The sequence below is a fragment of the Amycolatopsis lexingtonensis genome (assembly GCF_014873755.1).
Classification (GTDB): Bacteria; Actinomycetota; Actinomycetes; order Mycobacteriales; family Pseudonocardiaceae; genus Amycolatopsis; species Amycolatopsis lexingtonensis.
The window spans coordinates 7,114,082-7,170,036 of sequence record NZ_JADBEG010000001.1; the positions used below are offsets into that span (position 1 = coordinate 7,114,082).

Genomic DNA, 55,955 nt, shown 5'->3' on the forward strand with positions numbered 1-55,955 from the left:
TGGCACCAGTACACCGTGCTGGTCGGCCCGCACGCGTTCCTCTCGCGCGACGAGCTGGCCGCGGCGCTCACCGAGCGCGGCATCGGCAACGGCATCTACTACCCCAAGATCGTCTTCGACTACGACTGCTACGCGGGTCACGACCTGATCCCGGGCGCGCGCGTCGAAGACTTCCCGGTCGCGAAGGCCGTTTCGGAGCAGGCGCTTTCGCTGCCGGTGCACCCGCACCTGACCGAGTCCGACCTGGACACCATCATCGAAACCGTTCGCGAGGTACTGGGCGCATGACGCATCGGATCGCTCTTGTCGGTACCGGGAACATGGGTTCCCTCCACGCTCGCGTGCTCGCCGGGAACGAGCGCGTCGACCTGGTCCGCGTGATCGATCCGCGCGAGGAAGCGGGCAAGGCCGTCGCCGACCGCTACGAAACCCGGTGGACACCGGAGATCGGCTCGCTGTCCGATGTGGACGCCGTCGTGCTGGCGTCGGCCACCGAAGCGCACTACGACCTGGCGCAGGAGATCCTCGGCCAGGGCAAGCCGATGCTGGTGGAAAAGCCGGTCTGCAACAGCTACGAGAAGTCCCAGGAGATCGTCGGGCTGTCGGCGAAGAAGGACGTCCCGCTGATGTGCGGGCTCCTCGAGCGCTACAACCCGGCGGTCATGACCGCGCGGGCGCTGGTGCAGGAGCCGGTGCACCTGATGGCCCGCCGCCACGGCCCGTACGCGCCGCGCATCAAGACCGGCGTCGCGTGGGACCTGCTGGTGCACGACGTCGACCTGGCGATCCAGTTCTTCGGCGGCGCGACCCCGGCCCGCGTGACGTCTGGCGCGGGGTACTTCCACCCGTCGTCGGTCGAGGGCGCGGAGGACACCATCGAAACGGTGCTGTCGTTCCCGACCGGCCTCGCCACGGTTTCGGCGTCGCGGCTGGGCCAGAAGAAGGTCCGCTCGCTGGTGGTGTCGGAGCTGGACCGGCTGATCGAGATCGACCTCCTGCGCCGCGACGTCACGATCTACCGGCACGTCTCGCACGACTCCGTCACCCCGGACGGCCTCGGCTACCGCCAGCAGACGGTGATCGAGATCCCGGAGCTGGTCACCGCCCGCGAGCCGCTGGCCACCCAGCTGGACCGCTTCTGCGACCTGCTGGAGGGCAAGGTCGACGCCGACACCGAGCGCGACCTGATCCTGCCTTCGCACCACGTCGTGGAGCAGGTGCTCACGCAGGCCGCCGCCTAGCTCACCGGCACCGGGAAGGCGGCCGGGCTCCGGCTGCCGTCGGGGCCCACCGCGCGGACGCCGAAGAAGACGTTGTCCTTGGACAGGTCGATCTTCGCCGTCCGCGCCGGGCCGACGTCGAGCGCGTGCGTCCAGTCCGGCGCCGTCGTCTCGCGCCAGAGGACCTCGTAGCCGGTGGCGCCCGGGGTGGCGTCCCAGAGCAGTTCGGAGTCGTTCGTCAGCGCGGCCGTCCGGATCTTCACGCCCTTCGGGGTGCCCGGCGCCGTCGCGAGGGACCACAGCGCGGCGCCGTTGACCCGCGCGACCCTGGCGATGAACGGGAAGTCGCAGAACTCCGGCAGATCGCCGTACTGGACGCCGTTTTCGACGCGGACGTCCTGGTGCTGGTGCGCGAAGTCCTCGTTCGGCTCGGTGAACCGCGCCGCCGGGTAGCCCTGCTCGAGGAAGCCGATGTGGTCGCCGCCGCGCAGGTAGCGGTCCCGGCGGTAGATCACGCGGACCGTCATGCCGGTCGCGTCGTTCTCCGCCACGGACTTCACGAACCGGGCCAGCTGCCGCGGCGGGGAGTCGTTCTCGCCGCCGATGCTGCGGCGCAGGTTCGCCTCGGCCGGCGTCTCCGCGGTCGGGACGCCCTCGGCGAAGAGCCGGATCGTGAACGGGTCGCGCGTGCCGTCGTCGGCCCGGCTGGCGCCGACGATGTCGTCGGTGAACATCGCCTGGACGTCGGTGCCGGCGGCCTTGAACTGCCGCGCCATGTACCGCGAGCCGTACAGGCCCTGCTCTTCGCCCGCGACAGCGGCGAAGACGATCGTGGCCGCCGGCTGCCGCGTCGAGAGCACCCGCGCCAGCTCCAGCGAAACCGCGACGCCCGAAGCGTCGTCGTCCGCGCCCGGCGCGTCCCCGGTGAAGTCCATGACGTCGGTGCGGCGCGAGTCGTAGTGCCCTGAAACGACGTACACGCGGCCCGGGTCGGTGGCGCCGTGCAGCGTCGCGACGACGTTGGTGATGGTGGTCGGCACCGGGATCCGGTCAGCGGGCGGCTGGACGTAGGACTGCAGCTCGACGGTCATCCGGCCACCGGACGCGGCCGCGATCTGCTGGTATTGCGCGAAGAGCCAGTCGCGCGCGGCGCCGATGCCGCGGACCGGGTCGTCCTGCGCGGACAGCGTGTGCCGCGTGCCGAACGCGGCCAGCCGCCGGACGGTCGCTTCGATCCGCCGTTCGTCGACCTGGCGGAGCAGGGCCCGCAGCTGGGGGCCGGGACGCTGCGGGCGGACCGGGACACCGGGCCCGCGATCGCCGGGTTCGGCGGCACCGGCCGGGGCCGCCGACGCCGCCAGTCCGAGTGCGGCCGTCGCGGTGAGGAACGCTCGTCGAGAGGTCACGGTGGGTTTCTTACGCCCGTGCCACCCTCGCGGGTACCGCCTACTTGGTGAGCCGCTTCCCGGCGGCGTCGTAGGCGATCAGCGGCGTCAGGACGGCGGAGTTCGGGACGGCGGCGGGGTCGAACCAGAAGATGACGACGTTCGGGTCCGCGGTCCACTTCGCGAGGTTCGCGTCGACGGTCTTGCCGTGCACGGTCGTCGTGATCCGCGCGACCTGGCCGGCGAAGTAGCCGAAGACGGGGATGACCTCGTCGCCGGAGAGCTCGCCGCCGTCGGTCGCGTGGAAGCCGAACGACCGGTCGGAGCCGCGGAACTCGTTGGTCATCAGCACGGACTCCAGGGTCTCCCCGGAGCGGAACCCGGCCACCAGCCCGAAGTGGGTGTCCGGCAGCTCGGGCAGGTCGACCGCCCGCGCGAAGAAGACGATCTCGCCGCGGGCGGTCTTGATCCCGGTCCCGATGACGTCTCCCACCGGCTGCTCCGCGGCGGTCGAGGGCGCCGGCGTCGGCGTCGTCACGACGGGAGCGGGCGGCTGCGCGACCGGTGCGGGCGCGGGCTGCCGCACCTGGATGGCGAAGCCGACGACGAGCACGACGACGGCCGCGGCGGCGATCCCGGCGGCGCTCGTGAGGACCCGACGGCGTCGCCGCAAGCGCGTCCCGCCGGCCATGATCGCGGCCAGATCCGGCTCGGCGAAGGGCTCGTCGGGCGGCTGCCGGAGCGCGGCGCGGAAGTCGTCGAGGTCGTTCACCGCCCACCTCCTCCGATCAGCGTGTCTTCGGTGCCCGCTTCGATCCGCAGCTTGGCCAGCGCCCGCGAATTCGTGCTCTTCACGGTACCCAGCGAAACCCCCAGCTCACGGGCCACGTCGGCTTCCGGTAGGTCGAAGAAGTGCCGGAGCACGACGACGGCGCGTTCCCGGTCGGTGAGCGTCTTGAGCACGGCGGTGAGCCAGGCCCGCTGGGTGACGGCCTTGTCGACGTCGAGGCGGTCCTGCCGTTCGGGCATCGCCTCGGTGGCGTACTCGCGGATCGGGCGCCGCCAGCCGTCGATGACGTGGTTCATCAGGACGGTGCGCGCGTAGCCGTAGGCGTCCTTGTGCCGCACCCGCGACCAGGCGGCGTAGGTGCGGGTGAACGCGGTCTGGGCGGCGTCCTCGGCCTGGTGGCGGTCGCCGGTGAGCAGGAACGCGGCGTGGGTGAGCCGGGCCGAAGACGCGCGGACGAACTCCGCGAACTCCTCGTCGCCGCGCGCCATGCTCACCCCCTGTTCCTCACCCTGCGACGGGCGGGCCGCGGAAAGGTTGCTCGTCGATCATTCGAGCGTACGCCCGGGTTAGATTGACCCCATGCGCTCACTGAGGGGGATCCTCGCCGCCGCGTGCCTGCTGACCTGCGTCGCAGCGTGTTCGGGCGGCTCCACGACCGCGGCCGCGCCCCCGCCGCCACCGCCGTCCACCTCGACGAGCAAGCCGAAGCCGACCACGCCGCCGACGCCGACCTTCACGCCGGCGGTGTCGCCGGCCAAGCTGACCGGCGCCTGTCCGCTTCTGGGCAACGTCGAGTTCGCGCAGATCCTCGGCGTCGCCTGGAACTCGCGGGAGCCGAGCGAGATGCCGCCCGAGCAGATCGGCCCCGGCAAGGCGTTCCGGTGCTCGTACCCGGTCGGCGAGCTGTACGTCCTCGCGATCCCGGGCGGCAAGTCGCCGGCCGCGATGGTCAAGCAGCTGGAGTCGGAGTGCTCGGACCCCGCGAAGCCGGTGACGGGCGCGGGTGAGCTGGCGAGCTATTGCTACGGGAAGGGCTACAGCTCGCTGGTCGTGGTGGCCAAGCACGCGCACGGCCAGCTGCGGGTCGCCGAGGTCGAAATGGGGCGCAGCCGGGCCGACGTCTGCGAATCCCTCGCGAAACTGCTCGGCGAGCGCCTTTAAACGTTGTGTAACCGATATCTCGCGCTCGGTCACAGGCGACTAGATTGTCGGACGTGCGCTTCCGTGCGCGAGCTTCGCCGCCGAGCGGACGCTGACCTGCTTCGGGGTCCGCGCGGGCGGTTTCACGACGGCGGCGCCGGCGGTCGGCGCCGGCGCTGCCGTCATCCAGCTACGGCCGCTGGGCCCGCCTGGTCGTGAGGGCATAGTCCCTTCGACCGACCGGAAGGTGAGCAGGCTGACCGGGGCGTCGAGGTCGACGATCCAGTACTACTCGATCCCGGCCTCGGGTACGCGCACCGTCAGCGGCGCCTCCGAGGGGACCAGCTCGACTCCGCTCAGCATGGAGCAGCCATCCGTCAGCCACTCGTCCACGAGGTAAGTCAGCCGGGCGGCAGCGCTCTGGTGGTGCAGCCCCGGACGCGGCCACTCCACGACACGTCAGCCTGCCGGGTCGCTACGCCGAGAAGTCCCCGGACGGCGCGCCCCAGCCGGTAGCGTCACCGCCGCGTTCTTCCGCGATCTCCCGGCGCCGCGCGTTTTCCGCCCGCACCCGGTCCACTTCGGACTGGATGTACTCCTCGTCGTACCGCTGGAACACCCGCGCCGGGTTGCCCGCCACCAGGGTGCGCGGCGGGACGTCCTTCGCCACCACCGAATTCGGCTGCACGGTCGCGAAGTCGCCGATCGTCACACCCGCCATGATGACCACCAGGCCGCCGATGAAGCAGCCCTTGCCGATCTTCACCGGTTTGCGCTCGATCAGGTCGCTGCCCGAATGGTTCTGCAGCGTCATGTTCGCCAGCCAGCTCGAGTGCGTGAAGATCAGCGTGTTCAGGCCGATGCTGGTGTGCTCGCCGATCTCCAGGCCGCCGCTCGCGTCGAGCGCCGCGCCTTCGCCGACCCAGCAGTGGTCGCCCATCTTGAGGTTCTCGGGGCTGATGATCTTCACGCGCTCGCGCACGCGGCACGTCGAGGGCAGCCCGTAGAACTGAGCGCGCTCGGCGTCGTTCATGTACTGCGAAACGAGCTCGGTCAGGATCTGCGGGCGCAGCCGGTGGCTGCGCTCGTCATCGAAGAACATCGGCTTCCGACACCAGCTTCTCAAAGGTACGAAGGTGTTCCTCCGCGACGACGTCGAGGCCGAAGTTCGACCGCACCATCTCGCTCTCGCGCTGGGCGATCTGGGCCCGGCGGTCCGGGTCGTCGAGCAGCTCGATCACCGTGCGCGCCACGGCTTCCGAATCGTCGGGACGCACCAGCAGCACGTTCTCGCCGTTGCGCAGCTCGATGCCCGGGTAGTTGTCCTCGGTGACCGACGCGATCGTCGCCGTGCCCGAGAGCATCGCCTCCAGGGACGCCGTGCCGCAGCCGCCGTTGAGGTCGTGGGTCACGATGTCCGCCGCCGCGAAGTACGCCGGGACATCCTCCTTCGGGACCGCGCCCGTGACGACCAGCGCGTCCGAGACGCCCAGTTCGGCCGCCCGCTTGAGGAACGCGTCGTGGTAGACGCGGCCGACGACGATCACCCGGACGCCGGGGTGCTTGTCCAAAATGGACGGCAGGGCTTCGATCAGCGGGAGCCGGTTGCGCAGCGGGATGACGTGGCCCAGCGAGACGATCAGCGGTGCGTCGCCGATTTCGTGCTCCGCGCGGACGTCCTTCGTCACCGGCTTCGCGAAGTGCCCGGTGTCGACCGCGATCGGGAAGTACTCCGAGTTCTCGTCGCTCGTGCCGTAGCGGTCGACGCAGTAGTCGACGCCCAGCTTGTCGAGGATGACGTACCGCGGCTTGATGTAGGCCAGCATCGGCCGCACGAGCACCGCGTCCAGCAGCCGGAACACGCCGCCGTACAGCTTGTTGTCGCTGATCAGGAGCGTGTGGATGGTCAGCAGCGTCGGGATGCCGTGCCGCCGCGCGTAGATGCCCGCGAGCCACGACAGGTCGAAGAACTGGCCGTGCAGGTGGATCGCGTCCGGCTTGAACTCGTCGAGCAGCTTCCACAGCCGTCGCCAGTTGCCAGGGCGCAGCGAGGCGAAGCTCATGTCGAAGTCGATCGACAGCCCGATCTGCGGCATCTTCACGGCCGGGAGGCGCACTACGCGATAGCCGTCGCGCTTCTCCTCGGCCGGGGCGTCGGCGTAGGCGGCCGTGATCGCCAGGACCTCGTGGCCGGCCTCGACGAACTGCGCCGCCAGCGACGCCGCCATGTGCGCGCTCCCGCCCACGCGGGGCGGGAAGAAGTTGTTCACCACCGCGATGCGCATCGCACGTCCTCGGGCCGGCCCCGCGGTGGCACTCACTCGGTTTCCTTGACCAAATCCCGCATCCCGTCTTCGACGGTGATCCGCGGCTCCCAGCCCAGCACCTCGCGGGCGCGGGTGATGTCGGCGGCGCGCCGCGAAACCAGCACGTCACGCTCGTTGAACAGCGGCTCGACGTCGACGCCGACGGCCTCGATGAGGATCTTGGCCAGCGCCGCGATCGACGTGTCGATGCCGGTGCCGATGTTGATCGGCAGGTTCGCCTGCTCCGACTCCAGCGCCGCGACGACGGCCCGCGCGAGGTCGTCGACGTGCACGAAGTCCATCGACTGGTCGCCGCGGCCGTCGATGATCGGCGGCTGGCCGGCGCGCAGGCGCTGGATGAAGTGGTTGATCACCGAGGTGTAGTAGGCCTCGATCTTCTGGCCGGGGCCGTACACGTTGAAGAACCGCAGCGCGTTCCAGGACAGGCCCTTGGTGCGCTCGTAGAAGCCGAGCATGTCCTCGCCCGCGCGCTTCGAGATGCAGTACGGCGTGAGCGGCTTGAGCTCGTCGTCCTCGTGCATCGGCAGCCGCTTCGGGTCGCCGTAGACCGACGCGGTCGAAGCGAACACCAGCCGCTCGACGCCTTCGTCCGCGGCCGCGGCGAAGACGTTGTGGTTGCCGATCATGTTGATGTCGATCGACTCGTGCGGGTCGGCGATCGACTTGTTGATCGACACCGTCGCGAAGTGGATGACGTGCGTGCAGCCGCGCATGGCCTCGCGCACCGCACCGCCGTAGCGGACGTCCTTTTCGACCAGTTCGACCTGGCCGGTGGCGACGAACTCGTTGACGCGGGCGCGGTCGCCGCGGGTCATGTTGTCGAAGATCCGGACCGTGTAGCCACCCTCGATCAGCAGCGGGATGACGTGCGCGGCGATGAACCCACCGCCCCCGGTGAAGAGCACCTTCTTGTCGGACACCAATTTCTCCTCGGTAGGGGCTTCAGGACAGGGACTGCACGGCTTCGCGCACGACCTCGCCGACGCGGGTGACCTCGGCGTCGGTGAGGTTGGCGTGCATCGGGATCGCGAGCTGACGCGCGAACGCGTCCGCCGAGACGGGCAGCGGCGCCTGGGGGCCGTAGATCGGCTGGAGGTGGGAGGCGTAGGTGCCGAAGTTGCACTGGACGCCCTGCTCGCGGATCCGCAGGGCCAGCGCGTCGCGGCTGAGTTCCGGCGCGACCGTGAGCAGGTAGGCCTGCCACGGGTGCTCCCGATCGGACAGTTCCACCGGGACGGTCAGCGCGTCGACGTCGTCGAAGGCCTCGTGGTAGCGCTTCGCGACCGAGCGGCGGGCGGCGAGGAGGTCGGGCAGCCGGTCGAGCTGGACGTTCATGATCGCGGCCTGGACGTCCGACAGCCGGAAGTTGTAGCCGAGCTCGTGGAACTCCGGGATCGGCAGCGTGGCCGAGCCCTCGCGGCTGATCGCCGGCTCGATGCCGTAGGTGTGCAGCTTGCGGGCGTGCGCGATGAGGTCCTCGCGGTCCGAGACGAGCGCGCCGCCCTCGCCGGCGGTGATGCCCTTGCGGCCGTGGAAGGAGAACGCGGCGAGGTCGGCGAGGCTGCCGGCGGGCCGCGTCTTGTACGTCGCGCCGGCGGCGCACGCGGCGTCCTCGAACAGCCAGAGGCCGTGCTTGTCGGCGATCGCGCGGTACTCGTCGAAGTCACCGGGCTGGCCGGCGACGTCGACGGCGAGGATGCCGACGGTCTTCGCGGTGATCAGCGACTCGACGTGGGCCGGGTCGGCGCTGAAGACGTCCGGGCGGATGTCGGCGAAGACCGGCTTCGCGCCCGCTTGGACGACGGCGTGGCCGGTCGCCGGGAACGTGTAGTCGCCGACGATCACCTCGTCGCCCGGCCGGACGCCGAGGACCTTGAGCCCCAGGAAGAGCGCCGAACCGCAGTTCGCGGTCGTCAAGGCGTGCGCGGTGCCGGTGACCTGGGCGAACCGCTCTTCGAAACGGCGGCACGCCGGACCGGCGCCGGCCAGCCAGCCGGATCGGAAGACCTCGGCGACGGCGGCGAGTTCTTCCTCGCCGACGGTCGGCTGACCTAGGGCAATGCTGTCGGACGGCATACCTCTCCCATTGCGTGGGGACCCGGCGAAGTGTATATACGCACGCTCAGCTGATTCACAGGCCCACGCCGTACTCCACTTTCGAGTGACACCCGCCGAGGCCCGATCGACGCCCTACGCTGGGCGCATGCGATTCGGGGTGCTGGGGGCCGTCGCCGCGTGGGCGCCGGACGGCACGCAGGTGGCGGTGGGCGGGCCGCGCTCGCGGACGCTGCTGGCGTTGCTGGCGCTGGACGCCGGGCGGTTCGTCCCGGCCGAGCGGCTGATCGACGGCATGTACGGCGAATACCCGCCGGACGGCGCCGCGAACGCGCTCCAGTCCCAAGTGTCGCGGCTGCGGACGGCGCTGAAGGAACTTGCCTCGGTCGAGTTCACCGCGGCCGGGTACCGGCTGGCCGTCGCACCGGACGAAGTGGACGTTCACGCTTTCGAACGCCTGGCGCGCGAAGGCCGTGCGCTGCTGAAGAACGGCGAAGCCACGCGGGCCGCGGAGCTGCTGGGCGACGCGCTGGCACTGTGGCGCGGCCCGGCGTTCAGCGACCTGGCGGACGCGCCGTTCGCCGCCGCCCAGGCCGCGCGGCTCGACGAGCTGCGGGCCGACGCGGCGGACGACCACGTCGAGGCCCGGCTGGCGCTGGGGCAGGCCGAAGACGTCCTGACCGGACTGCGGGAGACCGTCGCCGCGCGGCCGCTGCGGGAACGGCCGCGGGCCCAGCTCGTGCGGGCGCTGGCCGCGGCGGGCCGGCCCGCGGACGCGCTGGCCGCGTTCGAGGACGCCCGCCGCACGCTGGCCGACGAGCTGGGCGCCGATCCCGGCGCGGAACTCGCCGAAGCCCACCTCGCCGTGCTCCGCGGCGAGACCGAGAAGCCGGTGATCCCGGCGCTGCCCGCCCAGCTGACCAGCTTCGTCGGCCGTGACACCGAACTGCGGCAGGTCGCGGAGCTGCTGGCGCGCAGCCGGCTCGTGACGCTGACCGGGCCGGGCGGCACCGGCAAGACCCGGCTGGCCATCGAAGTCACGGCGGCCGAACCCGGGCCGGTCGCGTTCGTCGAGCTCGCCCCGCACGAAGGCGACGGCGTCGTCCACGCGGTGCTGACCGCGCTCGGCCTGCGGGACGGCTCGCGCGGCGGCCCGCAGGATCCGGTCGAGCGGCTGATCGGCGCGTTGCGCGACCGGACGACGCTGCTGGTGCTCGACAACTGCGAGCACGTCGTCGACGTCGCGGCCCGGCTGACCGCGCGGCTGCTCGGCGCGTGCCCGGGGCTGCGGGTGCTGGCGACCAGCCGGGAACCGCTCGGCATCACCGGCGAGCAGCTGGCCCCGGTGCCGCGGCTGGCCGTCCCGCCGCCCGGGACGCCCGCCGGGCAGGCGGGCGGGTTCGCCGCGATCCGGCTCTTCGCCGACCGCGCCGCCGCGAGCGATCCCGCGTTCGCGCTCGACGAGAGCACGATCGGCGACGTCCAGCACATCTGCGCGGCCCTCGACGGCCTGCCGCTGGCGCTGGAGCTGGCCGCGGCCCGGGTCCGGGCCCTGCCCGCCGGCGAGATCGCGGCCCGGCTCGACGACCGGTTCCGGCTGCTGGCCCGCGGCAGCCGGACGGCCGAGGCGCGGCACCGCTCGCTGCGCGGCGTCGTCGAGTGGAGCTGGGACCTGCTCGACGACGAGGAGCGCGAGCTGGCGCGGCGGCTCACGGTGTTCTCCGGCGGCGCGACCGCCGCGGCCGCCGCCGAGGTGTGCGGCGCCGACGTCGACCTGCTGCCGGAGCTGGCGGGCAAGTCCTTCGCCGAGGCGGTCGGCGGCCGGTTCCGGATGCTGGAGACGATCCGCGCGTTCGGCGCGGAGAAGCTCGCCGAAGCGGGCGAGACCGACCGGATCCACCGCGCGCACGCCGAGTACTTCCTGCGGTTCGCCGAGGAAGCCGACCCGATGCTGCGGACCGCGGCGCAGCTGGAGTGGCTCGACCGGATCGACGCCGAGTACGACAACGTCCTGGCCGCCCTGCGCTGGGCCACCGCGCACGACGTCGTGCTCGCGCTGCGGCTGGTGCCGCCGCTCGCGATGTACTGGTGGATGCGCGGCCGGCGGTTCGAGGGCGCCGGGTTGTCGCTGGAGGTCGTTTCGCGCTGTTCCCCGGAGGTCCAGGAGCAGTACCCCGAGGAGTTCCTGGTGTGCGTGCTCGGCGCGCTGGCCGGGCACCCCCACGAGACACTGGAGCAGTACCTCCCGCTGGTCCGCCGGTACGCGGTCGGCGGCGACTGGACGCCCCGGAACCCGATGCTGGTGATGCTGATGGGCGTCGTCGCCGGGCCGCCCGCCGACGACGAGCAGATGCTCGGCCGCGGCAAGGGACTGCTCACCCGCGGCGACGCGTGGGGCTGGGCGTTGCTGCCGATGGGCGTCGGCCTGCGCGCGATGATGACCGGCGAGCTGGCCGAGGCCGAGGACGGGCTGCGCGAGGGCGCGGCGCAGTTCCGCGCGCTCGGCGAGCGGTGGGGCCTGTCGATGGCGCTGGACCACCTGTCGCAGCTGCTGACGTGGCGGGGCGAGCACGAAGCCGCGCTGCCGCTGATGGACGAGGCACTGGGCCTGATGCACGAGATCGGCGCGACCGACGACGTCGCCGACCTGATCTGCCGCCGCGCGTGGACCCGGCTGCTCTCGGGCGACCGCGCGGGCGCCCAGGCCGACTACGACCTCGCGGCGGCGACCGCCCGGCGCGCGGGCATGCCGGAGTCCCGCGCGTCGGCGTACGTCGGCCTGGCGAACCTGGCGCGGTACGAAGGCGACCTGGCCGCGGCCCGGTCGCTGAACGAGCGCGCGCTGGCGGAGTGCCCCGGCGGGTCGTTCGCGGCGGAGACGGCCCGGGCGAGCGCGATGATCTCGCTGGGCTGGCTGGCGGTGGCGGAAGGACGTCCGGCGGAGGCGGCCCGGCTGCACCGGGAGGCGCTGCTGGCGGGGCACCGGTGGCACGCGGGGGACGTCGTCGCGTTCGCGCTGGAGGGCCTGGCCGGCGCCGCCCAGCCGGAACCGGCCGCGCTCCTGCTCGGCGCGGCCGCGGGGGTCCGGGGAACGGCGATCGCGGCCGACCCGGACGCCGGCGCGGTGCGGGCCCGGGTGCGGGAATCGCTGGGCGCGGAGGGCTTCGAACGGGCGTACGCGACCGGGGCGGGGATGAGCGCGCAGAAGGCGCTGACCGCGGCCGGTCTGGCGGGCTGACCGAAGACCCGCGCTCTCGCGTAGCCTGGTCGATCGTGCGCAACGTGGTGGTCGTCGGGGGCGGGATCGTCGGTCTGGCCGTGGCCTGGGAACTCACCAGGCGAGGGCTGGACGTCACCGTGCTGGAGAAGGAGTCCCGGTGGGCGGCCCACCAGACCGGGCACAACTCGAACGTCGTGCACGCGGGGCTCTACTACAAGCCCGGTTCGTTCAAGGCGCGGATGTCCGTCGCCGGCAACCGGTCCATCGTGGACTTCGCGCGCCAGTACGGCGTGCCGGTCGAGGTGTGCGGGAAGCTCGTCGTCGCCACCGACGAACGCGAGATCCCCGCGCTGAACACCCTCGCCGAGCGGGCCGAAGCCAACGGCGTCCCGGCCAAGAAGATCTCGCCAGCGGAAGCCCGCGAGTACGAGCCCGAGGTCTCGTGCGTCGCCGCGCTGCGGGTCGAGTCCACCGGGATCATCGACTTCCCCGCCGTCTGCCACGCGCTCGTCCGGCTGCTCGACGAAGCCGGCGTCGACCTGCGCCTCGACAGTCCCGCGCTGGCCATCCGGGCCGGCGCGAACGGCGGGGTCGAGGTCGCCACCGGCGGCGACGTCGTCGTCGCGGACGCCCTCGTCAACTGCGCCGGCCTGCACTCCGACCGCGTCGCGCGGATGGCCGGCATCACGCCGTCGGCGAAGATCGTGCCGTTCCGCGGCGAGTACTACGAGCTCAAGCCGGAGCGCCGCGGCCTGGTCAAGGGCCTGATCTACCCGGTGCCGGACCCGACGCTGCCGTTCCTCGGCGTGCACCTCACGCGGATGCTCGACGGCAGCGTGCACGCCGGCCCGAACGCCGTGCTCGCGCTGCGCCGCGAGGGCTACCGCTGGGGCGACTTCTCCGCGAAGGACGTCGCCGAGGTCGCGGCCTTCCCCGGCGTCTGGCGGCTCGCGAAGAAGTACGCGTTCCCGACCGGGCTCGACGAGGTCCGCCGCTCGTTCTCGAAGAAGCGCTTCGCCGCCAGCCTCGCCCGGCTCGTCCCGGCCGTCACCGAGGACGACATCGTCCGCCACGGCTCCGGCGTCCGCGCCCAGGCCATGCGCCGCGACGGCTCGCTCGTCGACGACTTCCTCATCGAGACCGCGCGCGACCAGGTGCACGTCCTGAACGCGCCGTCACCGGCCGCGACGAGCGCGCTGGAGATCGCGCGCCACATCGCCGACCAGGTGTCCGACGGCTAGCCCGGCAGGTTCGGCGTCACCAGCGGCAGGGCCTGCTTGACGATGTCGCAGGTCTTGGTGTCGTCCCCGATGAACCCGCTGACCACCTGGATCGACGACGTCTCGGTGACCGGCAGCGTCGCACCGCAGGTCGCCCGCAGGCCGCCCATGTTCGGGTACAGGCCCCACTTCTTGCCGCCGACGTCGATGGTCTCGGTCGGGTTGACGCCCTTCGCGCCGGGCCAGTCCGCCACCGGCGTGCTGGGGCCGAACCAGACTTCGAAGGCCTTCTGGCCCTCGTCGCCGTCGGTGTCGTCCCAGAGGCAGTAGGTCGAGTTCGGGATCACGGTCGAGTTGGTCTTCTCGCCGTCGGGCGAGATGTTCTTCAGCTGCGCCACCTGGTCCGGCTTGAGCGTCGCGCACGGGTCGGCCGACAGCAGCGGTCCGCCCGGCTCCGGCTTCGCCGAGGTCTGCGGCGTGATCGGCGGCGCGTCCTGCCCGCCGGGCAGGTGCGCCGCGGCCTGCGGGATCGCCAGCTTCACCAGTTCGCACGACTTCTCGAGCTTGCCCGTCGAGACGCCGACGAAGGCGAACGACTTGTCGCCGAGCGAGGCGTAGAACGTGCAGTCGTCGGGGAGGATCGAGCCGTACTGCGTCCAGGTGAGCCCGCCGATCTCCTGCGGCGAGGACTTCGGGACGGCGCCGGCGATGTACTCGTTGAAGTCCATGTCCGTCGCGAGACCGATGCTGAGCACGGCCGTCAGGTCGTCGTTGTCCTTCAAGCTCCAGAAGCACGTCGGCGGCTGGAGGCGGTCCTTGTCCTCCGGCACCGATTTGCCGGGCTGCTGGTAGCCGAGGGCGTCGACCTGGGCTTCGTCGAGCAGCTTGCAGGCGTCTACGGCCTTGACGACCGGGCCCTGGCCGGGCACCGGCGACGCCGAACCGCCGACCGCCACCGTGCACCCGGTCACCACGGTCGCCGCGGCCAGCGCCACCGCCACCTGCCACTTCATGCGCATGAATCCTCCCGTTCGGCCCGGACTGTACTGGGACGAACGGACGAGCACCGCGGATCCGCCCGATTCAGCGAGGGGTGAGGACTTCCTTGCCGCCGACGAACGGGCGCAGCGCCTCCGGCACGCGGACCGAGCCGTCCTCCTGCTGGTGGTTCTCGACGATCGCGACGATCCACCGGGTGGTGGCCAGCGTGCCGTTGAGTGTCGCGGCGATCTGCGGCTTGCCGTTCTCGTCGCGGTAGCGGACCGAGAGGCGGCGGGCCTGGAACGTCGTGCAGTTCGACGTCGAGGTCAGCTCGCGGTAGGTGTCCTGGGTCGGGATCCACGCCTCGCAGTCGAACTTGCGGTGCGCGGACGTGCCGAGGTCGCCGGTCGCGGTGTCGATCACCCGGTAGGGCACCTCGATCTTGGCGAGCATCTGCTCTTCCCAGCCGAGCAGCTTCGCGTGCTCCGCCTCGGCGTCGGCCGGCTTGGCGTAGACGAACATCTCGACCTTGTCGAACTGGTGCACGCGGATGATGCCGCGGGTGTCCTTGCCGTACGAGCCGGCCTCGCGGCGGTAGCAGGACGACCAGCCCGCGTACCGCTTCGAGCCCTCGTCGAGCTCGAGGATCTCGCCGGAGTGGAAGCCGGCGAGCGGCACCTCCGACGTCCCGACCAGGTACAGGTCGTCTTCCTCGAGGTGGTAGATCTCGCTCGAGTGCGAGCCGAGGAAGCCGGTGCCCGCCATGACCTCGGGGCGGACCAGCGACGGGGTGATCATCGGCGTGAAGCCGTTTTCGAGCGCCTGCGCGATGGCCATGTTGAGCAGGCCGAGCTGCAGCTGCGCGCCGACGCCGGTGAGGAAGTAGAACCGCGAGCCCGACACCTTCGCGCCGCGCTCCATGTCGACGCCGCCGAGGCCTTCGAGCAGCTCGAGGTGGTCCTTCGGGGCGAAGTCGAACTTCGTCGGCTCGCCGACGTGCTTGACCACGGCGAAGTCGTCCTCGCCGCCGACGGGCGCGTCCGGGTGCACCAGGTTCGGCACGGTCCGGAAGAGCTGGTCGAACTCCTCCGACGCGGTGTTCTGCTCCGCCTCGGCCGCCTTGACCTGCGCGGCGAGCTCCTTGGCCGTGGCCAGCAGCTGCTGCTTCTCCTCCGGCGGGGCCTTCGGGATCTGCTTGCCCAGGAGCTTCTGCTCGTTGCGCAGCTTGTCCGCGGCCGCGATCGAAGACCGGCGCCGGGTGTCGAGGGAGAGCAGCTTGTCGACCACTCCCTCGTCTTCACCACGAGCGCGCTGCGACGCGCGCACGGCTTCCGGGTCATCGCGCAGAGTCCTGGGGTCAATCACGAAGACAGAGGGTAGTCCGTACAGACTGTGCGGCCCTACTGGGTTATCCCGACAGTCTGATCGTTGAAGGGCTGTTCACGGGCTCCTCATACTCCAGGGAAACCCCGGAGGAGGCGCCCCGATGACCGACGAGCTGCTCGCCCGGCACCGCGCAGTCATGCCGTCCTGGATGTCCCTGCTCTACGAAGAGCCGATCGAGATCGTGCACGCGCACGACCGGCGCATGACGGATTCCCAGGGCCGCACCTACCTCGACTTCTTCGCCGGGGTGCTGACCAACTCGATGGGCTACGACGTCGCCGAGATCGGCGACGCGGTCCGCAAGCAGCTCGACACCGGCATCCTGCACACGTCGACGCTGTACCTGATCCGCTCGCAGGTGGAGCTGGCCGAGCGGATCGCGAAACTGTCGAACATCCCGGACGCGAAGGTGTTCTTCACCAACTCCGGCAGCGAGGCCAACGACACCGCGCTGATGCTCGCGACGCAGTTCCGGCGCAGCAACCAGGTGCTGGCCATGCGGAACTCCTACCACGGCCGGTCCTTCGGGACGGTCGCGATCACGGGCAACCGCGGCTGGTCGGCGTCGGCGCTGAGCCCGGTCAAGGTGAACTACGTCCACGGCGGGTACCGCTACCGCAGCCCGTTCCGGGATCTGTCCGACGCGGACTACATCAAGGCCTGCGTCGCGGACCTCGTAGACGTCCTCGACACCGCGACCGCGGGCGACGTGGCCTGCCTGATCGCCGAGCCCATCCAGGGCGTCGGCGGGTTCAGCCTCCCGCCGGACGGGCTGTTCCGGGCGATGAAGGAGGTCCTCGACGCCTACGGCGTGCTGTTCGTCTCCGACGAGGTCCAGACCGGCTGGGGCCGCACCGGCGAGCACTTCTGGGGCATCGACGCACACGGCGTGACCCCGGACATGATGACGTTCGCGAAGGGGCTGGGGAACGGCCTCGCGGTCGGCGGGGTCGTGGCCCGCGGGGACGTCTTGGACTGCTTCCAGGCCCAGTCGTTCTCGACGTTCGGCGGCAACCCCGTGTCGATGGCCGGGGCGACGGCGGTGCTGGACTACATCAAGGACCACGACCTCCAGGCGAACTGCGCGGCTCGCGGGGCGCAGCTGATTTCCGGACTGCGTGCTTCGGACAGCCCGATCGTGGCCGAAGTGCGGGGCAAGGGCCTGATGATCGGCGTCGAGCTGATCAAGCCGGGCACGACCGAACCGAACGTGCCGGCGGCGGCGCGGATGCTGGAGGAGACGAAGAAGCGCGGGCTGCTGATCGGCAAGGGCGGCCTGCACGGCAACGTGCTGCGCCTCGGCCCTCCGATGACGCTCACCGCCGACGAAGCCCAGGAGGGGCTGGACATCCTGCTCGACTCACTGGCGGCCACCCACGCGGCGCTCGCCTAGCAGCTCGGCGGTCGCTTCCCACAGCCGGCGCTCACGATCACGGTCGTGGGCGACCGGCTGGACCGCCGTCAGCTTGTCCTTGAGCACGAACGCGCCGTCGCGCAGGTGCGCCCACTTCTCGTCGACGGCCATCGCGGCGAGCAGCGGTCCCGAGCGCTCCGGCGTCGAGACACCCGGGATCCGGGCCAGGGCGCGGCTCATCGCCTGGAACGCCGCGGGAGCGCCGCGGCCCAGCGCGGTGCCGGGCATCCAGCCCGGTTCGAACACGGACACGTGGACGTCCGTGTGCCGCTGGAGTTCGTGGGCGTAGTACAGGATCGCCAGCTTGGCGTTGGAGTAGGCGACGCCGGAGGCTTCCATGCTCGGCTCGCCGGTGCCCGGGCGGGCCAGCTCGACGGGGTCCGCCCAGTCCGCCTCGGCGACGTGGAGGAGCTTGCGCCAGAAGTTGGCGTGGTAGGTGTTCGAGCCGAGCAGCACGACCCGCGCCGGGGTGGTGAACGAGCCGAGCAGGTCGCCGATCAGCTGGGCGTGGGCCAGGTAGTTGACGGCGAAGGTCAGCTCGTAGCCGTCGGCCGACGCCCGCCGGGTGTCGGCCGACATCACCCCGGCGTTGGCGATCAGCGCGCGCAGCGGACGGACGGCGCCGGTGTCGAGCAGTTCGCGCGCGGTGGCCGCGGCGGCCCGGACGTCGGCGAGGCTCGCCAGGTCGCAGCCGATCTCGCGGACCTTCGCGCCGAGCGCGCGGGCTTCGTCGGCGACGGCGGTCAGGTCGCGGCCCGCGCGGCCGACGAGCAGCAGGTCGGGACGCTGCTTCTCGGGACGGCGGGCGAGAGCCAGCACGGTGTGGCGGCCCAGGTTGCGGGTCGGGCCGGTGATGAGGACGGTTCCGGGTTCGGTCATGGCCCCAACCTGCGACGACGGGCGGGCCGCACCCAGTCGTCCGGTTTTCGTAGGACTGCCAGGGCCAGGACAACGGGCGCGGGCTCGTCGAGAATGGACGGTGTGGAGGCGTGGGAGTTCGGCCGGACGGTCCGCCGCTGGCGTGATCGCGTGGCCCCCGAGGCCGTCGGCGTCCCGGCAGGCCGGCGACGCCGGGCCAGTGGGTTGCGCCGCGAGGAGCTGGCCGCGCTCGCGGGCATCTCGGCCGACTACCTGACCCGCCTCGAACAGGGCCGCGCGACCGCGCCCTCGGCTCAGGTGGTGGAGTCGCTGGCCCGGGCGCTGCGCGTGTCCGACGTCGAACGCGACCTGCTCTACCGGCTGGCCGGGCACGCCGCACCCGGGCCGGACGTCGTGCCGTCGCGGGTCGCCCCGAGCGTCCAGCGGCTGCTCGACCGCCTGGCGCACACGCCGGTGGTCGTCTACGACGCGAGCTGGACCCTCGTGCTGGCCAACGCGCCCTACAACGCGCTGATGGGCGACACGACCGCGTGGCGCGGGCTGGAGCGCAACGCCGTCTGGCGCAACGTCACGCGCCTGCCGTCACGGGTCGTCCACAGCTCGAAGGAGCAGGCGGAACACGAGGCAAGGCTCGTGGCCGACCTGCGTTTGACGGCCTCGCGTTACCCCGCGGACCACGCCTTAAGGCGCTTGATCGCCGACCTGACCGCGGGCAGCCCGCGCTTCGCCGAGCTTTGGGACGCCGAGGCCCCGCCACCGCCGCCCGACCCGTCCCGGCGCAAGACGATCGACCACCCGGCGGTCGGCCCGCTCACCCTCGACTGCGACACGCTGCTCGTCGCCCAGGACGACTTGCGGATCAGCGTCTACACCGCCGAACCCGGTACCGAGGACGCCGACCGCCTGGAGCTCGCCACCGTCCTCGGTACCCAGTCGCTGGACGTCTGAGTCAGCCCCGCACGAACGTCACCACGTGCTGGGCCAGCTCCTCGCCCTTGTCCTCCTGCAGGAAGTGCCCCGCGTCCGCGATCACCGGGTGCTCCAGTCCCGCGGCGCCCTTCATCGAGCGCTGCAGGATCGGCGCCATCCCGCCGGTGATCGGGTCGCCGTCGGAAAACGCCACCAGGAACGGGATTTCCAGCTCGGTCAACGTCTTCCACGCCGCGCGGTTCGCTTCCGAGGCGGGGTCGTCCGGCCGGTAGGGCACCAGCCCCGGCATCGCCCGCGGCGCCGCCTTGTACATCTCGTTCGGGAAGGGCGCGTCGTAAGCCGCGCGCACCTCTTCCGGCAAGGAAGACTTGCAGCCCGACTGGACGAACCGGGCGACGTCCAGCACCGGGGCCTTCTGGACGGCCTCCCGGAACGAATGCCACACCGCCGGCATGTCGATGTCGCCCGTGGGCAGGCCGGTGTTGGCCGCGACCACCCGCGCGAACCGCGACGGGTTCTCCGCGACCAGGCGCAGCCCGATCAGGCCGCCCCAGTCCTGGCCGACCAGCGTCACGTCGTGCAGGTCGAGCGCGTCGAACGCGAACCCGCGCATCCACTCCACGTGGCGCGCGTACGTGTGGTCCGCCAGGTCGCCCGGCTTGTCGGAACGGCCGAAGCCGACCAGGTCCGGGGCGATCGCGCGCAGGCCCGCCGCCGCCAGGACCGGCAGCATCTTCCGGTACAGGTACGACCAGCTCGGTTCACCGTGCAGCAGGAGGACGACCGGGCCGTCGGCCGGGCCCGCCTCCACGTAGCCGACTCTGATCACGCCGCCGTGCGGGTCGTCGAGTTCGACGTAGCGAGGCTCGAAGGGGAAGTCGGGCAGGTCCGTGAACCGGTCGTCCGGTGTCCTCAGCAGGCGCACGAACCCCACGCTAGTGCGAACGGCCGATCGCGGCCACGATCAGGCCCGATCGGCCCACGCCGACCGGGCACGCGCCGTCAGGAGATACCGACCGCCACCACGAGGCCCAGGCCGATGTGCGCCGCCGCGACGACGATGCTCACCGGGGCGAACTTCTCGCTCTCGATGGTCGACGCCACGTCGATGCGGGTCGCCCACTCGAGCAGCCGGACCGCGATGACCTGGACGGCGATCCCGAGCAGGCCGTAGACCAGCGACGTGACCAGGCCCTCGGTCAGGTCGCTCGCCGAGTTGAAGATCGCCACGACGACGATGAACGACATCGCGAGCAGGCCGGACGCGGTCACGATCACCGCGTTCGGCAGGCCGGCGTGCACCAGCTTCGACAGCTTGCCGGGCGTGGTCCAGTCGATCGCGTAGAAGCCGGCGAACATCAGCAGCAGGCCGACGACGCCGTACAGCAGGATCGCGCCGATCCCCCGCACGAGGTCGGAGCCGAACGTGTCGGACAGCGCAAGGGTCGTGTTCACGAATTGTCTCCCAGGGGAAAAGAGCTGATCAGCGACGGTGTTCTATCACGACTCGACGATGCGATGTGGGACAAATGCCGCACCGTCGTCGGTGACCAGGCCGCCGGTCTCCCGGATGCCGAGGCCCGCGGAGCTGTCCCCGACGATCCACGCGCCGAGGGCCGGCCGGTAGCCGTCGAACTCGGGCAGCGGGTCGAACGCCTGGTAGACGAAGCCTTCGGCGCCGTAGACGCCGTCGGTCTGGGTCTCGTAGCCGGTCGCGACGATCTGGACGTTCGCGCCCTCGCGGCCCAGCTTCGGCTTGCGGACGTACTCGGTGAGCAGGCCGGGGTCGTCGGCGAACGCGGGCAGCAGGTTCGGGTGGCCCGGGTAGTTCTCCCACAGGATCGCCAGCAGCGTCTTGTTGGAGAGGATCATCTTCCAGAGCGGCTCGATCCACAGCGTCCGCGGCAGCGACTCGACGGCGTGGCGGCCGAACTCCTCGTCGACCACCCACTCCCACGGGTACAGCTTCAGCACGGTCGCCATCTGCTGCTCTTCGAGGTCGACGAACCGCTTGAGCACCGGGTCCCAGCCGATCTCCTCGATCGCCAGCCCCACCGTGTCGAGCCCGGCCTCGGCCGCGGTCTCCTGCAGGTACGCCGTGGTGACGTTGTCCTCGCCGCTCGGGTCCGCGGCCGACCAGGTGAAGTGCAGTTCGTTCGACGGCAGCTTGTCCTGCAGCTGCCCCCAGCGCTCGACGAGCTTCTCGTGGATCGAGTTCCACTGGTCGTCGTCCGGGAAGACGTCGGTCTTCCAGTGCCACTGCAGCAGCGACGCCTCGAGCAGTGTGGTCGGGGTGTCCGCGTTGTACTCCAGCAGCTTCGCCGGCGACTTGCCGTCGTAGCGCAGGTCGAACCGGCCGTAGACGTGCGGGTCCTGCCGCTTCCACGACTCGGCGATGTGCGGCCAGACCCACTCGGGGATGCCGAACCGCTGGTAGCCCTCGGTCGTCACGACGTTGTCGACGGCCTCGAGGCACATCGAGTGCAGCAGTTCGACGTCGGCTTCGAGCGAGAGGACCTCGTCCATTTCGAAGACGTAGTGCACGGACTCGTCCCAGTACGGCCGCATCCGGCCGCTGCTGTCGCGGGCCGGCGTGCCGTAGACGAGCCCCTGCTCCTCGACGATCCGCTGCCAGTCACGCCGCGGCTCGTGCCGGTCCCGATACACCTACGATCCCCCGCTCTTGCCGCTGCCGCCGGTGCTGCCGCTCTTGCCGCTGATGCCGAAGCCGCCCCGCTGGACGGACTTGCCGGACTTCGTGTTCACGCTGGTCCGCGACGACGGCGGGTCGTACGAGCCGCCGGAGACGTGCTGCCCGATCGTGCCGGTGCCGCCGTAGTTGTAGCGGTAGCTCTGGTAGCCGCCGGTGTTGATCGGCAGGAACAGGAAGCCGCCACTGTGGTAGCCGCCGTGGCTGGTGACGTAGTTGTCGTCGCAGTAGTCGTCGTTCTGGACGACGCCGTCCTTGTCGGTGCAGACCGCCGTGACGCTGCCGGTCGGCCTGGCGACCGTGTAGAACGTCGCGACCAGGCCGACGAGCCCGACCGTGACCCCGCTGCCGATGAGGATCTTGCGCCGGGTCGCGGCCTTGGCGTCGGCCTGGCGGGCCAGCTCCTGGTCGCGTTCCTCCTGCGCGAGCGCCTGCTGCCGCGCCCGCTGCTCGGCGACCGACGGCTGCCTCGGCTGCGTGTTCGAGTCCTGGAATCTCATCGAACCGCGCTTCGGCGGCTCGGGGGGCGGCTGGTCCCCAGTGTTGTTGTCCTGCGTCATGTGCGCTCCGTAATCCCGGCCACCACGAAACCGTGACCCACCCTAACCACCCAGGTCGCGCACGTCGCGCGCGGCGCGGGCATCATGGACTGCGATGTCTCCCAGCGCCGATCGGTTCCCCACCGCCACGCAGACGCTGCGCACCCGCGTCGTGATGGGCGGGATCTTCGCGGGCGCGCTCATCGCGCTCGCCCTCAGCGTCGTCTTCTCCTGGAGCGACGGCGTCGCCGGCGGCTCCGGCGGTGGCGCCGGCAAGTTGTCCGCGGCCGCGCAGGAGGCGTTCCACTCGCCGCCCGGCAGCTGCCTGACCTGGGACAACCCGGACGCGAGCGACGCGCGGAAGGTGGCCTGCACCGAACCGCACCTGTTCGAGGTGACCGCGCTGGCCGACATCGGCGCCCAGTTCCCCGAGGGCGCGCCGGTGCCCTCGCTGGACCAGTGGCAGCAGATCGCGCAGCAGAAGTGCACCTCGGACGTGAAGCCGTACCTCGGCCACAACCTCGATCCGTACGGGAAGCTGACGACGAACCTGCTGCGTCCCACTCCGTCGCAGTGGGACGACGGCGACCGCCAGCTGCGGTGCGGCCTGCAGTGGGCGGGCCCCGGCGGCAAGCTGCTGCCGACGACCGGGCCGGCCAAGCAGCAGGACCAGTCGCTGGTCTTCGAGCCCGGCACCTGCCTCGCGCTGCAGGGCAAGGCGCCCGGCGACCCGATCGACTGCGCCAAGCCGCACTCCTACGAGATCGTCGCGACCCTCGACCTCAAGACGAAGTTCAAGGACGGCTACCCGAAGCAGGACGACCAGAAGGCCTGGCTCGACACCGAGTGCAACAAGGCGGCCGCGGACTACACCGGCGGCGCCGACCTCGACGCGAAGAAGCTGATCCTGACCTGGGACCTGCGGGAGCAGGAGAGCTGGGACGCCGGGTCCGCCAAGGTCAACTGCAAGGTGGCGGCGCTCCTGCCGGACAAGAGCGGCCTGCAGGCGGTCACCGGCAGCGTCAAGGCCGCGCCCGCGGGTCCCGACGGCGGCCAGCCCCAGGACGGCGGCCCGCCGTCGGACGGCGGTGGCGGCCCGGCCACGTCGGCCTCGGCCCCGCCGTCGTCGAAGAAGAACGGCTGATGCCGGTCGAGATGAGCCGGGAGCGGTTCGAAGAACTGGTCTCGGAAGCGCTGGACGAGGTGCCGCCCGAGTTCGCGCGGGCGATGGACAACGTCGTCGTGCTCGTCGAGGAGTTCAACGACGAGGCCCCGGACATCCTCGGGCTCTACCACGGGGTCGCGCTGACCGAGCGGACGTCGTCGTACGGCGGGGTGCTGCCCGACCGGATCTCGATCTACCGGCAGCCGATCCTCTCGATGTGCGAGGACGAGGACGAGGTCGTCGAAGAAGTCCTGATCACCGTGGTGCACGAGCTGGGCCACCACTTCGGCATCGACGACGCCCGCCTGCACGAACTCGGCTGGGGCTGAGCCCGCACCGTGACCACCAACGGGTGACCGCGCGCTTATCCTGTTACTCGAAGTCATTGGGTGACTGCGATGAGTGCCGGGGGCCCCGATGGACAACGCGCGAAGACTCCCGTGGCTGCTGACGTCGAGCGCGGCTTCGCACCTCGGCGACGGCATCGGCAAGGTGGCCCTCCCCCTGCTGGCCACGACCCTCACCCACGACCCGGTGCTCATCGCCGGGCTGTCCGCCACCCAGTTCCTGCCGTGGCTGCTGTTCGCCGCCGTCGCCGGGGCGCTGGTCGACCGGATCGACCGGCGGCGCGCGATGGTCGTCGCGAACACCGTCCGCGCGGCCGCGGTCGGCGTGCTGGCGGTGCTGGTCGCCACCGGCGCGATGACGATCTGGCTGGTCTACCTCACCGCACTCGTCATCGGAACGGCCGAGACGATCGCCGACAGCGCGGCGAACGCGCTGGTCCCGGCGGTCGTCGGGGCCGGCTCGCTCGACGCGGCCAACAGCAAGCTGCAGGCGTGCGAAATCGTCGGCCAGACGTTCCTCGGCGGCCCGGTCGGCAGCCTGGCGTTCGCGCTCTTCGCCGCGTTCCCGTTCTTCCTCGGCTCCGCGGGATTCGCGATCGCGGCCGCGGTGCTGCTCGGGCTCACCGGCACCTACCGCGGGCGCGGCGAGGAGCAGCCGGCGCGGTTGCGCACCGAGCTGGCCGACGGCCTGCGCTGGCTGCGCGGGCGCCCGCTCCTGATGCGGCTGGTCGTCGTCGCCGGCCTGCTCAGCCTGGTCAGCGAGCTCGCGCAGGCGCAGCTGGTGCTCTACGCGCTCGACGACCTGCGCCTGTCGGACGCAGCCTTCGGGTTCTTCGCGTTCGCCGGCGGGATCGGCGGCCTGGTCGGCGCGGGCGTGGCACCGCGGCTGGTACGCGCGGCGGGCCGACGCGCGGTCGTCGTCGGCGGGGTCGTCTGCTGCGGAGCCGGCTTCGGCGGGATGGGCCTGGTGCGCTCGCCGGTCGCGGGGGCCGCGCTGTTCGGCCTGTTCGCGGCCGCGGTCGTCGTGGTGAACGTCGTGCTCGCGACCGCGCGCCACACGCTCGTGCCGGGCGAGCTGCTCGGCCGGGTGCTCGGCGTGTGGCGCACGGTCGTCTGGGGCGCGATCCCGCTCGGCGCCCTGCTCGGCGGGGTGCTGACCGGGGCGCTCGGGTCGGCCGCGCGGACGTTCGCCGTGTCCGGATTGGCCATGCTGGTGATCGCCGTGTTCGCGTTCGGCGCGCTGCGGCGTTTCCCGCTCGGTGACGAATCGGACTCAGCCACGGCGCTGATGCACCAGGATCCGTGAATGTGAGCTGAAATAGCTCCTCACCCAGGTGGTGGTGAGGAGGCGACCATGCGCACCGTGGACACCGGGACCGGCACCGACGCCGCGCCCGACTTCGAGGAGTCCCCGGCCGAGTCCGGCGAACCCACCGCACCACAGCCGTCACGCCGGCTGCTGGTGCTCTGCGCGGTCGCCGGGTTCGTGCTGGGCGGCAGCGTGCTCGGGCTGCTCTGGGGGCTGTCCGGGGTGCACGCCGGCGCGCTCGACGACGCCGTCGCGGCGTGCCAGGCACTCGACCGGGTGGGCGAGCTGCCCGACACGAGCCGGGACGCGCAGCCGTCGCTGACACCCGGCCTCAGCGCGGAACGGCTGCAGCGCATGACGGCGGCCCGCGCGCTTTCCGCGGCCGCCGCGCAGGTCAACGCCAACTACCAGCCGCTGGCCGACCACATCGACGGCGTCACCCGGATGGTGCTGAGCCTGCACTTCAACGACATCTCCGGGCAGCGGCACCTGGCCGAGGCCAAGGAGATCTGCGGCCGCATTTAGGCCGGGTGGACCGTTTTCACCGCGAGCTGGTTGCCGGGGATCTTCGTGCTCGCGCAGCCGGTGCCCTCGGACGGCAGGAAGTTCGACGCCGTCTCCTGCGGCAGGTAGATCCGCAGGCCCTTCACCGCCGTCGGCTGGCACGTGTTCGGGTCGAAGTTCTGCACGTTGACGAACTGGACGTCGGCGACCGCGGTCTGGCCCGGGTTCAGCTTGACCGCGTTGCCCTTGGTGCCTTCGCGGAAAGCGTCCTTGCCGACCTGGTGCCCGTCCGCGCCCGCCACGTAGGAAACGCCGGGGAACCCCTGGATGGTGCACGGCTTCGAGCTGGAGTTCGTGATGAGCAGCGGCCGGTACGTCGACCCGGCGCCGGCGTCACCCTGGCCGAGCGCGAGCTTGACGTCCCCCGCCTTGCAGAGCCCGTTGTCCGCGGGCTGGGCGACCGGCGCCGACGCCGGCGTCGAGCTGCTCGGGGCGGATGTGGCCGTGGTGACGGTGGCGGAGGTCGGCGACGCCGAGGTGGACGGCGTCGAGCTGCTCGCCGCGGGGGTGGCCCCACCGCCCCCGCAGGCGGAAAGCGCGAAAACGCCCGCCGAAGCCGCGACCACCGGGAACAACCGTGAAAGCTTCGTCCGAACCATGTCAATCGCCTCCCTGGTGTGGTGCTACTGGGTAGACGTACGGATCTCCGGCAGGTTGGTTCGCACCGTTAATTCCCCACCAAACGTTTCTCAAACGTGACGGGATCACACTTTCGTGGCGATTTACAGCGGGGTGTCGACCCAGGTCAGGCAGTGCCATTCCCCGTCCGGCCGGGTTTCCAGCTCGACCAGGCCGGTGTTCGGGATCAGCGCCGCGTTGGCGACGTCGGCGTGGACGTTCGGCGCCAGCCACTCGCCCGCCAGCCGGATCGCGCCGCCGTGGCAGACCAGCGCGACGACACCGTCCGGATCGGCCTGCTCGTGCTTGGCCCGCAGCGCGCCGACGGCGTCGAGCATCCGGGTGCGCACGCTGGTGCCGCTCTCGCCGCCGGGCAGCGACGGCTCCAGCTCGCCGAGCGTCCAGCGCCGGACCGTTTCCAGGTAGACCCGGATCGACGCGTGGTCGGTCGCGCCCTCCAGATCGCCCGCGACGACCTCGTGTACGCCGTCGACGACCTGCACGTCCAGCGAGAACCTGGCGGCCAGCGGCGCCGCGGTCTGCTGGGCGCGGGTCGCCTGCGACGCGTAGACCGCGACCAGCGGTTCTTTCTCGAGCCGCACGGCCAGCCGGTCCGCCTGCGACCGGCCGAGGTCGGTCAGCGGCGGCCCGGGCAGGGCGGTGTCGAGCGCGCCGCGGACGTTCCCTTCGGTCTGCCCGTGCCGGATGAGCAGCAGCCTCACGCGAGCTCCCCCTTGCGGACCGCGTCGGCCCACACCGCCGCTTCGACGAAGTCGTCGTTGCCGGCGCCGTCTTCGATCGTGGAGCGGATGCCGTCCGCGCGGGGGTGCGAGCCGAGGAACCGCAGGTTGCGGCAGTGCCGGCGCAGCGCGGTCAGCGCGTCGAGGATCCGCGGCTCGGCCACGTGGCCCTCGAAGTCGATGAAGAAGCGGTATTCGCCGAAGTTGTTGCGCGTCGGCCGGGCGTCGAGCCGGGTCAGGTTGATCCCGCGGTCGGCGAGCGCGGTGAGCAGCTCGGCGAGCGTCCCGGTGCGGTTGACGGCCGCGGCGACCACCGACGTCCGGTCCGCGCCCGTCGGCTCCGGCAGCTCGCCCGGCGGGCGGACCAGCAGGAACCGCGTCGCCGCGTCGCCGACGTCGGCGACCTCGGTGGCCAGCACCTCAAGGTCGTAGTGCTCGGCCGCGACCGGCGCGCAGACCGCGGCGTCGAACTCGCCGTCAAGCACGCCGACCGCGGCGGCGGACGTCGACGACGACGCCACCGGGTGCGCGCCCGGGAGGTTCGCTTCGAGCCACTCGCGGACCTGGCCCAGCGCGTGCGGGTGGCTCGCGACGGTCCGGATCTCGCCGCCGCCGCGCCGGGTCAGCACGCTGAAGTGGATCGGCAGGATGGCTTCGGCGACGGCGACCAGCGGGGTCGCCTCGCTGAGCGCGTCGAGCGTCGCGGGCACCACGCCCTCGACCGAGTTCTCGATCGGCACGCACGCGGCGTCCGCCCCGCCCTCCCGGACGGTCGTCAGCGCCTGCCGCACGGTCTCGACCGCGATCAGCTCTTCGCCGGGGGCGAGGACCCGCGCGGCCTGTTCGGTGAAGGTCCCCCGGGGGCCGAAGTATGCGATCCGTGACACAGCACCCAGGTTACGGGGCAAGGGGGTGGCGACTTTCACTCGGACAGCCGGTACGTGAACCGGTTACGCCGGGTGGCGTTTTTTGCGATGCTGGGGTGCGTGACCGCCGACTCCGGCACGCACACCGGCCGCGGGGACGCACACCCGCCGGTCTCCCCTCGGACCCCCGAGCTGGTGCTGTGCGCCGTCGATGAACCACTCGCCACCGCCTGGACCGCCGCCGTGGAAAAGCTGGCCGGCCAGGTCCGGGTGCACCGCGGGTCGGTGCTCGACGTCGTCGCGCAGGCCGTGGTCAGCCCGGCCAACTCCTACGGCTGGATGCGCGGCGGCATCGACGCGGTCTACGCGCGCGCGTTCCCCGACGTCGAGCAGCGCGTCCGCAGCGCTGTCCTGGCCTTCCACGGCGGCGAGCTGCCGATCGGCGAGGCCGTGGTCGTGCCGACCGGCGAGACCGAGCCGGCCTGGCTGATCAGCGCGCCGACCATGCGCGAGCCCGGCGAGCTGCTGCCCGCCGACACCGTCCACCCCTACCTCGCCGCCCGCGCGGTGTTCCTCCAGTGGCGCGACGGGCAGCTCGACGACGGCCCGGTGCGCGAGCACGTCGGCACCATCGCGATGCCGGGACTGGGCACCGGCGTGGGCGGCGTCGCCCCGGCGACGTGCGCCCGGCAGGTCGCGGCCGCGTGGGACGAGGTCTTCGGGAACCGTTACCCGCGGTAACCCCCTGAAAGTCAGGGGGTGGACTACATCACAGCGCGTTCACCCGCCGTAAGCCCTACCGTTAATCACGCAGGTGAAACGTGCGCCAGTGCAGGCGACGGCCGGAGGAGTGTGCGATGACCCGGGTCCGCGAACTCAGCCCGTATGTCGAGCTGCACCGGGAACAATGGAAAGAACTGCGGAGTTCGACGCCGCTGCCGCTGACCGCGGCCGAGCTGCTGCGGCTGCGCGGGCTCGGCGAGCAGGTCGACCTGGCCGAGGTCGCCGACGTCTACTTGCCGCTTTCCCGCCTGATCAACCTGCAGGTCGCCGCGCGCCAGCGGCTCTACGAAGCGACGACGACGTTCCTCGGTGACGACTCCCGCGGCACGAAGGTCCCGTTCGTGATCGGCATCGCGGGCAGCGTGGCGGTCGGCAAGTCGACCACCGCCCGCATCCTGCGCACGCTGCTCGCCCGCTGGCCGGACCACCCCCGCGTCGACCTGGTCACCACCGACGGCTTCCTGTACCCGCGCGCCGAGCTGATGCGGCGCGGGATCATGCACCGCAAGGGCTTTCCCGAGAGCTACGACCGCCGCGCGCTGCTGCGGTTCGTCACGGAGGTCAAGTCGGGCGCCGAGCGCGTCGCCGCGCCGGTGTACTCGCACCTGGCCTACGACATCCTGCCCGGTCAGGAGCAGGTGGTGCAGCAGCCGGACATCCTCATCGTCGAGGGCCTGAACGTGCTGCAGCCGGGGCCGCGGCTGATGGTGTCCGACCTCTTCGACTTCTCGATCTACGTCGACGCGCACACCGGCGACATCGAGCGCTGGTACATCGAGCGGTTCCTCGAGCTGCGGCACACGGCGTTCGCGGACCCGGCGTCGCACTTCCACCACTTCGCCGGCCTGCCGGACGACGAGGCCCGCGCCGAGGCGAAGCACCTGTGGCGGTCGATCAACGAGCCGAACCTGATGGAGAACATCAAGCCGACCCGGCCCCGGGCGACGCTGGTGCTGCGCAAGGACTGCGACCACGCGATCAACCGCGTCCGGCTCCGCAAGCTCTGAACCTCCGGTCACGCGGCCCGTCACCCACATGCCGCGCATTCCCACCCTGAGCGAGTGCGCGGCCACGATTTGTCGTGCTCTCGCGACTCTCCGCGCCGGATCCCGGCCGATCGGCCGAGGCGCGGCCTTCAGGCGTAACCGGTTGGCCGATACCGGGCGCCGGTTGCGAAAGCGACCCTGAAGGAGTCGGGAAAACGGCTCTGAGCTGGGAGGAGGCCCACGATGTTCGCCATGATCCTCACGTGGGTCGGTGCGGTGCTCGGTCTGGCGTTGCTGATCGCGATGGCCGCCGGAACGTTCGTCGTGGACTTCGACGACCGGCTGCAGGAGCGCCGCCGGAAGGCGAAGGCCGCCGAGCCCGCAGGCCCCCTCCCCTAGCCGTCAGAGTTCGCCGAGCGCCTCCAGGTAGGCGTCCGGGTCGTACTCCAGCGTTTCGCCGTCCACCAAGCTGCCTTCCAGCGCGTCGATCAGCTGCTCGAAGATCTCGTCGCGGTCGAGCTCGCCCTCACGCAGGCGCTCCACGGTCTGCCAGACCTCGGCGGGCTCGTCGTCCCACAGCTGGTCGACGATGGTCGCGCGCAGGATGAGCCGCTGCTCTTCCTCGTCTTCGTCGGCTTCGGCGATGACGAGCGCCCGGCGCTGCTCGGCGTCGGTCGGGTCGAGGTCGACCTCTTCGTCGTCGATCTCCGTGGTCAGCGACGGCACGGCGAACATCCGGCGCTCCAGCGCGTCGGCCAGTTCGCTCGGCGACAGGTCGCCGACACCGCCGAAGTAGCGCTCCAGCGGCGAGTCGTCCTCGTCGGCGTACTCGCTGAGGTAGTCGGCCACGGCCTCGTCGAGGGCGGCGACCGCGGTCTCGGTCAGCCCGGCCCGCTCCGCCGTCCACTGCACCCAGGCCAGCACGACCGGCTCGACGGCTTCCTCGTGGTCGGCGTCGAGCTCGTACTCCTCGCCCAGCAGGCCCTCGAGGAAGCGCGCGATCTTCTCCGGGCCGACGCGCAGCGGGTTCGCCGGGTCGGTGCGCAGCCCGTGCTCCAGCAGCAGGCGGCCGAGCGCGCGGGCGGCGTCGGCGTCTTCCCCGCTCGCCGCGACGAACTGCTCGACGACGGCGGCCCGCTCGGCTTCCGACCAGACGGCCACCTCGGGCACGAGCGCGGGCTCCGGCAGCGCGCGGCACCAGGTGAGCGCGACCGCGTGGAAGCGCGCGTAGTCCTCGCTGACGTCGGCGTCCTCGAGGTGGTCGGTCGCGGCGAGGCCGTCCGCGATCAGGCGGTGCGCCTCGGCCGGGGCGACCGCTTCGAAGACGACCAGCTCCGGGTCCGCTTCGGCCTGCTCGCGCATTTCGCCGAGGACGTCGGCGGGCTGCTCGATCACGACGAGGTCCCGCACCCGGCCGCCCTCGGTGAAGTCGAGGAGCGCGAGCAGGCCGTACGCCTGGCCATCGTGGGAAAAGACGCAGAGCAGCGAAGACTCGTCGCCGTAGACGTCGCCGGTCCGCCAGCACTCGCCGGCGGTCACGCGGCCCAGCTCGCCGGCCCAGGCCGGCGCGGGGATGCCCCGGCCGAGGACGACCTGCAGGCCGTCTTCGGCGGCCTTGCGCTCGACGTCGGTTTCGGCGACGACCTTGAGCGCGGCCAGCAGCGCGGCGGCGCCCGGGGTGATCTTGCGCTGCGCGAAGCCGATCAGCTCCAGGCCGAGCGGCTCTTCACCCGCCTCGACCGGCACGTCGCGGAACTGGCCGAGCACCTCGGAGGCGAGCAGCTCGACGTCGACCGGCGCGGGCTCGGCACCCAGCGCCGAGAAGTCGTTCAGGACGTCCTTGAACAGGCCGGTCACGCTGTGGGTGACGGGCTGCGGCTGCCTCTTGCGGGCACGACTCACCGGGCTCATGGACTCATGTTTTCACCTGCCCGCGAGCCGGTCGCGGTGGCCCTGGCGCGGGTCCCGGTCGCGTGCCCGGCGGGGAGGCGCCGAGCGGGGGCGACGGAACAGGGCCACCGCGACTGCATGGGCCAAGGCGTCGCCACCGAGGCGGGCTCGCGGTGTCCCGGTGCACGTGCACACCGGTTCATCCGGGTCAACGAGGTGCGCGGGGGGAGGTTACGGCTTTGGGCAGCGCGATTCTCGCGGCCCGGATTTCCGTGATCAGGCGGGATTTCCGGCGGTGGGTTTCCACCAGCGCGGCGAGGTAAGCGGTGAATTCGTCCGCGGTTCCGGCGCGTTTGTGCAAGCCGCGCAACAACTTCAGCCGGCGCGCGGCTTCCTGGTAGGCCTGCGGGTCCTTGCGCTCGATCAGCTCGTCGACGTGCTCGCGGAAAACCGGGATCGTCTCGGCCGGGTGCTCGGTCGCGCGCAGCTCGGCCAGTTCGAGCTTCAGCTCCGGCGACGCCCCGAACCGGACGCAGGCACGCCAGGCTTCGTCCGGACGGCCGTCGTCGAGCAGGACGCGGACGAGCTCGTCGGCCCCGCCCTCCGCGGCGCGTTCGCGCAGGCTCGCCAGCGCGTCCCGCCGCTGCGCCGTCCACTTGCCCGCGGCCTGCGCGGCTTCGCGCAACGCGGCATACGTCTCGCGGCCCGGCCGCGCGTCGAACTCCTTGCGGCGACGGGAGGTCTCGTCCTCGGGCTCCGGCGGCGACGGCGGCTGCTTGTCGTGGGTGAGCGCGCGGGCGGCGTGCGCGATGGCCTCGCTGTGCCGGCCCGCGGCCCGCAGCACCCGGACGATCTTGAGGCTGACGTCGACGCGCGGCGGCTTCGCCGACAGGATCGCGACCAGCTCGTCGACGTCGCCGCGCACCTCGGCCAGCTGTTCCCGCAGCCGTTCGGCCACGTCCCGGCGGTGACCGGGGCCGCTCGCTTCGAGGACGTCGTCGACGACCGACTTGATCAGCTTGAGCCCGCGTTCCCCCAGCGCGGACGCGAAGTCGGCGAGGTCGATCACCGGCCAGCCCGGGCCGTCGAACTCGACCTCGACGATCCAGCCGGCCAGCTTCTCCGGGTCCGGCGGCCGGGCGGCGCACGCGCGGGCGTACAGCTCGACGGCCCGGTCCAGCCGCTCGCCGAGGTCGCCGGTATGGTCGCCCGACTGCTCCAGCACTTCGCTGATGTCGTCGACCGTGCGCCGGGCCAGCGGGGCCAGGTCGGCGCGGCTGCCGGCGTCGAGCATCCGCTGCAGCGTGTCCAGTACCGCGCCGATCTTCGCGGTGTACTCCACGTTCCCGTCGGTCACGGCGGTGTCGAGCAGGCGGTGCGCCTCGCTGACGTCACCGGATTGGGTCGCGGCGCGCAGTTCGAGCGAATGCCGCAACTCAGGGTCACGCTCGGCCTGGGCGTGCAGCAGGTCCGCCAGCGTCTCCGCGTCCAAAGTGCGCAGGTAGGGGCGAAGATCCGAGTGGGGACTCACGCGCACCAGTCTGCCTGAGCCCGCCAAGCCGGCGTGTGGGCCAACCGCGTGCTCTTTTCGGAGTAACGCGTGACTCTCGGTGAGGCCCTCACTGGCGGCGCAAGTCGTCGAGCACGGCTTTCAGCGGCCACGGCTCGGGCGCCTTCGGCCGTCGTGACCGTGCGTGGCGGGGACGTGGGATGGCCGAGCGCACGGTGGGGACCATGATCGGGACGACCGGCACCGGCACCCGCGCCACGAGCCGCCGCACGACGACGAGCAGGAGCACCGCGCACAGCAGCAGCGCGGTCCCCGCGGACAGCGCGCCGGCGAGCGTGCGGCGGCCGTCGTCGAGCGTGAGCTGCACGGCGTACTGGCTCTGCTGGGTGTAGAGCCGGCCGAGCTGTTCGGAAACGGTGAAGGCGGCACTGCGCCACGTGGACTCGGGCACGGGCAGGGGTTCGGCGGCGGCGAACGCGTCTTCGACGGCGGCCAGCCTGCTCCAGTCGGCGCTGCGGGTGAGCGACTCGTACGCCGTCCGGCCACTGTCGGTGAGCTGCGGCGCGACCCGCGTCAGCCCGGCCCGGTACGCGGCGACGGCGGAGGCGTACGGCCGCCGCGTGACACCGTCGAGGCCGGCCAGCGCGAGGGAATCGGAGCGGTCCATGCCTTCGGCGACGGAAAGCAGCTCGACGGCGGTCGTCTGCTGGTAGGCCGATTCGGCGTCCGGCGCGCGGCGGACGTAGTCGCGCAGCCCGGCGATGGCGGTGTCGATCCGCTGGGTGTAGCTCGCGTACGCGGCGGTCCGCAGTTCCGGCGCGGCCATCGCCGCGCTCCGCTGCGCCTGCAACGCGACCACGGACCTGGCCGTCCGATCCGCCGCCGTCGCCGTCTCCACCGCGAGGTCGCGCGTGCGAACCGCTTGGTGGACCAGGAAAGCGGTGATGACGACCGCCACGACGACGAGGGCACTGCCGGGGATGAGCGCGATGCCCAGCATGCGGCCGCGGACGGATCGCAGGTACTTCAAGACGTTCCTTTCCCAGCCCTGGGCCCCGCAAGCATCCCCGACGAAGTGCAACCTATTGAGTGAGAGATTCACCGGTCAACGCCAATCCGCCATACGGCCGTTAGCGCACCGTGACGGCCGGGCACAATCGCCGGGTGACCTTCGACGACGTGACCCAGCGCCTGCGCGGCTTCGCGGCCGCCCGAGCCTGGGAGCCGTTCCACACGCCCAAAAACCTCGTGATGGCGCTGTCCGGCGAGGTGGGCGAACTGACCTCGCTGTTCCAGTGGCTGACGCCGGAGGAGTCCGACGCGTGGCGCGAAGACGCGGAGCTGGAGGCCAAGGTGCTCGACGAGATCGCCGACGTCACGCTGTACCTGCTGCAGCTGGCGGACCGCCTCGGCGTCGACCTGCCGGCCGCGGCGCACGCGAAGATCGACCGCAACGAGGTCCGCTTCCCGCCGCCCGCCTAGTCCCGCTCGCAGCGCCGTTCGATCTCGGCCAGCAACGGCGGCGGCGTGCTCGCCACGGGCGCGTCCGGGTGCGCCAGCCACTGCCCGTCCCGGTCGGCCCAGAACACCGACCAGATCCCGAATTCGTCGACACGCAGCTGCGCGATCTCCCGCTCGGTCCCGGCCCGCAGCTCGAAGATGGTGACGGCCCGCCCCCGCGTGCGGCACTCGACCCGCCGCTGGTCACGCAGGTGTTCGGGCACGCGCCGGGCACACCAGCGCTCGATCTGCCGCAGCGCGAATTCCGGGATGCCCGCCATGCCGACCAGTGAACCGGACCGCCTCACCGCCCGCGCAGGTGGGCGACGACGGCGTCGTAGGTCTCCTCGGGAGCCCGCCCGTCGGTCTCGACGACGACGCACCCGGGCCGCTGCGGCAGGTAGGCGGTGAGCTGGTCGTGGATCCGCTCGACCATGGCGGTGCCGCCCCGCGAGTTCACGACGTCGTCGACGCCCTTGGTCGCGGCGTCCCCACTGGCGGCCCGCGCGGCGAACCGCTCCGTCGCGACGGGCTTGCCGGCGGTGAGCAGGATTTCCCGGTACTCGGCCCCGCAGTCCGCGGCGACGCGCTCGAAGGCCTCGACGTCGACGACGCGGGTGGCGAGCTGCGGCATGACGACGTCGTGCCCGGTCTTCAGGTGCGTCTCGGCCATGGCCCGGGTGAGCAGCTGCGCGGCCCGGAAGGTTTCGAAGAAGGTCTCCCGCCAGCCCCCGATGAGGCAGACGACCCGGTCGGTGTCGAGGTTCAGCACCCCGGGATGCCGCTCGGCGTAGGCCTGCGCGATCGTGGACTTCCCGATCCCGGACGGCCCGTTCAAGTGGATCAGTCTCGGCACCTCCCCGACCCTAGCAGCGGGCGTCGAACCACCCGTTCGGCGTCATGATTCACCCCGACCGGGTGCTGAAACTGGACCGATGGACAGGGGACATCAGGATTCTTTCGGCGCGAAGGTCGGCCAAGAAGCATTGCAAGCACTCAGGACCAGGGGTATCACCCGGAAATTCGGGGAAAACGATCAGTTGTTCATGGAGAACGAGTGCTCGGGCAGCGTCTTCCTCGTCGAATCCGGGTTGATCAAGGTGTACGTGACAGCGGCCAACGGCAAGGAGCTGATCCTGGGCATCTACGGCCGCGGTGAGCTGCTCTGCGAGCTCAGCGCGATGGATCGGGCGCCACGTTCCGCGAGTGGCCGGGGCCGGACGAGCGGGACGATCACGGAAATCCCCGGCGCCGAGTTCCGCGCGTTCATCGGCCGCCACCCGGCCGCGATGCAACACGTGCTGAGGACCGTTCAAAATCGCCTCCACCACGCGGACCGGGAACGCCTGTCCTACCTTTCCGACGGAGTGCGGGTACGGGTCATCCGGAGGTTCCTGCACTGGGCCGATCAATACGGCCGGGAGGGCTGTGGCGGGATCGAGATCACGGGCTTCTCCCGACGCGATCTGGCGCAAAGCGTCGCCGCCTCGGAGAAGACAGTCGACGACGTGCTGACGGCGCTGACCGCCGAAGGCTCCATCGCCACCAACAAGAAGTGGTTCCTGCTGCGCGACATCGAGGGGCTGCGGCAGTCCGCCGAGGCCTGACTCCCGAGCACGCACGAAGCCGCGATCCTGTCTCCCGGATTCCCGGTGGTGACGCACCGTGCGCGTGTCGAAGACTGCCTCCACCGACGAGACGGGGTGGCTGGATGAGCGAGATGCCCACGACAAAAGCACTGTTCGGCTTCGATGTGATCGGTTCGTCCAGAAACGACGACGACCAGCTCGAAGAGGTCCGGCAGACGGCGAACGAACTGGTCGGAGAAGCGTTCGAGCGTTCCGGCGTCGACGTGGCCGGGAAGGTCAACCACTCGGGCACCGGGGACGGCTACTTGGCGGCCTTCCCCGAACCGAGCCTGCCGGCCCTGATCGACGCCGCCTACTTCCTGCACGGCCAGGTCTACCTCCGCAACCGCCGCTTCCTCCCCCAGATCGGGCTCCGCGTAGCCGTACACGCCGGACCGCTCGAAGTCGTGGCAGGCGACAGTTTCCAACGTCCGATGATCGAGCTTTCCCGCCTGCTGGAGGCCACCGTGGTCAAGGGCATCATCGGACGCCTCACCGGACGACGGCCGGTCACCGTGGTCGCTGTCCTTTCGGAGCAGGCCTACCGGGTGGCGGTCCGGGCCGGGCGCACGAACAGGTTGCTTCCCCACGACTTCAGCCCGGTCGCCATCAGCAACAAGGAGTTCGACGAGACCTCCTGGGTCTGGATTCCCGGGGTGGCCATCGACGACCTGCTCGCCGCCCCGATCCCGGAGACCCAGCCGCACCCCGAACCGGTCACGCCGACGGGTGGCCAGGTGATCAACGGCGGCGTGCAGGGCACCGGTTTCATCGGTAAGAACGAGGGCTCGATCGTCAACAACTACCTCGGCCGGAAGCGGCCATGACCGCCGCTGCCGAAGCAGAGCCGTCCGCCGCCGAAAAGCCGGATGAAGCAGCCGGGAACGATCCCGTCACCGACAAACTCACGGTTGTCACGAACAACGGCGTCCTCGCCCACCACCTCCACATGGACGGAAAACCGGACGAGGACACGGAGGTCAAAACCGGCCTGGTCTACGGGCCGGTGGCCGACTCCCTGGTTGACCAGGCGGTGACCGCGTTCTGCGTCCCGGGTGGCTACGGCCAGGCCGGCCGGATCCTGGCCGAACACCGGCTGGTGCTTCTCTGCGGCCGGTCGAGTGGCCGCAGCCTGGCCGGGGTCCGGCTGCTGATCGACGCGAACACGCACGACCTCAAGCGGCTGGACCCGACCAAGGACGCCCGGCAGCTCGTCGGACTACGACCGGGTGAAGACACCGTCGGCTACTTGTGGGACGACGTCGACGCGAAGGCCTGGTGCGGCGAACTCGACTACCACGTTCTCGGCCAGCTGGCCCACGCGCTCGTCGAAAGCGACGCCTACCTGGTGGTCACGTTCGCCAACGAGGACATCGACCTCGAACGCGCCCGGCCCTACGTGGCCGAGCTGACGCCCGCCGAGCCGGCCGAGATGATCCGCGCCCACCTGCGGGCCCGGGGGTACCGGATCGACCTGCTGACGACGTTGGACGAGGAGAACGACCTCAGGGACTGCGCCCCGAGGCGAGCTTCCGAGATAGCTCGCCTGCTCGGCGCCATGGAGGACGGCCGCTTTTCGGAAGAAGACATCAAGGCGGCCATCCGGCGCCGTGGCGACGAGGATGTAGCCGCGTGGTTCGCGGACAACGAGGACATCCCGGCGCGAGCGCTGGCGATCACCGTGGCCTTGATGGAAGGCAGTGCGTACAACCACGTCGCAGCTGCCGCGAAGAAGCTGGAGGACGTCCTCAGCAACCCCGAAAACGACGAGCTCTGGCCGTACTTGCCGCCTGACCTGTTCGAGGAGACCCGAGCCGAACGACTCCGCCGGGTTCGTGCCCGGCTCCGGGCTCCGGAGGCCTGGCAGCTCACCGACCCCGAACCCGTCGTGTTCGCCAGACCGGGCTGGGGCGCGAGACTGCTCGCTTACGTCTGGAAGGAGTACGAGCGCATCCGGCCGATCCTCCAGTCTTGGATGGGCGAGCTGAACAACGAGCTCCCCCGAATGTCCGAGCGGCACAACGAGGCCATGAGCCGCTTCGGCCGGATGCTCGCGAAGGCGGCTGAGCCGGATCCCTTCAGCTGGGTGCGCCCCTGGGTTGACGGCACGCGGTTCCAGCAGTCGATGGCCGCGCTGATCTTGAGCGGAATGTGTGAGAACACCGTCTACGTGCAGGGAACCAAGAACCGGGTCAACTCGTGGTCGCACCACTGGGTCGACGAGAAATTCCGGTTCACCGCGGTTCTGGTGTGCCGAAACACCTTCGGGCAGAACCACCCTGAATTCTCGTTGAGCCAGTTGAGGAAGCTGACGAGGAACAGCGACAAGTTCATCCAGCGCGAGATCGTGCGGTCGTTGAAGTCGATGCTGGACGAACCGAGCAACCGCAGCCTCGTGCTCAGCACGCTACCGGTTTGGATCCTCCACGGCGGCGCCACGCAACAGGACATCGCCACCCGGTGCGCCCTCTACGCGCTTCGCTTGGAGGGCGCCACCCCGTTGAAGTTCAGTGATCACGAATCCGTCGCCGTGCGGATCCTCTTCACAGTCCTGCTGGAGAACCCCCGCCGTCGCCAGGTGGTCATGTTCGGGCTTGCCTCGTGGGCTATACGTGCCGGCACGAGTGCCACACTGCGTCGAGACGTGAGTCGAGTGATCGAATTGTTGCTCACCGCGCCCGACGAGATTTTCGTGAAGCGGTTCGCCTTCTACCTCCGGAAGTCCTTCGACGAAGACCGCAAAACCACGGCCGCGCTCGCCACCCTTACCGCTGAAGTGCTCAAGGAGATCCGATGAGTGAAGAGATCGAGAACGTCTTGTGGCGAGGTGTGCGCCGCTGTCCCCGTCCAGCTCGAAGCATCCTGCGACACCAACTGCGGAAGCGGCGGACGACGGTGCTCATCGCCGAATGCGACGACGGCCACTGGGCCACGACCGACATCCGCCTGGGAGCGACCACCCAGGTGCAGAAACTCGGGCTGGGCTTGGCGAAGAGCGTCCGCCGTCTGTACGAAGTCGACGTGTCCGACAGCACGTCGACGTTCCGGACCGTGTTCGAGACAGACCAGGAAGGTGCCATCGTCGAAGGCGTCACCACCGTCCGGTGGCGGGTCACCGACCCGGTCGCCCTGATCAAGCAACCGAAAGCGGACCACGTCGACGCCATCAGGATCGAGATGGAGGACATCCTGCGTCCACTGGTTCGCAGAACGACTCTCGACGAGGTCGAGAACCTGGCGGACCGGGTGAACGAGAAGTTGAAGGCCATGCGCCCGCTGCCCGCGGGAACGATCTCGTGGGGTGAGGTCGACGCCCGTTTCCGGCTGACGGGCGAAGGTGCGCTCCACCGGTACTCCCTGGAAGAGATCAAACGCGCTCGCATAGTCGACCGGGAACGCCGGGACATGGACCGGGAGCGGATCAACTTCTACGCCGACGTGATCGACTCCGGCAAGGTCAGCCTGCTCGCGATGATGCTCAGCAACGACCGGGACGCGGTTCGAGACGTTCTGCAGCAGATCCACACCTTCGACATCCCGGTCGGCCGCTCCGTGCTCGACGCCAACGATCCGTTCCGGAACGCCGTCGGCCGGATGATGAGCGAGGCGGACGACTTCGACCTCCACGAGATGCGCCTGGCCTGGCTGTCCGGACTCACCAGCCGCAGCCGTGAGAGCGAGCTCAACAGGCTGCGGGACTCACTCGACGAAACACTCGGAGCCGATACGAGCAGTCTCAACAACGGGCACAAACCCTGACCGATCCCGCCCGGAGGCCGGCATCTAACCTGGTCCGATGACCACCGCCGAGGAGTTGCTCGGCAGGCTCGTGGGCCTGGACCGGGACGAGCTGGCGAAGGTGCTGGCCCACCGCCCGGACGTGCTGGCGGAGCCGTGGCCGCGGCGGCTCGACGTCGTCGCCGCGCGGCTCGCGTCGCTCGAATCCGTCGACGAGGCCCTGCTCGGGTTGTCCCTGCCGCAGGCGCAGGTGCTGCGCGCCGTCCAGCTGTGCGACGCGCTCCGGCAGGAGCCAGTGCCGCTCGACGACGTCCGCAGACTGCTCGGCGGCGCCGCCATCGAGTCCTTTGTGGACGAACTTGCCGAGCGCGCCCTGCTGTGGCGTGAGGCCGGCCGGGTCGTCGTGCCGGAAGTGCTGCAGCGCCACAGCTTCCGCGCCGAAGGGCTCGGCCGGCCGGTCGCCGACCTGCTCGCGGAGCTCACCACGATCCAGCGGGCGCGCCTGGCCCGCAACCTCGGCGTGCCGCCCGAGGACCTGATCCGGCACTTCCGCGACGGCGATCGCGTCCGGGAGCTGTTCGCCACCGCGCCCGAAGCGACGCGAAAGGTGTTGCGGGACATGGCCGACGGCGTCCCGGAGGTCGACGGCATGCCACCGCTCGGCTGGGCGCTCGACCACGGCTTCCTGTTCGGCACCTACTACGGCGGCACCGCGATGCCGATCGAGATCTCGCTCGCCCTGCGGGGTCCGGACCACCGGCTGCCGTTCACGCCCGCGGAGCCGGAGTACGCCGTCGCGCCCGTCGGGACCGAGCCGAGCGAGGCCACTTCGTCGGCCGCCGCGCTGCGGTTGCTGGACCGCGTTTCGGCGATCCTCGAGCTCGCCGCCGCGGAGCCGCTCCCGCTGCTCAAGGACGGCACGATCGGGGCCAGGCTGGTCAAGAAGGTCGCCAAGGACACCGGGGCGACGCCGGCGGAGGTCGAGCTGGCCATCGACCTCGCGGCGCAGGCGGGGCTGCTGCTCGCCGACGAGCCGCCGGTCCCGCGCCGCGGCCACAAGGCGCCGCCGCCCACGCTCGCGCCGGACCCCGACCTCGCCCGGCCCGCGCCGGCGTTGCTGTACCGCCTGCTGCTGACGACCTGGTGGAACCCGGTGCCGCCCGAGCACGGTACGGACGTCGACGCGTTCGTCCGGCGGCTGGTCGTGCGGCTGCTGGCGCGCCTCGAACCCGGTACGGCGATCACCGACGGGCTGACCCGCCTCGTCGAGTGGCACGCGCCGCTGCTGCCGGCCGACGACCTCGCCGGGCACGTCGAGACCGCGGTCGCCGAAGGCGAACTGCTCGGCGTCTTCGCGCACGGCGCGGTCACCGCCGCCGGGCGCGCGCTGCTGTCCGACGACGAGCTCGTCGAGGTCACCGACGCGCTCGTCGCCCGCGCGCGGACGACGGCGTTGTTCGGCACCGACCTGACGGCGATCGTGCCCGGCTCACCCGACGCCCGGCTGGCCGCGCTGCTCGACCGCGCCGCCGACCGCGAGGCCCAGGGCACCGCGACCAGCTGGCGGTTCTCCCCCGCGTCCGTCCGGCGCGCGTTCGACCAGGGCGCGACGGCCGCCGAGCTGCTCGACGACCTCGGCGCGATCGCCGCGGGCGAGCTGCCGCAGCCGCTGGTTTACCTGGTCAACGACGTCGCACGGCGGCACGGTGAGGCGCGGGTGATCGACGTCGCGAGCGTCGTCGTCGGGGAACCCGCCCTGCTGGCCGAACTCGCCGCGCACCGCAAGCTCGCCAAGCTCGGCCTGCGGTCCGTGGCGCCGACCGTGCTGACATCCACTGTGGACGCATCCGGCACGCTCGAAGCGTTGCGCGAAGCCGGTTACGCGCCGACCCGCCACGCCGCCGACGGCACCATCGTGCTGCCCGCCCGCGAACAACCCGAACCGAAGACCGTCCTCCGCGACGCCGGCCCGGATGACCGCGCGCCCGATGCCGCCGACCACGCCGAGCGCCTGCTGGCGGCCCCCGCGAGCGGCCCGGCCCTGCTGCGCGGCCAGCTCGCCCGCGCGATGAGCGACCGGTACGCGGGCCGGCTCACGCCGAAGCAGCAGCAACTCTGCTGGCAGCTCGAAGCCGGGATCCCGGTGGACGTCGTGTACCGCGCGGACGGCGCCGAGCCCGCGCGGCTGGTGATCGCGTACCCCGAGCTCGACGGCGACGTCCTCGACGTCTGGTCACTCGGCGACCGCGCCTACCGGCGGCTCGAGCTGGCGCGGATCGACCTGGCTCAGACCTCGACCGCGCTCAGCCGGGCGTAGACGACGACGTTGTCGAGGTAGTTGCCGCTCGCCCGGTCGAACGCCCCGCCGCAGGTGATGAGCCGCAGTTCGGGACCGGGCGTGTCGCCGTAGACCCGGTCGGTCGGGAACCCGGCTTTCGCGTAGCGGTCGACGCGGTAGACGGTGAAGACCGCGATCCGGCCGTCGGCGCGACCGACCCTGGCCTGCTCGCCGGGTTGCAGCTCCTTGAGCCGGGAGAAAGCGCCGGGCACGTGCTTGTAGTCGACGTGCGCGGCCAGCACCGCCGGGCCGGTCTCGCCGGGCGACGGCGCGCCGGTGAACCAGCCGACGGTCGTGGCGTCCGGCGGGACCTCGAGCGCGCCGTCCGCGGTCAGTCCGAGGTCCTCGATCCCGTCGGCCCGGACCCCGATCGCCGGGATGCTCAACGACGCCGGTTTCGCCGCCGGAAGTCCGCCGGCGGTCGCCGCTTCGGTGGCCGGACCGCCCGAGGTCCCCGTGGCGGCCGGGACCGCCGGGCTCGGCGGGGCGACCGGGTCCGGTGCCCGCGGCGACAGGAGGAGGACGAGGGCGACGGCCAGTACCACGCCGAGCGCCGCGGCGACCGCCGTGACCGCGGGCCACAGGCGCGGGTGCCTCAACTCGGGCGCCGGCGCAGGTAGAGCACCATGCCGCCGGACACCGCCGCGGCGACGAGGGCTCCGCTGAGCAGCAGGAAACCGGGGACTTCGGGGTCGGGTTCGCCGCCGCCGGTGGCCACGCCGCCGACCGGCTTGACCTTGACCTGGGTGCCCGTGGCGGGCTTCCGCGTGGTGGTCTTCGGGGCCGGCTGGGTCCGGGTCGCCGTGGTGGCGGGCCGCCCGGACGTCGGCGCGGGGGCCGTGGTGCCCTGCTGCGGGCGGTGCGGCAGGGAGTCGCAGGCGATGCCGTCGTGGTCGGCGTCGAGGTGGTTCGGATCGCCCGGCGTCGCGTCCAGGACGGCTTGCGCGTCTTCCTGGTACTGGAAATCGGGGCAGTCGACGTCGGCCGCGAGCGGGGTCGCGAGCTGCGCGGAGGCGAAGGGGACGGGACCGAGGATGGCGAGCCCGGCGACGGCGGCGGACGTCGTCAGGGCACGTCGGAACAAGGACAACGGAAGTCCTTTCGGAGGGAAACGGTGCGATTGCGTGGTTAGTATCGCGACCTCGCCGACGCTGTTACGGACCATTCCGGAATTCCCGGAATGGCAGCGATCCACCACTGCGCGGAATTCTCGTGATTATTTACCGGGTCGGCGCCGACCTGCGGATGTCCGCGCCGGAAATGCGGGCCGGGCGGAATGTTACGGCTCCCGCGGTCACACGTTGGACGTAATTCACGTGTGACGGTGCCGACCGGCCGCCGCCCGGCGTCCGGCAACCCCGTAACCTCGGGGTATGCCGATCCAGGTGCTGCTCGTCGACGACCACGAACTGGTCCGCCGCGGGCTCCGCGACCTCCTCGGCGACGAGCCCGACATCGAGGTCGTCGCCGAGGCGAGCAGCGTCGAAGAGGCACTGGCGGTGGCGATGCACGTCGAACCGGAGGTCGCGGTGGTCGACGTCCGCCTCGGCGACGGCGACGGCATCACGCTCTGCCGCGAACTGCGGTCGAAGCCGAACCCGCCGGCCTGCCTGATGCTCACGGCGTTCGACGACGAAGAGGCGATGGTCGGCGCCATCATGGCCGGTGCGGCGGGGTATCTGCTGAAGCAGGTGCGCGGGCAGGACGTCGTGCACGCGGTGCGCGAAGTCGCGGCCGGGCGCTCGCTGCTGGACCCGCTGAGCACCGCGCGGGTGCTGGACAAGATGCGGCACCCGCCGACGGACGAGCTGGCGACGCTGACCGAGCGCGAACGCGACGTGCTCGAGCTGATCGGCCAGGGCCTGTCGAACCGCGAGATCGCCGAGCGGCTCTTCCTCGCGGAGAAGACGGTCAAGAACTACGTCACTTCGGTGCTCGCGAAGCTCGGCATGCAGCGCCGGACGCAGGCCGCCGCCTGGATCGCCCGGCGCGAGAAGTAACACCTCGCGATCGGCGCGTCCGCAATCCGCCGTTCGCTGCCACATTTTTCAACCCTCGTCACGTTCCGCCACGCCGATCGACGTCGACGCGGTAAGAGATTCACTCGAACGTGAGTCGAATATATGTTCGACGAGCCGGTACGATCATTTCGAGGGCGTGGAAGGGAGGCTGGATGACCCGAGAAGGTTGAGTTCGCAGGAGAGCCGGTCAGTCAAGTGGGAGATCGAACGCGACGAGCGTGCCGAGACTGGGTGAGGAGTTCAGGAAGAACTTCCCGCCCGCGGCGTCCGCGCGTTCGGCGAGATGACGAAGACCGCGGGTGGCGACGCCTTGAGGAACACCGGAACCGTTGTCCCGGACGCGGAGTTTGACACCGTCGGAGTCCCTCGCCAGCGTCACGCGGGTTTCGCTGGCGCCGGAGTGTCTGACCACATTGGACAGTGCTTCGCGCAGCGCGGCTCGGATGTGGTCGGCGCGTTCCGCGGGGATGTCGGCGAATTCGCCGGACAGCTCCAGGGTCGGCGGGTAGCCGAGCAGCTCGCCGGCGATGCGGACCTCGCCGCGCGCCGACTCGGCGAGGTCGGTGGGCGTGCCGGTGTCGTGGCGAGGCTCCGGCGACCGCAGCGCGCGCACGGTGCCGCGGATTTCCTCGATGGTCTGGTCGAGCTGGTCGATCGCGTCCGAGAGGCGAGCCCCGTCGGCCTGGGCGAACCGCTTGCGCATGTTGCGCCGGACCCGGTCCAGCTGCATGCCGGCGCCGTAGAGCCGTTGGACGATGACGTCGTGGAGCTCGCGGGCGATGCGCTCCCGCTCCTCGTACAGCGCGACCCGGTGCCGCGCGTTGGCCCCCTCGGCGAGAGCAAGCACGACCCCGGCCTGCGCGGCGAAGGCGACGAGCATCTCGACGGTCCCGGCGGAGAAGGGCTCACGGCCCCGCTTCCGGTAGACGGTCAGCGCGCCCAGCACCCGCCCTCCTGACCCGAACGGCGCCGCCGCGAACGGCCCGTAGCCATGGAGTTCGGCGGGGACGTAGGGCGCGGTCCGCGGATCGACGGTGAAGTCATCGCTGGCCACGGGCTCCCCGCCCCGGGCAACGTGCCCGGCCGCGGAATCGGCGGGCAGGGCGAGACCTCGCAAGGACTCCCCTGCCGGGGCATCGAGCTGATCGGCCGACTCCGCGGGACTCACCGCGGGACCGCTGCCGCCGTCGGTCGGGTGCGCGGTCGCGTAGTGCGCCGCCTCGACCACCACGCGACCGTCGTCGGCGCTCACCATCGCGAGGCCGAGGTCGGCGTCGGCGAGTTCGGCCGCCCTGGCGACGACCGTGTCGAGCACCGCGCCCGGGTCGTCGCCGGACAGGGCGGTGCTCGTGATCTCGGTAGCGGCGGACAGTGCCCGCGCGGCAAGCGTCGGATCCATGAGTTCCGTCATTATCGCGCGGCGCAGCGGTGGTGCGATCACGGCACCGGTACCCGAGTCGTAACCCGGCCGTCGCGGACTTCGAGGACCACGTCCGCGTTGGCGGCCTCGTCGGCTCGGTGGGTCACGTGCAGCACCGTGCGACCGGCCAGGGCTTCGCGCAGGTGCGCGCGCACGGCCTGGGCTGTCGGCTCGTCGAGGTGCGCGGTCGGCTCGTCCAGCAGGACGAGCCCCGCCGCCGGCGCGGCGAGCAGGGCGCGTGCCAGCGCGACGCGCTGGGCCTGCCCGCCCGACAGCCCGCTGCCGCCGCTGCCGAGCAGCGTGGCCGGGTCGACGTCGTCGAGGGCGGCCTCGTGGAGCGCTTGGCGGAGGTCGGCCTCGGTCGCCGTGGGATGGGCGAGGCGGAGGTTCTCGGCGACCGTCGTGGCCGCGAGCATCGGCTCCTGCGGTGCCCACGCGACCGCGTCCGGGACGTCGACCACGCCGCCGCGCGGCTCGAGGAAGCCCAGCAGCGCGGCGACGAGCGTCGACTTGCCGGCGCCGCTCGGGCCGACGACCGCGGCGTACGTTCCCGGACGGAGGTGCACGTCGACGTCGTGGAGGACGACCGGGCCGTCCGGCCAGCCGAGGTCGGCTCCGCGCAGCTCGACGCCCGCTCCGGAGTGCCGGGGCGGCGGCGGAGGTACGTCGGCGAGCCGGCGGCGGGCGCGCTGCAGCGTGTCCCAGTGCTGCGCCACCGGCGGCAGCAGCGCGAGGACCTCCGCCAGCGCGAGCGGCACCAGCGCCAGCAGAGGCGCCAAGACCGGGTCGAGCTGCCCGGCCGTGACCGCCGAAGCGGCGAAGGCCGTGCTGACGACCGCGGCCGTTCCGCAGGCCAGCGTCACCAGCGCTTCCGCCGCGCCCGCGCCGAACGCCTGGCGGCGGGCCTGGGCGGCCAGGCGGGTATCGGCGTCCGCCAAGGCGCGGCGGTGGTCTCGGGCAGTGCCGAAGGCCAGGAGTTCGGCTGCCGCTTCGAACAGGACCAGCACTCGCGATGCCACGTCGCGGCGGCCCGCGGCCAACGCCGACGTCGCCCGACGTTCGGCGCGCAGCGCGACCCACGGCGCACACAGCCCGAGCGCCACCGCCGCCGCGAGCGTCAAGCCCGCCGCGGGCAGGACCCACGTCTGGACGGCGATCGCGCCGGCCGCGACCAGCGCCACCACCAGTGGCGGGGACACCACGCGCGGCAGGAGGTCGCGCACGGTGTCGACGTCGGCGACCAGGCGGCGCTGCCCCTCCCCCGCGCGCGGTCCGCGTGCGGGGCCGAGCCGGACCAGTGAATTCCAGAGCCGCACCCGCACCCGACCGGCGATGCGGAACGCGGCGTCGTGGGTGACCAGGCGTTCGACGTACCGCAGCCCGGCACGGCCCAGCCCGAACGCGCGGACGCCGACGACCGCGACCGTCAGGGTCAGGATCGGCGGCTGCTGCGACGCCTTGGCGATGAGCCAGCCCGACGTCGCGGTCAGTGCCACCCCGGCCAGCAGCGCCACCGCGCCCAGCACGGCGCCGCCGAACAGGCGGCCGTCGAGGAGCGCTCGCCAGCCGAGCGGCACGCCTGGAGAGTCCTTTGTGGACATCGAAGCGGCCGGGAGGGGGTCCGGAGCCAGGTCGACGGCGGCCGTGCGCTCGTGGGCCGCGATGACGGCCGCGGCGCCGTTGTCGACCGCGCGCTGCACCGCGTCGAGAACCAGGCGGGCGGTGGCCTGGTCGAGGTGTGCCGTCGGCTCGTCGAGCAGCAGCAGCCAGGCGCCGTGCCGGACGCGGGCCAGCGCACGGGCGACGGCGACGCGCTGACGCTGGCCCAGCGAAAGCTTCGCGACCGGGCGGTCGGCGAGCCCGGTCAGCCCGAGTTCGTCGAGCGGGGCATCGGAACCGGCTTCCTCGAGGACCGTGCCCCCGGCGAACACCGGCGACTGCGGCACCCACGCGACCTGCTCGCGCCACCGCTCGAGGTCGGCGTCGGCGAGGTTCACCGCGCCGACCGTGATGGCGCCGTCGTGCGCCGGGACGAAGCCGAGCAGGGCGGAGAGCGTCGTCGACTTGCCGCCGCCGCTCGGGGCGCGGAGCCAGACCGTCTCGCCCGGGCGGACCGTGAACGTCTCGCCGTCCGGGGCGAAGCCGTCGCGCCGGGCCACCCGGAGCGAAGACACCCGCAGCTCGCCGCGCTCCGGAACGGCAGTGCCGGTTAAAGGGACCGGCGTGGCCAGCAGGTCGGCGACGCGCCGGACCGCTTCGACGCCGTCCTCGCTGCTGTGGAACGCGGCGCCGACCGCGCGCAGCGGCTGGTAGCACTCCGGCGCGAGGATCAGCACGCCGAGCCCGATGGCCAGCGGCAGGTGGCCGCCGGCCAGCCGGACGCCGATGACGACCGCGACCAGCGCCACCGACAGCGTCGCGGCGAGCTCGAGGACGAACGCCGAGGAGAAGGCCACCTTCAACGTCTTGAGCGTCGCGCGGCGGTGGCGTTCGGACAGCCGGCGGACCGTCTCGGCCTGGGCGGCGGCGCGGCGGAACGCGGTCAGCACCGGGAGCACGCGCACGAGCTCCAGCAGGCGCTCGGACATCCGGTGCGTCGCGTCGGTGGCGCCGGCGACGCGGCCGGCCGTGTACTTGCCGACGAGGATCGCGAACATCGGGAGCAGCGGCACGGTCAGCGCGATGATGACGCCGGACGGCCAGTCGGCGAACAGGATCGCCGCACCGGCGCCGAGCGGGACGACGGCCGCCGTCACCAGAGCGGGCAGGTATTCGCGGAAGTACGCGTCGAGCACGTCGAGGCCGCGGGTGGTGAGCGCGGTCAGCTCGCCGTGGCCACGCCGGGCGATCCATTCGGGGCCGAGGCGCAGCGCGTGGTCGACGGCTCGGGCGCGCAGCTCGCGCTGGGCGGTCGCGGCGGCGCGGGCCGAGACCGTGCGCACCGCCCAGCCGGTCAGCGCGCGCGTCACGACGAGCGCGAGCAGCGCGGCCAGCTGGGCGGTGCGTCCCCCGGACCCTGCTCCGACGATCGCCGCGAGGACGTCGGCGAGCAGGAACGCCTGTGCCACCAGCGCGGCGGCGTTGAGGAACGCGAGGAACCCCACCAGGGCCAGCGCTCGGCGCACGGCAGGCACGAGGGCCGGCAATGCGCCGAGCGGGCCCTTTCCCGGCCGCGCCGAGTCCACTGTGGACTCCGAGGCGAGAAGGGTTGCGCGCCCGGGAAGCTTGCTCATGGTGCGTGGACCGCCGGGATGTGCTGAGTGCCGATGCGCTTGCGGAACACCCAGTACGTCCAGCCCTGGTAGATCAGCACCGCCGGGGCGCCGAACACGGCGACCCAGGTCATCACGGTCAGCGTGTACGGGCTCGACGCGGCGCCCTCGATGGTGAGGGTGTTGGCGGCGTCGAGGGTCGAGGGCAGGACGTTCGGGAACAGCGACCCGAACAGGACCACCGCGGCCGCCGCGATCATCACCCCGAGCGCCGCGAACGCCTGGCCGTCGCGGTCCGCGCGCAGCCGGAACCAGGCCACGACCGCGGCGACGGCGGCGACGCCGAACGCGAGCAGCGTCCACAGCGTGCCTTCGCGCCACTGGACGACCGTCAGGAAGGCGACGATCGGCACCATCGAGAGCGGCAGCGCGCGGATCGCCAGCTTGCGAGCGCGTTCCCGCAGGTCACCGCTGGTCTTCAGGGCAAGGAACGCGGCGCCGTGCGTGATCGAGAAGGCGGCGATGGCAACCGCGCCGAGCAGGGTGTCCCAGCGGAAGGCGGCGAACGCGGAGCCGACGCGGTTGCCGTGGGCGTCGAGCGGCAGGCCGAGCACGGTGGTCGCGAGGATGAGCCCGACGCCCAGCGGCGGGATCCACGAGCCGAGCACGATGACGCGGTCCCAGGTGCGGCGCCAGCGGTCGGAGTCGACCTTGCCGCGGTACTCGAAGGCCACGCCGCGGCCGATGAGGGCGAGCAGCAGGAGCAGCAGCGGCAGGTAGGCGGCCGAGAAGAGGCTGGCGTACCAGCCGGGGAAGGCCGCGAACATGGCCCCGCCGGCGACGATGAGCCAGACCTCGTTGCCATCCCAGACCGGTCCGATGGTGTTGACCATGACGCGGCGTTCGGTGTTGTCACGCGAGAGGACCGGCAGCAGCATGCCGACGCCGAAGTCGAAGCCTTCGAGGAACAGGTAGCCGAGCCAGAAGAAGGCGATGACGACGAACCAGACGATTTCGAGGCTCATCGGGCTCCTCCCACTCGGTTGCCGTGAGTTGTCCACAGCCTGCGGAGTTGTCCACAGGTAGGCTGTGGGTAACCCGCGAGGGTGATCACATCGGCACTCATCGTCAGCACCTCAGTAGGCGAAGGCGAGCGTGTCCTCGCCCGGTTTGTCGGAATCCTTCTTTTCCGGGGGCATCACCGCTTCGACGCCGCCGCGGATGTACTTGCGCATCAGGAACAGCTCCACCACGCCGAGGGCCGCGTACACCGTGGTCAGGGCGATCAGTGACGTCCAGACCTCGCCGGTCGTCAGCCGCGACACCGCCTGGGCCGTGAACATCCACACCCCGTCGACGCCCGACGGGTTCGGGACGACCACGAACGGCTGACGGCCCATCTCCGTGAAGATCCACCCCGCGCTGTTGCCGAGGAACGGCGTCGCGATGCCGCCCAGGACCAGCAGCGGGAACCAGCGGCCGCTCGGGATCCGGTCCTTCCGGGTCAGCCACAGGGCCAGGAGCCCGATCCCCGCCGAGACCGCGCCGAAGCCGATCATCATGCGGAAGCCCCAGTACGTCACCGGCAGGTTGGGCACGTAGTCGATCGGCTTGCCCGCGAGCGAACCCAGCTCCGGGTCGTCCGGGTAGTTCGTGCCGTACTTCGCCTGGTACTCGGTGATCAGGTCCTCGACGCCCTTGACCTCGGTCTTGAAGTCGTTGTGCGCCAGGAACGACAGCAGCGCCGGCACGTTGAACGTCTTGACGTCCTCGCAGTTCGACCCCGCGACGTCGCCGATCGCGATGATCGAGAAGCTCGCCGGCTGCTCCGTGTGGCACAGCGCTTCGGCCGACGCCATCTTCATCGGCTGCTGCTCGAACATCAGCTTGCCCTGCGCGTCGCCGGTGATCGCGAGGACCGCGAACGCCGCCACGCCGACCCAGCCGCCGAGGCGCAGCGAGGAGCGCCACACGTCCTGGTTCGACCGCCGCCGCCAGAGGTGCCAGCCCGCGACGCCGACCAGGAACGCCGCCGCCACCGAGAACGCGCCCGCGAGGGTGTGCGGGATCGCGGCCAGCGCCGTGTTGTTCGTCAGCACCGCCCAGATCGAGTTCATCGTCGGCCTGCCGTTCTCGAACGTCACGCCGACCGGGTGCTGCATCCACGAGTTCGCCGCGAGGATGAAGTACGCCGAGGCCATCGTGGCCAGCGAGAACGCCCAGGCGCACGCCAGGTGCACCTTCTTCGGCAGCCGGTCCCAGCCGAAGATCCACAGGCCGAGGAACGTCGACTCGACGAAGAAGGCGACCAGCCCCTCCATCGCGAGCGGCGCGCCGAAGACGTCGCCGACGAAGCGGGAGTACGCGCTCCAGTTCATCCCGAACTGGAACTCCTGCACGATGCCGGTCACGACGCCCATCGCGAAGTTGACCAGCAGCAGCTTGCCCCAGAACTTCGTCATCTTCAGGTGCCGCAGCTCGCCGGTGCGGACCCAGGCGGTCTGCATCGCCGCGACCAGGATCGACAGCCCGATGGTCAGCGGGACCATCAGGAAGTGGTAGACGGTGGTGATGCCGAACTGCCACCGCGCTAGCTCAAGGACCTCCACGTGGTCCAGCGTGCTCCGGCGCCGGGACGGCAGCCAGATCAACTGGTCCTGTCGAACGCAGGACCAACGTCCTGGGTGACTACAGCTGGTCGAGCGCCTCCCGCGCTTCTTCCGCCACCATCCGCCGCGCCCCGGCCGAACCCAGCTCGAGGACCTGCTTCAGCGCCAGCGCGTACGCCGTGTCGAACGCCTGCTCCGCCGCCACCGGGAGGTCCGGGCGGACGCCGACGCCTTCCCAGTTCTCCCCCGTCTCGGGGTGCAGCGAGCGCGCGATGGACACCGTCACGTCGAGGTAGGTGTCCACCTTGTACTGCTCACGCGGGTGGGCGCCGCCGCGGGTGGCCTCGCCGACCGTCTTCGCGCGGCCCTGCTGCTGGAGCGAGAACGCCAGGTCCTCGCCGCCGGAGAACGTGCGCGGGCCGGTCAGCACCCAGATCGGCTTCGTGCCGCCGAACCGCGGGCCCGGCACGTACGGCAGCGTCCACATCTGCGTCGTCTTGTCGCCCTCGCGCTCGTAGATGTCGAGGTAGTGCACCTGCTCGTCGACCAGGTAGGTCTGCAGCAGCGCGCTGGTGCCCGGGCTGCCGCCGCGGTTGCGGCGCACGTCCAGCAGCAGCGCGTCCGTCGTCGCGAGCAGCGTCATCGCGGCCGAGATCGCGGGACCGGCCAGCTCCGCCGGGTACAGCATCGTCGTGTCGAGGTAGCCGACGTTGCCGGGCAGCCGGCGGACCGCCGCGATGCCGAAGCCCTCCAGCTCGGCCTCGATCCGGAAGTCCGCGGAGTTCATCGCCGCGTCGCCGTCGTCGGCGACCGGGTCGGCGTGGTGGCGCAGCCGCAGGTGCGGGTCGCCGTTGACCGACTGCAGGTCGGCCGTGACGAGCGTCGCGAATCCGGCGTCGTCGACGTCCGCGTACGCCCCGCTTTCCAGACGTCCGCGGAGCACGTCCGCCAGCTTCGCGGCGACGGCCGGGAAGACGTAGTGCGCTTCCAGCCGGCGGATGACCTCGTTGACCTGCGCGACCCGCGCCTCTGACCCCATGGTCATCAACCTACCGCAGCCCACAAACGAAAATTCGGTGTGCCGAAAAAAATTGTGCGTCCGGGCTTGATGTCAAATTCATGGCCGCCGATCCGGTGATTTCGCGGTCGCCATCAGCTTGCGGTTCTCTGAATCGCCCCTTTATCGTTGCAGTGAAAGGGGCGAAGAAATCACATGACTTCCGCAATGGTGGCGTTGATCAGCGCGTTCGGCCTGGTCCTCGCCGTCGAGCTGCCGGACAAGACGCTGGTCGCGACCCTCGTCCTGACCACCCGTTTCCGCGGTGGCCCGGTATTCGCCGGGGTGTGCGCCGCGTTCGCCGTGCAAAGCGTCATCGCGGTCGCGTTCGGCAGCATCCTGACGCTGTTGCCGGACGTCGTCCTTTCCCTCGCCGTCGCCGCCATGTTCGGCCTCGGTTCTTTCATGCTCCTTCGCGAGGGATTCAGCGAAGCGGACGAAGCCGGTGAAGACGCTTCGCGCATCGGCCCGGCCCCGCTGTCCTTCCTGCGCTCCGCGATGACGTCGTTCGGCGTGCTCTTCGCCGCCGAGTGGGGTGACGCCTCCCAGCTCGCCACGGCCAGCCTCGCCGCCCGGATCGGCAACCCCGTCGCCGTCGGCGTCGGCGCGTTCGCCGCGCTCGTCGTCGTCGCCGGGCTGGCCGTGTTCATCGGCGGGAAGATCCGCAGCCGGATCAAGCCGAAGCTGATCCAGCGCTGCGCCGGGTTCGTGTTCGCCGGGTTCGCCGCTTTCGCCCTGCTCCAGCTGGCCTTCTGACCGCCGCCTCACAGGTTCACCGGGTAACCTTTCGGAAACGAAAGGGTGGAAGCCAGGTGAACAAGCCATTGACCGCGGTCTCGCCGTGGCACGGCCGGCTCGCGCTCGGTGGCATCGGCCTCGCCGTGGCCATCTCGGTCGGCCTGCACGTGCGGCTCTCCGCGCAGGTCAGCCCGGTCTGGCAGACGCTCTCGGAGTACGTCTACGGCAAGCTCGGCTCGACGTCGGCCGCGCCGGTGTTCAGCGTGATGTGCCTGGCCCTGTCGCTCGGCTCGGTCGCCCTGCTCGCCGGCATCGCGAAAGCGCACCGGCCGGGCACCACCACCGTCTGCGTGCTGCTCGGCGTGTGGTCGGCCGGGCTGCTCGTGTGCGGGCTCGTCCCCGTCGACCCCGACGGCCAGGCGCGCTCGCTGGCCGGGCAGGTCCACAACCTCGCCGCGCTCACCGCGTTCGTCGCCCTGCCCGCGGCCGCGTTCGTGCTGACGAAGAAGGGCCGCGAGCGCTGCCCGTGGGAGCCGCGCCGGACGACGATCCGGCGCCTGGCCACCGCGAGCTTCGCCAGCGTCGGCGTGGTGCTCGGCGGGTTCGTCCTCACGCTCGTCCTCGGCCCGGCGAACCAGGAAGTGACGCTGGGCCTGTTCGAGCGGCTGCTGTTCACCGTCGACGTCACGCTGCTGCTGACGATGGTCCGCCCGCTGCGCTAAGCCTTCAGGATGTCCGCCAGCCGCACGGCCGCCGCGACGACCTGCGGCCCCACCTCGGCGGCCTTCAGCGGCTCCATCGAGACGACCCCAACGCTCGCCTTCAGCCCCGGCACCCCGCGCACCGGCGCCGCGACCCCGGAGGCGCCCGCCTCCAGCTCACCGGTTGACGTCACCCAGCCGTCGCCGCCTGGCCGCAACGACATAGCTTTGCCCGCCGCGCCCGCGGTCAGCGAGTGCCGGCTCCCGACGCGGTAGGCGACGTGGAAGCTCGTCCAGGACGGCTCCACGACGGCCACCGCAAGCGCTTGCGTCCCCTGCGCGACCGACAGGTGCGCGGTCGCGCCGACCTTCTCGGCCAGCTCGCGCAGCACCGGCCCGGCCGCGTCCCGCAGCTGCGGGAGCACCTGCCCGGCCAGCCGCAGCAGCCCGACACCGAGCCGCACCTTGGTGCCGTCGCGCCAGACCAGCCCGCGCTCCGACAGCGGCACGAGCAGCCGGTAGACGGCCGCGCGGCTGGCCCCGATGGTGACCGCCAGCTCGGAGATGGTCGCCGCGTCGCCACCGGCGTCGGCCACTGCCTGCAGCAGCGCCAGCCCGCGGTCGAGCGTCAGCGACCCCTCCCGGCTGGTCACAGCAAGCCGAGTTCGCCCAGGTCGGCGACCGGCTCCTCGAACGACGCCGCCGCGTAGGACGCGAAGAGCGCCCGCACGGCCTTCGCGGCCGGCTCGGACAGCGCACGGGCCTCGTCGGCCAGCGCCTGGGCGTCGGTCGACTCCAGCGCGGCCCGGACGTCGCCGCCGGCGAGGCTGCGCGCGGACGCCACGAGCAGGTTCAGGAAGCCGTGGTGCACGAAGCCGGTTTCCGGGTCGGTGTGCCGGACCGCGCGGTGCAGGCTGTTCGTCGCCTTGAACGAGGCCCCGCTGGACCCCGAGACGACGGCGAGGAAGTCCGCGACCTCGTCGACGTTGGGGAAGTTCTCCCCCGCCTTGCCGCCGCAGCGGATCTTCGGCCAGCTGCCGTGCTCGATCACCTTGCGCACGCCGTCCAGCCAGCCGACGCCGCGCCGCGGCTCGACCACGCGGATGACGTCCTCGGGGACGAACTCCGAGACGCGCTCCAGCCAGACCTCGTCGACGTCCGAAGGCGCGGGCATCTCGACCATCCGCAGCGCCAGCAGCTCACTGCGCGACTCGACGATCGAGATGGCCTTCGGGACGCCGCCGAGGCCGGTGTCGATGATCAGCGACAGCGGCAGCGGCTGCTTCGGCTTGATCTTGATCAGCTCGGTGATCAGCTCCGGCAACCGGGAGGCTTGACAGAGAAAAACCCCCAGGACACCGGCGTGTTCGGACTCCCGGCTCGCGAAATGCGAACGCAGGGCTTCGGGCATGGCCGCATCGCCCGGAGGGAACAGCGCCGAGTCGTCGACGAGCCTCGCGAACAGGGGAGGAATCCCACGGGGGCCGGGGGGCGTGAGTTCCACAGCGCTTGACACGACTGACACGCTAGTAGCGTACGACATGAGGACAAAATCGTCCGCACAGCGGACACGTGAGAAGGGGGCGCCGATGCCTTACTACCGGCAAGTAGGCGAGATCCCGCACAAGCGGCACACCGCGTTCCGCAAGCCGGACGGCGGCCTCTACGCCGAGGAGCTGATGGGTGTCGAGGGCTTCTCCGCCGACTCCGCGCTGCTCTACCACCGCGGCCTGCCGACGGCGATCGTCGACGCCGTCGCGGTCGAGGAGGACCGCGGCCCGCTCACGCCGAACCTGCCGCTCAAGCCGCGGGCCTTCAAGACCCAGGACCTCAAGTTCGGCGGCGAGACCGACGCCGTGACCGACCGGCGCCGGCTGTTCGGCAACGCCGACGTCACCATCGGCTTCGTGACCGCGACCGCGCCCAGCCCGCTGTACCGCAACGCGGCCGGCGACGAGCTCTTCTACGTCCACGGCGGCTCCGCGACCGTCGAGACGATCTACGGCAGCATCGACATCG

The 55,955-nt window shown here is 71.4% G+C and carries 57 protein-coding genes (2 of these 57 running past the window's edge); 24 read left to right on the forward strand and 33 right to left on the reverse strand.

The genetic code is table 11. The annotated features are described in order from the left end of the window. A protein-coding gene (locus tag H4696_RS32695; RefSeq protein ID WP_086861947.1) for a DegT/DnrJ/EryC1/StrS family aminotransferase crosses the window boundary here: on the forward strand, positions 1-288 show its end. 819 nt of this gene lie to the left of the window's left edge; the window shows 288 of its 1,107 coding nt (coding positions 820-1,107); the start codon falls outside the window, past its left edge; it ends in the stop codon at positions 286-288. After that, the gene (locus H4696_RS32700) at positions 285-1,241 is read left to right on the forward strand and encodes a Gfo/Idh/MocA family protein (protein ID WP_086861946.1); all 957 of its coding nucleotides are present in this window, start codon (positions 285-287) and stop codon (positions 1,239-1,241) included. The genes H4696_RS32695 and H4696_RS32700 overlap by 4 nt, the downstream gene beginning before the upstream one ends. Here the strand turns inward: H4696_RS32700 and H4696_RS32705 are convergent. From H4696_RS32705 to H4696_RS32715, 3 genes are read right to left on the reverse strand one after another with little or no spacing between them, the layout of a single operon-like run. After that, a complete protein-coding gene (locus H4696_RS32705; RefSeq protein ID WP_086861945.1) occupies positions 1,238-2,626 on the reverse strand; it encodes a M20/M25/M40 family metallo-hydrolase in 1,389 nt (462 codons plus the stop codon). The genes H4696_RS32700 and H4696_RS32705 overlap by 4 nt on opposite strands. A 40-nt stretch (positions 2,627-2,666) precedes the next feature. After that, on the reverse strand, positions 2,667-3,377 hold the full coding sequence (locus H4696_RS32710; protein ID WP_086861944.1) for a hypothetical protein: 711 nt from the start codon (positions 3,375-3,377) through the stop codon (positions 2,667-2,669). Continuing rightward, on the reverse strand, positions 3,374-3,883 hold the full coding sequence (locus H4696_RS32715; protein WP_086861964.1) for a SigE family RNA polymerase sigma factor: 510 nt from the start codon (positions 3,881-3,883) through the stop codon (positions 3,374-3,376). Before H4696_RS32715 ends, H4696_RS32710 begins: the two co-directional genes overlap by 4 nt. 91 nt (positions 3,884-3,974) lie before the next feature. On the opposite strand from H4696_RS32715, the gene H4696_RS32720 reads away from it, so the two are divergent. Next, a complete protein-coding gene (locus H4696_RS32720) occupies positions 3,975-4,556 on the forward strand; it encodes a hypothetical protein (protein ID WP_143265173.1) in 582 nt (193 codons plus the stop codon). 267 nt (positions 4,557-4,823) lie between these two features. Here H4696_RS32720 and H4696_RS32725 read toward each other — a convergent pair whose 3' ends face one another. Genes H4696_RS32725 through H4696_RS32745 form a run of 5 tightly spaced genes read right to left on the reverse strand, consistent with a single transcriptional unit; the run spans position 4,824 to position 8,938 of the window. Continuing rightward, a complete protein-coding gene (locus H4696_RS32725) occupies positions 4,824-4,988 on the reverse strand; it encodes a hypothetical protein (RefSeq protein ID WP_158104348.1) in 165 nt (54 codons plus the stop codon). A 22-nt stretch (positions 4,989-5,010) separates the two neighbouring features. Continuing rightward, positions 5,011-5,637, reverse strand: a complete 627-nt coding sequence (locus tag H4696_RS32730) for an acyltransferase (protein WP_086861942.1) — start codon at positions 5,635-5,637, stop codon at positions 5,011-5,013. Next, positions 5,624-6,820 carry a glycosyltransferase family 4 protein gene (locus tag H4696_RS32735; protein WP_086861941.1) on the reverse strand — a complete coding sequence of 399 codons (1,197 nt, stop codon included), beginning with the start codon at positions 6,818-6,820 and terminating at the stop codon, positions 5,624-5,626. Before H4696_RS32735 ends, H4696_RS32730 begins: the two co-directional genes overlap by 14 nt. A gap of 32 nt (positions 6,821-6,852) precedes the next feature. Continuing rightward, positions 6,853-7,782, reverse strand: coding sequence for an NAD-dependent epimerase/dehydratase family protein (locus tag H4696_RS32740; protein ID WP_086861940.1), 930 nt, complete (start codon positions 7,780-7,782; stop codon positions 6,853-6,855). A 22-nt stretch (positions 7,783-7,804) separates the two neighbouring features. Beyond that, positions 7,805-8,938: a DegT/DnrJ/EryC1/StrS family aminotransferase gene (locus H4696_RS32745; protein ID WP_192782659.1), complete on the reverse strand. Its 1,134-nt coding sequence runs from the start codon at positions 8,936-8,938 to the stop codon at positions 7,805-7,807. A 127-nt stretch (positions 8,939-9,065) separates the two neighbouring features. Between H4696_RS32745 and H4696_RS32750 the strand changes: the two genes are divergently transcribed. Both H4696_RS32750 and lhgO read left to right on the forward strand, forming a co-directional pair. Then, a complete protein-coding gene (locus H4696_RS32750) occupies positions 9,066-12,155 on the forward strand; it encodes an AfsR/SARP family transcriptional regulator (RefSeq protein ID WP_086861939.1) in 3,090 nt (1,029 codons plus the stop codon). Between the two features lie 35 nt (positions 12,156-12,190). Continuing rightward, positions 12,191-13,378 carry an L-2-hydroxyglutarate oxidase gene (gene lhgO, locus H4696_RS32755; RefSeq protein ID WP_192782660.1) on the forward strand — a complete coding sequence of 396 codons (1,188 nt, stop codon included), beginning with the start codon at positions 12,191-12,193 and terminating at the stop codon, positions 13,376-13,378. Here the strand turns inward: lhgO and H4696_RS32760 are convergent. Both H4696_RS32760 and serS read right to left on the reverse strand, forming a co-directional pair. Beyond that, positions 13,375-14,370 carry a DUF3558 family protein gene (locus tag H4696_RS32760; protein ID WP_225955867.1) on the reverse strand — a complete coding sequence of 332 codons (996 nt, stop codon included), beginning with the start codon at positions 14,368-14,370 and terminating at the stop codon, positions 13,375-13,377. The two genes, lhgO and H4696_RS32760, sit on opposite strands and share 4 nt — an antisense overlap. Before the next feature lie 70 nt (positions 14,371-14,440). Next, positions 14,441-15,703: a serine--tRNA ligase gene (gene serS / locus H4696_RS32765; protein ID WP_086857392.1), complete on the reverse strand. Its 1,263-nt coding sequence runs from the start codon at positions 15,701-15,703 to the stop codon at positions 14,441-14,443. A gap of 121 nt (positions 15,704-15,824) precedes the next feature. Here serS and H4696_RS32770 point away from each other — a divergent pair, with 121 nt between their 5' ends. Then, a complete protein-coding gene (locus H4696_RS32770; RefSeq protein ID WP_086857391.1) occupies positions 15,825-17,117 on the forward strand; it encodes an aspartate aminotransferase family protein in 1,293 nt (430 codons plus the stop codon). Here H4696_RS32770 and H4696_RS32775 read toward each other — a convergent pair. Beyond that, positions 17,085-18,017, reverse strand: coding sequence for an SDR family NAD(P)-dependent oxidoreductase (locus tag H4696_RS32775; RefSeq protein ID WP_086857390.1), 933 nt, complete (start codon positions 18,015-18,017; stop codon positions 17,085-17,087). The genes H4696_RS32770 and H4696_RS32775 overlap by 33 nt on opposite strands. 93 nt (positions 18,018-18,110) lie before the next feature. Here H4696_RS32775 and H4696_RS32780 point away from each other — a divergent pair, with 93 nt between their 5' ends. Next, positions 18,111-18,965: a helix-turn-helix transcriptional regulator gene (locus tag H4696_RS32780; protein WP_211299628.1), complete on the forward strand. Its 855-nt coding sequence runs from the start codon at positions 18,111-18,113 to the stop codon at positions 18,963-18,965. 1 nt (position 18,966) lies between these two features. Here the strand turns inward: H4696_RS32780 and H4696_RS32785 are convergent, their stop codons facing one another. The 4 genes from H4696_RS32785 to H4696_RS32800 form a co-directional block, all read right to left on the reverse strand. After that, on the reverse strand, positions 18,967-19,872 hold the full coding sequence (locus H4696_RS32785; protein WP_169734868.1) for a haloalkane dehalogenase: 906 nt from the start codon (positions 19,870-19,872) through the stop codon (positions 18,967-18,969). 77 nt (positions 19,873-19,949) lie between these two features. Continuing rightward, positions 19,950-20,402 (reverse strand): DUF350 domain-containing protein, encoded by a 453-nt coding sequence (locus H4696_RS32790; RefSeq protein WP_086857388.1) that lies wholly within the window; start codon positions 20,400-20,402, stop codon positions 19,950-19,952. A gap of 45 nt (positions 20,403-20,447) precedes the next feature. After that, complete coding sequence (locus tag H4696_RS32795; RefSeq protein ID WP_086857387.1) at positions 20,448-21,614, reverse strand: glutathionylspermidine synthase family protein; 1,167 nt, start codon at positions 21,612-21,614, stop codon at positions 20,448-20,450. Continuing rightward, complete coding sequence (locus H4696_RS32800; RefSeq protein WP_086857397.1) at positions 21,615-22,157, reverse strand: hypothetical protein; 543 nt, start codon at positions 22,155-22,157, stop codon at positions 21,615-21,617. Positions 22,158-22,311: 154 nt separating this feature from the next. Here H4696_RS32800 and H4696_RS32805 point away from each other — a divergent pair, with 154 nt between their 5' ends. From H4696_RS32805 to H4696_RS32820, 4 genes are all read left to right on the forward strand, one after another. Continuing rightward, positions 22,312-23,340 (forward strand): septum formation family protein, encoded by a 1,029-nt coding sequence (locus H4696_RS32805; RefSeq protein ID WP_086857386.1) that lies wholly within the window; start codon positions 22,312-22,314, stop codon positions 23,338-23,340. Beyond that, positions 23,340-23,690: a metallopeptidase family protein gene (locus H4696_RS32810; protein WP_086857385.1), complete on the forward strand. Its 351-nt coding sequence runs from the start codon at positions 23,340-23,342 to the stop codon at positions 23,688-23,690. Before H4696_RS32805 ends, H4696_RS32810 begins: the two co-directional genes overlap by 1 nt. A gap of 88 nt (positions 23,691-23,778) precedes the next feature. Beyond that, the gene (locus H4696_RS32815) at positions 23,779-25,014 is read left to right on the forward strand and encodes an MFS transporter (protein ID WP_086857384.1); all 1,236 of its coding nucleotides are present in this window, start codon (positions 23,779-23,781) and stop codon (positions 25,012-25,014) included. A gap of 48 nt (positions 25,015-25,062) precedes the next feature. Further along, positions 25,063-25,542: a hypothetical protein gene (locus tag H4696_RS32820; protein WP_086857383.1), complete on the forward strand. Its 480-nt coding sequence runs from the start codon at positions 25,063-25,065 to the stop codon at positions 25,540-25,542. On the opposite strand, the gene H4696_RS32825 is transcribed toward H4696_RS32820, so the two are convergent. From H4696_RS32825 to pheA, 3 genes are all read right to left on the reverse strand, one after another. Further along, positions 25,539-26,180 (reverse strand): DUF4232 domain-containing protein, encoded by a 642-nt coding sequence (locus H4696_RS32825; protein WP_225955868.1) that lies wholly within the window; start codon positions 26,178-26,180, stop codon positions 25,539-25,541. The genes H4696_RS32820 and H4696_RS32825 overlap by 4 nt on opposite strands. Positions 26,181-26,303: 123 nt before the next feature. Then, a complete protein-coding gene (locus tag H4696_RS32830) occupies positions 26,304-26,921 on the reverse strand; it encodes a histidine phosphatase family protein (RefSeq protein ID WP_086857381.1) in 618 nt (205 codons plus the stop codon). Further along, complete coding sequence (gene pheA, locus H4696_RS32835; RefSeq protein ID WP_086857380.1) at positions 26,918-27,826, reverse strand: prephenate dehydratase; 909 nt, start codon at positions 27,824-27,826, stop codon at positions 26,918-26,920. Before pheA ends, H4696_RS32830 begins: the two co-directional genes overlap by 4 nt. Positions 27,827-27,925: 99 nt before the next feature. Between pheA and H4696_RS32840 the strand changes: the two genes are divergently transcribed. The 3 genes from H4696_RS32840 to H4696_RS32850 all read left to right on the forward strand — a co-directional run bounded on the left by H4696_RS32840 (position 27,926) and on the right by H4696_RS32850 (position 29,973). Then, the gene (locus H4696_RS32840; protein WP_086857396.1) at positions 27,926-28,546 is read left to right on the forward strand and encodes a macro domain-containing protein; all 621 of its coding nucleotides are present in this window, start codon (positions 27,926-27,928) and stop codon (positions 28,544-28,546) included. A gap of 116 nt (positions 28,547-28,662) precedes the next feature. Further along, positions 28,663-29,595: a type I pantothenate kinase gene (gene coaA, locus H4696_RS32845; RefSeq protein WP_086857379.1), complete on the forward strand. Its 933-nt coding sequence runs from the start codon at positions 28,663-28,665 to the stop codon at positions 29,593-29,595. 222 nt (positions 29,596-29,817) lie between these two features. Beyond that, on the forward strand, positions 29,818-29,973 hold the full coding sequence (locus tag H4696_RS32850; protein ID WP_169734867.1) for a hypothetical protein: 156 nt from the start codon (positions 29,818-29,820) through the stop codon (positions 29,971-29,973). 3 nt (positions 29,974-29,976) lie between these two features. On the opposite strand, the gene H4696_RS32855 is transcribed toward H4696_RS32850, so the two are convergent. The 3 genes from H4696_RS32855 to H4696_RS32865 form a co-directional block, all read right to left on the reverse strand. Beyond that, complete coding sequence (locus H4696_RS32855) at positions 29,977-31,485, reverse strand: hypothetical protein (protein ID WP_192782663.1); 1,509 nt, start codon at positions 31,483-31,485, stop codon at positions 29,977-29,979. A 187-nt stretch (positions 31,486-31,672) separates the two neighbouring features. Next, complete coding sequence (locus tag H4696_RS32860) at positions 31,673-32,995, reverse strand: DUF6880 family protein (RefSeq protein WP_338064872.1); 1,323 nt, start codon at positions 32,993-32,995, stop codon at positions 31,673-31,675. A gap of 88 nt (positions 32,996-33,083) precedes the next feature. Then, positions 33,084-34,004 (reverse strand): nitrate- and nitrite sensing domain-containing protein, encoded by a 921-nt coding sequence (locus H4696_RS32865; protein WP_086857377.1) that lies wholly within the window; start codon positions 34,002-34,004, stop codon positions 33,084-33,086. 134 nt (positions 34,005-34,138) lie between these two features. Here H4696_RS32865 and H4696_RS32870 point away from each other — a divergent pair, with 134 nt between their 5' ends. Continuing rightward, positions 34,139-34,456, forward strand: a complete 318-nt coding sequence (locus H4696_RS32870; RefSeq protein ID WP_086857376.1) for a nucleotide pyrophosphohydrolase — start codon at positions 34,139-34,141, stop codon at positions 34,454-34,456. On the opposite strand, the gene H4696_RS32875 is transcribed toward H4696_RS32870, so the two are convergent. After that, complete coding sequence (locus tag H4696_RS32875; RefSeq protein WP_086857375.1) at positions 34,453-34,755, reverse strand: DUF3024 domain-containing protein; 303 nt, start codon at positions 34,753-34,755, stop codon at positions 34,453-34,455. The two genes, H4696_RS32870 and H4696_RS32875, sit on opposite strands and share 4 nt — an antisense overlap. A gap of 23 nt (positions 34,756-34,778) precedes the next feature. Continuing rightward, positions 34,779-35,330: a P-loop nucleotide/nucleoside kinase family protein gene (locus H4696_RS32880; protein ID WP_086857374.1), complete on the reverse strand. Its 552-nt coding sequence runs from the start codon at positions 35,328-35,330 to the stop codon at positions 34,779-34,781. Positions 35,331-35,409: 79 nt separating this feature from the next. On the opposite strand from H4696_RS32880, the gene H4696_RS32885 reads away from it, so the two are divergent. Together H4696_RS32885 and H4696_RS32890 are read left to right on the forward strand one after the other, a co-directional pair. Then, positions 35,410-36,081 (forward strand): Crp/Fnr family transcriptional regulator, encoded by a 672-nt coding sequence (locus H4696_RS32885; protein ID WP_086857373.1) that lies wholly within the window; start codon positions 35,410-35,412, stop codon positions 36,079-36,081. A 104-nt stretch (positions 36,082-36,185) separates the two neighbouring features. Continuing rightward, positions 36,186-36,929 (forward strand): nucleotidyl cyclase domain-containing protein, encoded by a 744-nt coding sequence (locus H4696_RS32890; RefSeq protein WP_086857372.1) that lies wholly within the window; start codon positions 36,186-36,188, stop codon positions 36,927-36,929. Here H4696_RS32890 and H4696_RS32895 read toward each other — a convergent pair. Continuing rightward, positions 36,905-37,273 (reverse strand): hypothetical protein, encoded by a 369-nt coding sequence (locus H4696_RS32895; protein ID WP_143264972.1) that lies wholly within the window; start codon positions 37,271-37,273, stop codon positions 36,905-36,907. The two genes, H4696_RS32890 and H4696_RS32895, sit on opposite strands and share 25 nt — an antisense overlap. 78 nt (positions 37,274-37,351) lie before the next feature. On the opposite strand from H4696_RS32895, the gene H4696_RS32900 reads away from it, so the two are divergent. Genes H4696_RS32900 through H4696_RS32910 form a run of 3 tightly spaced genes read left to right on the forward strand, consistent with a single transcriptional unit; the run spans position 37,352 to position 42,157 of the window. Further along, positions 37,352-38,899, forward strand: coding sequence for a hypothetical protein (locus H4696_RS32900; protein WP_143264971.1), 1,548 nt, complete (start codon positions 37,352-37,354; stop codon positions 38,897-38,899). Beyond that, on the forward strand, positions 38,896-39,861 hold the full coding sequence (locus H4696_RS32905) for an SPFH domain-containing protein (RefSeq protein WP_143264970.1): 966 nt from the start codon (positions 38,896-38,898) through the stop codon (positions 39,859-39,861). Before H4696_RS32900 ends, H4696_RS32905 begins: the two co-directional genes overlap by 4 nt. Before the next feature lie 37 nt (positions 39,862-39,898). Then, complete coding sequence (locus H4696_RS32910; RefSeq protein WP_086857369.1) at positions 39,899-42,157, forward strand: helicase-associated domain-containing protein; 2,259 nt, start codon at positions 39,899-39,901, stop codon at positions 42,155-42,157. On the opposite strand, the gene H4696_RS32915 is transcribed toward H4696_RS32910, so the two are convergent. Together H4696_RS32915 and H4696_RS32920 are read right to left on the reverse strand one after the other, a co-directional pair. Next, positions 42,127-42,777: a class F sortase gene (locus H4696_RS32915; protein WP_086857368.1), complete on the reverse strand. Its 651-nt coding sequence runs from the start codon at positions 42,775-42,777 to the stop codon at positions 42,127-42,129. The genes H4696_RS32910 and H4696_RS32915 overlap by 31 nt on opposite strands. Beyond that, positions 42,774-43,268, reverse strand: coding sequence for a calcium-binding protein (locus tag H4696_RS32920; RefSeq protein WP_086857367.1), 495 nt, complete (start codon positions 43,266-43,268; stop codon positions 42,774-42,776). The genes H4696_RS32915 and H4696_RS32920 overlap by 4 nt, the downstream gene beginning before the upstream one ends. A 283-nt stretch (positions 43,269-43,551) precedes the next feature. Between H4696_RS32920 and H4696_RS32925 the strand changes: the two genes are divergently transcribed. Further along, on the forward strand, positions 43,552-44,178 hold the full coding sequence (locus tag H4696_RS32925) for a response regulator (RefSeq protein ID WP_072475190.1): 627 nt from the start codon (positions 43,552-43,554) through the stop codon (positions 44,176-44,178). Between the two features lie 208 nt (positions 44,179-44,386). Here H4696_RS32925 and H4696_RS32930 read toward each other — a convergent pair whose 3' ends face one another. From H4696_RS32930 to H4696_RS32950, 5 genes are all read right to left on the reverse strand, one after another. Beyond that, entirely contained in the window at positions 44,387-45,598 is a 1,212-nt protein-coding gene (locus H4696_RS32930) for a GAF domain-containing sensor histidine kinase (RefSeq protein WP_086857366.1), read from the reverse strand. Between the two features lie 38 nt (positions 45,599-45,636). Continuing rightward, entirely contained in the window at positions 45,637-48,852 is a 3,216-nt protein-coding gene (gene cydD, locus H4696_RS32935) for a thiol reductant ABC exporter subunit CydD (protein ID WP_192782664.1), read from the reverse strand. After that, positions 48,849-49,856 (reverse strand): cytochrome d ubiquinol oxidase subunit II, encoded by a 1,008-nt coding sequence (cydB, locus tag H4696_RS32940; protein ID WP_086857364.1) that lies wholly within the window; start codon positions 49,854-49,856, stop codon positions 48,849-48,851. The genes cydD and cydB overlap by 4 nt, the downstream gene beginning before the upstream one ends. Positions 49,857-49,967: 111 nt before the next feature. Further along, positions 49,968-51,440, reverse strand: coding sequence for a cytochrome ubiquinol oxidase subunit I (locus tag H4696_RS32945; RefSeq protein WP_086857395.1), 1,473 nt, complete (start codon positions 51,438-51,440; stop codon positions 49,968-49,970). A gap of 79 nt (positions 51,441-51,519) precedes the next feature. Next, a complete protein-coding gene (locus tag H4696_RS32950) occupies positions 51,520-52,479 on the reverse strand; it encodes a S41 family peptidase (RefSeq protein WP_086857394.1) in 960 nt (319 codons plus the stop codon). Between the two features lie 186 nt (positions 52,480-52,665). Between H4696_RS32950 and H4696_RS32955 the strand changes: the two genes are divergently transcribed. Continuing rightward, the gene (locus H4696_RS32955) at positions 52,666-53,253 is read left to right on the forward strand and encodes a TMEM165/GDT1 family protein (protein WP_086857363.1); all 588 of its coding nucleotides are present in this window, start codon (positions 52,666-52,668) and stop codon (positions 53,251-53,253) included. A gap of 56 nt (positions 53,254-53,309) precedes the next feature. Beyond that, a complete protein-coding gene (locus tag H4696_RS32960; protein ID WP_086857362.1) occupies positions 53,310-53,957 on the forward strand; it encodes a DUF998 domain-containing protein in 648 nt (215 codons plus the stop codon). On the opposite strand, the gene H4696_RS32965 is transcribed toward H4696_RS32960, so the two are convergent. Further along, positions 53,954-54,589 (reverse strand): IclR family transcriptional regulator, encoded by a 636-nt coding sequence (locus tag H4696_RS32965; protein ID WP_086857361.1) that lies wholly within the window; start codon positions 54,587-54,589, stop codon positions 53,954-53,956. The genes H4696_RS32960 and H4696_RS32965 overlap by 4 nt on opposite strands. Further along, positions 54,586-55,440 (reverse strand): hypothetical protein, encoded by an 855-nt coding sequence (locus H4696_RS32970; RefSeq protein WP_276328914.1) that lies wholly within the window; start codon positions 55,438-55,440, stop codon positions 54,586-54,588. Before H4696_RS32970 ends, H4696_RS32965 begins: the two co-directional genes overlap by 4 nt. Before the next feature lie 85 nt (positions 55,441-55,525). Between H4696_RS32970 and H4696_RS32975 the strand changes: the two genes are divergently transcribed. Next, positions 55,526-55,955 carry the beginning of a homogentisate 1,2-dioxygenase gene (locus H4696_RS32975; protein WP_086857359.1) on the forward strand. Its footprint extends 743 nt past the window's final position, so only the first 430 of its 1,173 coding nucleotides appear in the window; it begins with the start codon at positions 55,526-55,528; its stop codon lies beyond the right edge, outside the window.

Bases quoted from the DNA above. Each gene is read 5' to 3' on its own strand.
- H4696_RS32700 (WP_086861946.1), top strand. From the start codon at position 285: ATGACGCATCGGATCGCTCTTGTCGGTACCGGGAACATGGGTTCCCTC.
- H4696_RS32715 (WP_086861964.1), bottom strand. From the start codon at position 3,883: ATGGCGCGCGGCGACGAGGAGTTCGCGGAGTTCGTCCGCGCGTCTTCG.
- H4696_RS32720 (WP_143265173.1), top strand. From the start codon at position 3,975: ATGCGCTCACTGAGGGGGATCCTCGCCGCCGCGTGCCTGCTGACCTGC.
- H4696_RS32730 (WP_086861942.1), bottom strand. From the start codon at position 5,637: ATGTTCTTCGATGACGAGCGCAGCCACCGGCTGCGCCCGCAGATCCTG.
- H4696_RS32735 (WP_086861941.1), bottom strand. From the start codon at position 6,820: ATGCGCATCGCGGTGGTGAACAACTTCTTCCCGCCCCGCGTGGGCGGG.
- H4696_RS32745 (WP_192782659.1), bottom strand. From the start codon at position 8,938: ATGCCGTCCGACAGCATTGCCCTAGGTCAGCCGACCGTCGGCGAGGAA.
- H4696_RS32750 (WP_086861939.1), top strand. From the start codon at position 9,066: ATGCGATTCGGGGTGCTGGGGGCCGTCGCCGCGTGGGCGCCGGACGGC.
- H4696_RS32760 (WP_225955867.1), bottom strand. From the start codon at position 14,370: ATGAAGTGGCAGGTGGCGGTGGCGCTGGCCGCGGCGACCGTGGTGACC.
- H4696_RS32770 (WP_086857391.1), top strand. From the start codon at position 15,825: ATGACCGACGAGCTGCTCGCCCGGCACCGCGCAGTCATGCCGTCCTGG.
- H4696_RS32775 (WP_086857390.1), bottom strand. From the start codon at position 18,017: ATGACCGAACCCGGAACCGTCCTCATCACCGGCCCGACCCGCAACCTG.
- H4696_RS32780 (WP_211299628.1), top strand. From the start codon at position 18,111: ATGGACGGTGTGGAGGCGTGGGAGTTCGGCCGGACGGTCCGCCGCTGG.
- H4696_RS32800 (WP_086857397.1), bottom strand. From the start codon at position 22,157: ATGAGATTCCAGGACTCGAACACGCAGCCGAGGCAGCCGTCGGTCGCC.
- H4696_RS32805 (WP_086857386.1), top strand. From the start codon at position 22,312: ATGTCTCCCAGCGCCGATCGGTTCCCCACCGCCACGCAGACGCTGCGC.
- H4696_RS32810 (WP_086857385.1), top strand. From the start codon at position 23,340: ATGCCGGTCGAGATGAGCCGGGAGCGGTTCGAAGAACTGGTCTCGGAA.
- H4696_RS32815 (WP_086857384.1), top strand. From the start codon at position 23,779: ATGGACAACGCGCGAAGACTCCCGTGGCTGCTGACGTCGAGCGCGGCT.
- H4696_RS32820 (WP_086857383.1), top strand. From the start codon at position 25,063: ATGCGCACCGTGGACACCGGGACCGGCACCGACGCCGCGCCCGACTTC.
- H4696_RS32825 (WP_225955868.1), bottom strand. From the start codon at position 26,180: ATGGTTCGGACGAAGCTTTCACGGTTGTTCCCGGTGGTCGCGGCTTCG.
- coaA (WP_086857379.1), top strand. From the start codon at position 28,663: ATGACCCGGGTCCGCGAACTCAGCCCGTATGTCGAGCTGCACCGGGAA.
- H4696_RS32850 (WP_169734867.1), top strand. From the start codon at position 29,818: ATGTTCGCCATGATCCTCACGTGGGTCGGTGCGGTGCTCGGTCTGGCG.
- H4696_RS32855 (WP_192782663.1), bottom strand. From the start codon at position 31,485: ATGAGCCCGGTGAGTCGTGCCCGCAAGAGGCAGCCGCAGCCCGTCACC.
- H4696_RS32875 (WP_086857375.1), bottom strand. From the start codon at position 34,755: ATGGCGGGCATCCCGGAATTCGCGCTGCGGCAGATCGAGCGCTGGTGT.
- H4696_RS32885 (WP_086857373.1), top strand. From the start codon at position 35,410: ATGGACAGGGGACATCAGGATTCTTTCGGCGCGAAGGTCGGCCAAGAA.
- H4696_RS32890 (WP_086857372.1), top strand. From the start codon at position 36,186: ATGAGCGAGATGCCCACGACAAAAGCACTGTTCGGCTTCGATGTGATC.
- H4696_RS32905 (WP_143264970.1), top strand. From the start codon at position 38,896: ATGAGTGAAGAGATCGAGAACGTCTTGTGGCGAGGTGTGCGCCGCTGT.
- H4696_RS32910 (WP_086857369.1), top strand. From the start codon at position 39,899: ATGACCACCGCCGAGGAGTTGCTCGGCAGGCTCGTGGGCCTGGACCGG.
- H4696_RS32925 (WP_072475190.1), top strand. From the start codon at position 43,552: ATGCCGATCCAGGTGCTGCTCGTCGACGACCACGAACTGGTCCGCCGC.
- H4696_RS32930 (WP_086857366.1), bottom strand. From the start codon at position 45,598: ATGGATCCGACGCTTGCCGCGCGGGCACTGTCCGCCGCTACCGAGATC.
- cydD (WP_192782664.1), bottom strand. From the start codon at position 48,852: ATGAGCAAGCTTCCCGGGCGCGCAACCCTTCTCGCCTCGGAGTCCACA.
- cydB (WP_086857364.1), bottom strand. From the start codon at position 49,856: ATGAGCCTCGAAATCGTCTGGTTCGTCGTCATCGCCTTCTTCTGGCTC.
- H4696_RS32950 (WP_086857394.1), bottom strand. From the start codon at position 52,479: ATGGGGTCAGAGGCGCGGGTCGCGCAGGTCAACGAGGTCATCCGCCGG.
- H4696_RS32955 (WP_086857363.1), top strand. From the start codon at position 52,666: ATGGTGGCGTTGATCAGCGCGTTCGGCCTGGTCCTCGCCGTCGAGCTG.